Source organism: Bradyrhizobium nanningense, from assembly GCF_004114535.1.
Taxonomy (GTDB): Bacteria; Pseudomonadota; Alphaproteobacteria; order Rhizobiales; family Xanthobacteraceae; genus Bradyrhizobium; species Bradyrhizobium nanningense.
The window spans coordinates 56,948-112,269 of sequence record NZ_LBJC01000078.1 but is presented as its reverse complement, the minus strand read 5'-3'; the positions used below and the strand labels follow the sequence as shown (position 1 = coordinate 112,269).

Annotated in this window: 58 protein-coding genes (1 of these 58 cut by a window edge); 23 read left to right on the top strand and 35 right to left on the bottom strand. The window is 64.9% G+C overall.

The annotated features are described in order from the left end of the window. The 5 genes from XH84_RS35395 to sdhC form a co-directional block, all read right to left on the bottom strand. Positions 1-823: the 5' portion of a hybrid sensor histidine kinase/response regulator gene (locus XH84_RS35395; protein ID WP_128918910.1), read on the bottom strand. The gene continues 1,328 nt to the left of window position 1, outside the view; 823 of the gene's 2,151 nt are visible here — the first part of the coding sequence; the start codon lies at positions 821-823; its stop codon lies beyond the left edge, outside the window. A 189-nt stretch (positions 824-1,012) separates the two neighbouring features. Beyond that, entirely contained in the window at positions 1,013-1,795 is a 783-nt protein-coding gene (locus XH84_RS35390; RefSeq protein ID WP_128918909.1) for a succinate dehydrogenase iron-sulfur subunit, read from the bottom strand. Positions 1,796-1,819: 24 nt separating this feature from the next. Beyond that, positions 1,820-3,655: a succinate dehydrogenase flavoprotein subunit gene (sdhA, locus tag XH84_RS35385; RefSeq protein WP_128918908.1), complete on the bottom strand. Its 1,836-nt coding sequence runs from the start codon at positions 3,653-3,655 to the stop codon at positions 1,820-1,822. 3 nt (positions 3,656-3,658) lie between these two features. After that, positions 3,659-4,063 carry a succinate dehydrogenase, hydrophobic membrane anchor protein gene (gene sdhD, locus XH84_RS35380; protein ID WP_128918907.1) on the bottom strand — a complete coding sequence of 135 codons (405 nt, stop codon included), beginning with the start codon at positions 4,061-4,063 and terminating at the stop codon, positions 3,659-3,661. Further along, positions 4,060-4,458 (bottom strand): succinate dehydrogenase, cytochrome b556 subunit, encoded by a 399-nt coding sequence (sdhC, locus tag XH84_RS35375; RefSeq protein WP_128918906.1) that lies wholly within the window; start codon positions 4,456-4,458, stop codon positions 4,060-4,062. Before sdhC ends, sdhD begins: the two co-directional genes overlap by 4 nt. Positions 4,459-4,957: 499 nt before the next feature. Here sdhC and XH84_RS35370 point away from each other — a divergent pair, with 499 nt between their 5' ends. Beyond that, entirely contained in the window at positions 4,958-5,818 is an 861-nt protein-coding gene (locus tag XH84_RS35370) for a sulfite exporter TauE/SafE family protein (RefSeq protein WP_128918905.1), read from the top strand. Between the two features lie 168 nt (positions 5,819-5,986). Here the strand turns inward: XH84_RS35370 and XH84_RS35365 are convergent, their stop codons facing one another. Further along, entirely contained in the window at positions 5,987-7,516 is a 1,530-nt protein-coding gene (locus XH84_RS35365; RefSeq protein ID WP_128918904.1) for a malonate--CoA ligase, read from the bottom strand. A 115-nt stretch (positions 7,517-7,631) separates the two neighbouring features. Here XH84_RS35365 and XH84_RS35360 point away from each other — a divergent pair, with 115 nt between their 5' ends. The 4 genes from XH84_RS35360 to XH84_RS35345 all read left to right on the top strand — a co-directional run bounded on the left by XH84_RS35360 (position 7,632) and on the right by XH84_RS35345 (position 10,942). Continuing rightward, the gene (locus tag XH84_RS35360) at positions 7,632-8,393 is read left to right on the top strand and encodes an SDR family oxidoreductase (protein WP_128918903.1); all 762 of its coding nucleotides are present in this window, start codon (positions 7,632-7,634) and stop codon (positions 8,391-8,393) included. Between the two features lie 376 nt (positions 8,394-8,769). Beyond that, positions 8,770-9,324, top strand: a complete 555-nt coding sequence (locus XH84_RS35355; RefSeq protein ID WP_128918902.1) for a fasciclin domain-containing protein — start codon at positions 8,770-8,772, stop codon at positions 9,322-9,324. A gap of 195 nt (positions 9,325-9,519) precedes the next feature. Beyond that, positions 9,520-10,149 carry a cytochrome b/b6 domain-containing protein gene (locus XH84_RS35350; RefSeq protein WP_128918901.1) on the top strand — a complete coding sequence of 210 codons (630 nt, stop codon included), beginning with the start codon at positions 9,520-9,522 and terminating at the stop codon, positions 10,147-10,149. A 10-nt stretch (positions 10,150-10,159) separates the two neighbouring features. Next, entirely contained in the window at positions 10,160-10,942 is a 783-nt protein-coding gene (locus tag XH84_RS35345; protein WP_128918900.1) for a molybdopterin-binding protein, read from the top strand. A gap of 160 nt (positions 10,943-11,102) precedes the next feature. Here XH84_RS35345 and XH84_RS35340 read toward each other — a convergent pair whose 3' ends face one another. Then, positions 11,103-12,305: a YbfB/YjiJ family MFS transporter gene (locus XH84_RS35340; protein WP_128918899.1), complete on the bottom strand. Its 1,203-nt coding sequence runs from the start codon at positions 12,303-12,305 to the stop codon at positions 11,103-11,105. A gap of 264 nt (positions 12,306-12,569) precedes the next feature. Between XH84_RS35340 and leuB the strand changes: the two genes are divergently transcribed. Beyond that, the gene (gene leuB / locus XH84_RS35335; RefSeq protein WP_128918898.1) at positions 12,570-13,682 is read left to right on the top strand and encodes a 3-isopropylmalate dehydrogenase; all 1,113 of its coding nucleotides are present in this window, start codon (positions 12,570-12,572) and stop codon (positions 13,680-13,682) included. A 201-nt stretch (positions 13,683-13,883) separates the two neighbouring features. Here leuB and XH84_RS35325 read toward each other — a convergent pair whose 3' ends face one another. Next, positions 13,884-14,273, bottom strand: a complete 390-nt coding sequence (locus tag XH84_RS35325; protein ID WP_128918897.1) for a hypothetical protein — start codon at positions 14,271-14,273, stop codon at positions 13,884-13,886. Between the two features lie 170 nt (positions 14,274-14,443). Further along, complete coding sequence (locus tag XH84_RS35320) at positions 14,444-15,238, bottom strand: hypothetical protein (RefSeq protein WP_128918896.1); 795 nt, start codon at positions 15,236-15,238, stop codon at positions 14,444-14,446. 116 nt (positions 15,239-15,354) lie between these two features. Between XH84_RS35320 and XH84_RS35315 the strand changes: the two genes are divergently transcribed. Beyond that, positions 15,355-16,389: an aspartate-semialdehyde dehydrogenase gene (locus XH84_RS35315; RefSeq protein WP_128918895.1), complete on the top strand. Its 1,035-nt coding sequence runs from the start codon at positions 15,355-15,357 to the stop codon at positions 16,387-16,389. A gap of 153 nt (positions 16,390-16,542) precedes the next feature. Here XH84_RS35315 and XH84_RS35310 read toward each other — a convergent pair whose 3' ends face one another. Beyond that, positions 16,543-17,187, bottom strand: a complete 645-nt coding sequence (locus XH84_RS35310) for a carbonic anhydrase (protein WP_128918894.1) — start codon at positions 17,185-17,187, stop codon at positions 16,543-16,545. 110 nt (positions 17,188-17,297) lie between these two features. On the opposite strand from XH84_RS35310, the gene XH84_RS35305 reads away from it, so the two are divergent. Together XH84_RS35305 and XH84_RS35300 are read left to right on the top strand one after the other, a co-directional pair. Then, a complete protein-coding gene (locus XH84_RS35305) occupies positions 17,298-18,179 on the top strand; it encodes an HpcH/HpaI aldolase/citrate lyase family protein (protein WP_128918893.1) in 882 nt (293 codons plus the stop codon). A gap of 3 nt (positions 18,180-18,182) precedes the next feature. Then, entirely contained in the window at positions 18,183-18,842 is a 660-nt protein-coding gene (locus tag XH84_RS35300) for an HAD hydrolase-like protein (protein ID WP_128918892.1), read from the top strand. 14 nt (positions 18,843-18,856) lie between these two features. On the opposite strand, the gene XH84_RS35295 is transcribed toward XH84_RS35300, so the two are convergent. The 4 genes from XH84_RS35295 to XH84_RS35280 form a co-directional block, all read right to left on the bottom strand. Then, positions 18,857-19,276 (bottom strand): hypothetical protein, encoded by a 420-nt coding sequence (locus XH84_RS35295; RefSeq protein WP_128918891.1) that lies wholly within the window; start codon positions 19,274-19,276, stop codon positions 18,857-18,859. Positions 19,277-19,502: 226 nt separating this feature from the next. Beyond that, entirely contained in the window at positions 19,503-20,288 is a 786-nt protein-coding gene (locus XH84_RS35290; protein WP_128918890.1) for a glycosyltransferase family 32 protein, read from the bottom strand. 79 nt (positions 20,289-20,367) lie between these two features. Further along, positions 20,368-20,973, bottom strand: coding sequence for a 3-isopropylmalate dehydratase small subunit (gene leuD, locus XH84_RS35285; RefSeq protein ID WP_027573022.1), 606 nt, complete (start codon positions 20,971-20,973; stop codon positions 20,368-20,370). 124 nt (positions 20,974-21,097) lie between these two features. Then, positions 21,098-21,496 carry a metallopeptidase family protein gene (locus tag XH84_RS35280; RefSeq protein WP_128918889.1) on the bottom strand — a complete coding sequence of 133 codons (399 nt, stop codon included), beginning with the start codon at positions 21,494-21,496 and terminating at the stop codon, positions 21,098-21,100. Positions 21,497-21,652: 156 nt separating this feature from the next. On the opposite strand from XH84_RS35280, the gene XH84_RS35275 reads away from it, so the two are divergent. Both XH84_RS35275 and XH84_RS35270 read left to right on the top strand, forming a co-directional pair. Further along, positions 21,653-21,934, top strand: coding sequence for a hypothetical protein (locus XH84_RS35275; protein WP_164936187.1), 282 nt, complete (start codon positions 21,653-21,655; stop codon positions 21,932-21,934). Between the two features lie 39 nt (positions 21,935-21,973). After that, a complete protein-coding gene (locus XH84_RS35270; RefSeq protein ID WP_128918887.1) occupies positions 21,974-22,234 on the top strand; it encodes a hypothetical protein in 261 nt (86 codons plus the stop codon). 4 nt (positions 22,235-22,238) lie between these two features. On the opposite strand, the gene XH84_RS35265 is transcribed toward XH84_RS35270, so the two are convergent. Then, the gene (locus XH84_RS35265) at positions 22,239-22,538 is read right to left on the bottom strand and encodes a DUF1330 domain-containing protein (protein WP_128918886.1); all 300 of its coding nucleotides are present in this window, start codon (positions 22,536-22,538) and stop codon (positions 22,239-22,241) included. Between the two features lie 173 nt (positions 22,539-22,711). On the opposite strand from XH84_RS35265, the gene XH84_RS35260 reads away from it, so the two are divergent. Then, the gene (locus XH84_RS35260) at positions 22,712-23,257 is read left to right on the top strand and encodes a hypothetical protein (protein ID WP_128918885.1); all 546 of its coding nucleotides are present in this window, start codon (positions 22,712-22,714) and stop codon (positions 23,255-23,257) included. 96 nt (positions 23,258-23,353) lie between these two features. On the opposite strand, the gene XH84_RS35255 is transcribed toward XH84_RS35260, so the two are convergent. The 7 genes from XH84_RS35255 to ffh all read right to left on the bottom strand — a co-directional run bounded on the left by XH84_RS35255 (position 23,354) and on the right by ffh (position 29,383). Next, a complete protein-coding gene (locus XH84_RS35255; RefSeq protein WP_128918884.1) occupies positions 23,354-23,563 on the bottom strand; it encodes a hypothetical protein in 210 nt (69 codons plus the stop codon). Between the two features lie 92 nt (positions 23,564-23,655). Beyond that, a complete protein-coding gene (leuC, locus tag XH84_RS35250; RefSeq protein ID WP_128918883.1) occupies positions 23,656-25,062 on the bottom strand; it encodes a 3-isopropylmalate dehydratase large subunit in 1,407 nt (468 codons plus the stop codon). Between the two features lie 408 nt (positions 25,063-25,470). Beyond that, on the bottom strand, positions 25,471-25,851 hold the full coding sequence (rplS, locus tag XH84_RS35240; RefSeq protein WP_128918881.1) for a 50S ribosomal protein L19: 381 nt from the start codon (positions 25,849-25,851) through the stop codon (positions 25,471-25,473). 110 nt (positions 25,852-25,961) lie between these two features. Then, positions 25,962-26,717 carry a tRNA (guanosine(37)-N1)-methyltransferase TrmD gene (gene trmD / locus XH84_RS35235; RefSeq protein WP_128918919.1) on the bottom strand — a complete coding sequence of 252 codons (756 nt, stop codon included), beginning with the start codon at positions 26,715-26,717 and terminating at the stop codon, positions 25,962-25,964. Between the two features lie 120 nt (positions 26,718-26,837). Continuing rightward, the gene (rimM, locus tag XH84_RS35230; RefSeq protein WP_128918880.1) at positions 26,838-27,395 is read right to left on the bottom strand and encodes a ribosome maturation factor RimM; all 558 of its coding nucleotides are present in this window, start codon (positions 27,393-27,395) and stop codon (positions 26,838-26,840) included. Positions 27,396-27,404: 9 nt separating this feature from the next. Next, positions 27,405-27,737 carry a 30S ribosomal protein S16 gene (gene rpsP / locus XH84_RS35225; protein ID WP_014438992.1) on the bottom strand — a complete coding sequence of 111 codons (333 nt, stop codon included), beginning with the start codon at positions 27,735-27,737 and terminating at the stop codon, positions 27,405-27,407. Between the two features lie 98 nt (positions 27,738-27,835). After that, the gene (ffh, locus tag XH84_RS35220) at positions 27,836-29,383 is read right to left on the bottom strand and encodes a signal recognition particle protein (RefSeq protein WP_128918879.1); all 1,548 of its coding nucleotides are present in this window, start codon (positions 29,381-29,383) and stop codon (positions 27,836-27,838) included. Positions 29,384-29,921: 538 nt separating this feature from the next. On the opposite strand from ffh, the gene XH84_RS35215 reads away from it, so the two are divergent. After that, positions 29,922-30,902 (top strand): MBL fold metallo-hydrolase, encoded by a 981-nt coding sequence (locus XH84_RS35215; protein WP_164936180.1) that lies wholly within the window; start codon positions 29,922-29,924, stop codon positions 30,900-30,902. A gap of 150 nt (positions 30,903-31,052) precedes the next feature. Here the strand turns inward: XH84_RS35215 and XH84_RS35210 are convergent, their stop codons facing one another. Together XH84_RS35210 and XH84_RS35205 are read right to left on the bottom strand one after the other, a co-directional pair. After that, on the bottom strand, positions 31,053-31,769 hold the full coding sequence (locus tag XH84_RS35210) for an SIMPL domain-containing protein (RefSeq protein WP_164936179.1): 717 nt from the start codon (positions 31,767-31,769) through the stop codon (positions 31,053-31,055). A 5-nt stretch (positions 31,770-31,774) separates the two neighbouring features. After that, positions 31,775-32,554 carry a GyrI-like domain-containing protein gene (locus XH84_RS35205; RefSeq protein ID WP_128918876.1) on the bottom strand — a complete coding sequence of 260 codons (780 nt, stop codon included), beginning with the start codon at positions 32,552-32,554 and terminating at the stop codon, positions 31,775-31,777. 255 nt (positions 32,555-32,809) lie between these two features. On the opposite strand from XH84_RS35205, the gene dapF reads away from it, so the two are divergent. After that, a complete protein-coding gene (dapF, locus tag XH84_RS35200) occupies positions 32,810-33,685 on the top strand; it encodes a diaminopimelate epimerase (RefSeq protein ID WP_128918875.1) in 876 nt (291 codons plus the stop codon). Beyond that, complete coding sequence (gene mtaB, locus XH84_RS35195) at positions 33,685-34,938, top strand: tRNA (N(6)-L-threonylcarbamoyladenosine(37)-C(2))-methylthiotransferase MtaB (protein ID WP_128918874.1); 1,254 nt, start codon at positions 33,685-33,687, stop codon at positions 34,936-34,938. The genes dapF and mtaB overlap by 1 nt, the downstream gene beginning before the upstream one ends. A 133-nt stretch (positions 34,939-35,071) precedes the next feature. On the opposite strand, the gene XH84_RS35190 is transcribed toward mtaB, so the two are convergent. Further along, positions 35,072-36,181 (bottom strand): DUF2336 domain-containing protein, encoded by a 1,110-nt coding sequence (locus tag XH84_RS35190; RefSeq protein ID WP_128918873.1) that lies wholly within the window; start codon positions 36,179-36,181, stop codon positions 35,072-35,074. Positions 36,182-36,459: 278 nt separating this feature from the next. Next, positions 36,460-37,125, bottom strand: a complete 666-nt coding sequence (locus tag XH84_RS35185; protein WP_206734124.1) for an RluA family pseudouridine synthase — start codon at positions 37,123-37,125, stop codon at positions 36,460-36,462. A 98-nt stretch (positions 37,126-37,223) separates the two neighbouring features. Here XH84_RS35185 and ftsY point away from each other — a divergent pair, with 98 nt between their 5' ends. Together ftsY and XH84_RS35175 are read left to right on the top strand one after the other, a co-directional pair. After that, a complete protein-coding gene (ftsY, locus tag XH84_RS35180) occupies positions 37,224-38,168 on the top strand; it encodes a signal recognition particle-docking protein FtsY (protein ID WP_128918872.1) in 945 nt (314 codons plus the stop codon). A 122-nt stretch (positions 38,169-38,290) separates the two neighbouring features. Continuing rightward, positions 38,291-38,893 (top strand): septation protein A, encoded by a 603-nt coding sequence (locus tag XH84_RS35175; protein WP_128918871.1) that lies wholly within the window; start codon positions 38,291-38,293, stop codon positions 38,891-38,893. 148 nt (positions 38,894-39,041) lie between these two features. Here XH84_RS35175 and XH84_RS35170 read toward each other — a convergent pair whose 3' ends face one another. The 5 genes from XH84_RS35170 to ccmA form a co-directional block, all read right to left on the bottom strand. Further along, positions 39,042-39,635, bottom strand: coding sequence for a DsbE family thiol:disulfide interchange protein (locus XH84_RS35170; protein WP_128918870.1), 594 nt, complete (start codon positions 39,633-39,635; stop codon positions 39,042-39,044). Next, on the bottom strand, positions 39,635-39,817 hold the full coding sequence (gene ccmD / locus XH84_RS35165; RefSeq protein ID WP_128918869.1) for a heme exporter protein CcmD: 183 nt from the start codon (positions 39,815-39,817) through the stop codon (positions 39,635-39,637). The genes XH84_RS35170 and ccmD overlap by 1 nt, the downstream gene beginning before the upstream one ends. Continuing rightward, entirely contained in the window at positions 39,814-40,605 is a 792-nt protein-coding gene (locus XH84_RS35160; protein WP_128918868.1) for a heme ABC transporter permease, read from the bottom strand. The genes ccmD and XH84_RS35160 overlap by 4 nt, the downstream gene beginning before the upstream one ends. Positions 40,606-40,696: 91 nt before the next feature. After that, positions 40,697-41,365, bottom strand: a complete 669-nt coding sequence (ccmB, locus tag XH84_RS35155) for a heme exporter protein CcmB (protein ID WP_028150494.1) — start codon at positions 41,363-41,365, stop codon at positions 40,697-40,699. Positions 41,366-41,684: 319 nt separating this feature from the next. After that, complete coding sequence (ccmA, locus tag XH84_RS35150) at positions 41,685-42,287, bottom strand: heme ABC exporter ATP-binding protein CcmA (RefSeq protein WP_128918917.1); 603 nt, start codon at positions 42,285-42,287, stop codon at positions 41,685-41,687. A 241-nt stretch (positions 42,288-42,528) separates the two neighbouring features. Between ccmA and acnA the strand changes: the two genes are divergently transcribed. From acnA to XH84_RS35135, 3 genes are all read left to right on the top strand, one after another. Further along, on the top strand, positions 42,529-45,249 hold the full coding sequence (gene acnA / locus XH84_RS35145; RefSeq protein WP_128918867.1) for an aconitate hydratase AcnA: 2,721 nt from the start codon (positions 42,529-42,531) through the stop codon (positions 45,247-45,249). 233 nt (positions 45,250-45,482) lie between these two features. Continuing rightward, entirely contained in the window at positions 45,483-46,259 is a 777-nt protein-coding gene (locus XH84_RS35140) for a DUF1223 domain-containing protein (protein WP_128918866.1), read from the top strand. Positions 46,260-46,906: 647 nt separating this feature from the next. Next, the gene (locus XH84_RS35135; protein WP_128918865.1) at positions 46,907-47,278 is read left to right on the top strand and encodes a DUF2794 domain-containing protein; all 372 of its coding nucleotides are present in this window, start codon (positions 46,907-46,909) and stop codon (positions 47,276-47,278) included. 108 nt (positions 47,279-47,386) lie between these two features. Here XH84_RS35135 and XH84_RS35130 read toward each other — a convergent pair whose 3' ends face one another. The 4 genes from XH84_RS35130 to XH84_RS35115 form a co-directional block, all read right to left on the bottom strand. Beyond that, on the bottom strand, positions 47,387-47,917 hold the full coding sequence (locus tag XH84_RS35130; RefSeq protein ID WP_128918864.1) for a GNAT family N-acetyltransferase: 531 nt from the start codon (positions 47,915-47,917) through the stop codon (positions 47,387-47,389). 212 nt (positions 47,918-48,129) lie between these two features. Continuing rightward, positions 48,130-48,921, bottom strand: coding sequence for a Bax inhibitor-1/YccA family protein (locus tag XH84_RS35125; protein WP_128918863.1), 792 nt, complete (start codon positions 48,919-48,921; stop codon positions 48,130-48,132). A 281-nt stretch (positions 48,922-49,202) separates the two neighbouring features. Continuing rightward, the gene (locus XH84_RS35120; protein WP_128918862.1) at positions 49,203-51,773 is read right to left on the bottom strand and encodes an ABC transporter permease; all 2,571 of its coding nucleotides are present in this window, start codon (positions 51,771-51,773) and stop codon (positions 49,203-49,205) included. Continuing rightward, positions 51,770-52,492 (bottom strand): ABC transporter ATP-binding protein, encoded by a 723-nt coding sequence (locus tag XH84_RS35115; RefSeq protein ID WP_128918861.1) that lies wholly within the window; start codon positions 52,490-52,492, stop codon positions 51,770-51,772. The genes XH84_RS35120 and XH84_RS35115 overlap by 4 nt, the downstream gene beginning before the upstream one ends. Before the next feature lie 55 nt (positions 52,493-52,547). Here XH84_RS35115 and XH84_RS35110 point away from each other — a divergent pair, with 55 nt between their 5' ends. The 3 genes from XH84_RS35110 (at position 52,548) to zapE (ending at position 55,246) form a co-directional block, all read left to right on the top strand. Further along, positions 52,548-53,183 carry an arylesterase gene (locus XH84_RS35110; protein WP_164936184.1) on the top strand — a complete coding sequence of 212 codons (636 nt, stop codon included), beginning with the start codon at positions 52,548-52,550 and terminating at the stop codon, positions 53,181-53,183. Positions 53,184-53,354: 171 nt separating this feature from the next. Further along, a complete protein-coding gene (gene thpR, locus XH84_RS35105) occupies positions 53,355-53,891 on the top strand; it encodes an RNA 2',3'-cyclic phosphodiesterase (RefSeq protein ID WP_128918860.1) in 537 nt (178 codons plus the stop codon). A gap of 170 nt (positions 53,892-54,061) precedes the next feature. Next, entirely contained in the window at positions 54,062-55,246 is a 1,185-nt protein-coding gene (gene zapE, locus XH84_RS35100; RefSeq protein ID WP_128918859.1) for a cell division protein ZapE, read from the top strand. Positions 55,247-55,322 lie beyond the last annotated feature (76 nt).

Genomic DNA, 55,322 nt, shown 5'->3' with positions numbered 1-55,322 from the left:
GCCCGGCGCTGACATAGATCGGGTATCCGGCGACGCGTCGGTAGCCGATGCGACGCTCGATCCCGTCCGACGGCCAGGCGACGGTGATGAGGCCATGCTCGGGGCGCGCCGCGATTTCCCGACCGACCGGTCCGGTCGGATCGAGCCGGAGGTCGTGGTCGAGCCGCGGGAAATGCGTGAGCATCGCGCCGTCGGTGCGGCCCATCGCGAAGAAGCTGCCCGGATCCGATCCGATTCTGGCGTAGAAGCTCTCGAAATATTCGGGCAGGACCGAGGCCTGGATCACGCCGATGAAACGGCCGTCGTCGGAGTCGCGGCGCCGGCTCACTCCGAAGAAGCGGGCGCCCTGATAGGGCAGACGCGGCGTCAGGGCCGTGCCGATGAAGGTGCCTATGCTCTGGTCGATATGGGCGTAGAAATAGTTGCGGTCGGCAAAGCTCTGCTCAGGCGGCGGCGAGACGAGGCTGTTGACCAGCGCCCGTCCGTCCGCGTCGAAGATCCACGCCGATTTCAGCTGTGGCAGCGAATCGCTCAGCCGCTTCAGGCGGCGGTGCAGCGCCGGCTCGCGCGCGCGGATGGTGTCGTCGGAAAGGGCGCGGACCACCTCGTTGAGCTCGGCAAGGCTGCGATCGATGGTCTCGAACACCTTGAGCGCGTGCTCATGGACGACGTCGAGCGTGCGCTCGATCTCCCGATCGGCGACGTCCCTGGTCGAGGTGTAGGAAATGCTGGCGGCGATCACGAACAGCGCAATCGGCAGCGCCAGGGATGCCGCCATCATCCACTGCAATAACCTCAGCGAGTTGCGTTGCGCCCTCTGCACAGTCGCTCCGTCCCTGACCGGAGCTTAACTGAATCTCGCGTGAGGAAGGAAGCAGCTTGTGCGGGGAACCGCAGGTTGTGATCCGGAAACTTGCGCGCGCGGCGGGTCGGAGAAAATTCTCCTCGAATTGACCGCGATCTCGGAACGTCCCGGCCGGTCCGGCCGGGACTGAAAGCACGAACTTCGTCTTCAGATCTGGCGCTCGACCATCTTGAGCTTGAGCTCGGCGATGGCTTCGGCCGGGTTGAGGCCCTTCGGACAGGCCTTGGCGCAGTTCATGATGGTGTGGCAGCGATAGAGCCGGAACGGATCCTCGAGGTTGTCGAGCCGCTCGCCGGTCGCCTCGTCGCGCGAATCGGACACCCAGCGGTTGGCCTGGAGCAGCGCGGCGGGGCCGAGATAGCGCTCGCTGTTCCACCAATAGCTGGGGCACGAGGTCGAGCAGCAGGCGCAGAGGATGCATTCGTAGAGGCCGTCGAGCTTCTCGCGGTCCTCGTGGGTCTGGCGCCATTCCTTCTGCGGGGTCGGCGAGGTCGTCTTCAGCCACGGCTCGACCGAGGCGTATTGGGCGTAGAAATTGGTGAGGTCGGGCACCAGGTCCTTCACCACCGGCTGGTGCGGCAGCGGATTGACCTTCACCGCGCCGTCCTTCACGTCGTGCATCGAGCGGGTGCAGGCCAGCGTGTTCTGGCCGTCGATGTTCATGGCGCAGGAGCCGCAGACGCCTTCGCGGCAGGAGCGGCGGAAGGTCAGCGACGGGTCGATGTGGTTCTTGATCCAGATCAGGCCGTCCAGCACCATCGGCCCGCAATCATTGGTGTCGACGTAATAGGTGTCGACGCTCGGATTCTTGCCGTCGTCCGGATTCCAGCGATAGACCCGGAACTCGCGAACCTCTGTCGCGCCCGCGGGCTTCGGCCAGGTCTTGCCGCCGGTGATCTTGGAGTTCTTCGGAAGTGCGAATTCAACCATTTCGATAAGGCCTTCGCTGTTCGCTCAGTACACGCGCGCTTTCGGCGGGATGTACTGCACGTCGTTGGTCATGGTGTAGTCGTGAACCGGGCGGTACTCGATCTTGACCTTGCCGGCATCGTCCAGCCAGGCCAGCGTGTGCTTCATCCAGTTCTTGTCGTCGCGCTCGGAGAAGTCCTCGCGGGCATGGGCGCCGCGGCTCTCGGTGCGGTTGGCGGCCGAGTTCATCGTCACCACCGCCTGCCCGATCAGGTTGTCGAACTCGAGCGTCTCGACGAGATCCGAATTCCACACCAGCGAACGATCGGACACGGCGATGTCGGTGATGCCGCTGTGGACCTTCGCGATCAGGTTCTGGCCTTCGCTCAGCACTTCGCCGGTGCGGAACACCGCGCAATTGTTCTGCATCACGTGCTGCATGCCTTCGCGCAGCTTTGCGGTCGGCGTGCCGCCGGAGGCGTAGCGGTAATGGTCGAGTCGGCCGAGCGCCTTTTCAGCCGAGTTCGCCGGCAGCTCCGGCTGCTCGGCGTTGGGCGTCAGCTTCTCGGCGCAGCGCAGCGCCGCGGCGCGGCCGAACACGACAAGGTCGATCAGCGAGTTGGAGCCGAGGCGGTTGGCGCCGTGCACGGAGACACAGGCGGCTTCGCCCAGCGCCATCAGGCCGGGAACCACGGCATTGTCGTCGCCGTCCTTCTTGGTCAGCACTTCGCCGTGATAGTTCGTGGGGATGCCGCCCATGTTGTAGTGCGTGGTCGGCACGATCGGGATCGGCTCGCGCGTCACGTCGACGTTGGCGAAGATCTTTGCCGATTCGGAGATGCCGGGCAGCCGCTCGGCCAGCACGGCCGGATCGAGATGGTCGAGATGCAGGAAGATGTGGTCCTTCTTCTTGCCGACGCCGCGTCCCTCGCGAATCTCGATGGTCATCGCGCGCGAGACGACGTCGCGCGAGGCGAGGTCCTTGGCCGACGGCGCGTAGCGCTCCATGAAGCGCTCGCCCTCGGAATTGACGAGGTAGCCGCCTTCGCCGCGCGCGCCCTCGGTGACGAGGCAGCCCGCGCCGTAGATGCCGGTCGGGTGGAACTGGACGAACTCCATGTCCTGGAGCGGCAGGCCGGCACGCAGCACCATGCCGCCACCGTCGCCGGTGCAGGTATGCGCCGAGGTGCAGGAGGCGTAGGCGCGGCCATAGCCGCCGGTCGCCAGAATAGTGGTCTGGGCGCGGAAGCGATGCAGCGTGCCGTCGTCGAGCTTGAGCGCGATCACGCCGCGGCAGGCGCCCTGGTCGTCCATGATCAGGTCGATGGCGAAGAACTCGATGAAGAACTCGGCCGCGTGGCGCAGCGACTGGCCGTACATCGTGTGCAGCATGGCGTGGCCGGTACGGTCGGCGGCGGCGCAGGTGCGCTGCGCCTGGCCTTTGCCGAAGTCCATGGTCATGCCGCCGAACGGACGCTGGTAGATCTTGCCGTCCTCGGTGCGCGAGAACGGCACGCCCCAATGTTCGAGCTCGTACACCGCCGCGGGCGCGTTGCGCACCATGTACTCGATCGCGTCCTGGTCGCCCAGCCAGTCCGACCCCTTCACGGTGTCGTACATGTGCCAGCGCCAGTCGTCCTTGTGCATGTTGCCGAGCGAAGCGGAGATGCCGCCCTGCGCCGCAACCGTGTGCGAGCGGGTCGGGAACACCTTGGTGATGCAGGCCGTGCGCAGGCCCGCCTCGCTGCAGCCGACGACGGCGCGCAGGCCCGCGCCGCCGGCGCCGACCACGACGACGTCATAGGTGTGGTCTTCGATCGGATAGGCTTTGCCGTTGGTGGCGGGAGCGCCGTTGCCCGAGCCATTCGTTGTGGTGGCCATGGGTTACACTCCGGAGGACAGTTTCAGGATCGCGTAGGTCGAGGCGAGTGCCACGGCGATCGAGAAGAAGTTGTTGAGCATGATCGAGACGAGCTTCAGCTTCTCGTTATGGACGTAGTCCTCGATCACCACCTGCATGCCGATCTTCATGTGCCAGGCGCTGGCGAAGATGAAGAGCAGGAGGATCACAGCGATCGGCAGCGAGCCGAGGATTTGCGCGGCGCCGGCCTGATTGCGGCCGAGCAGCATCATGACGATCACGATCACCGGAATCATCAGCAGCGTCATGGCGACGCCGGTGATGCGCTGGCGCCAGAAATCGGACGTGCCGGAATGCGCCGCGCCGAGATTGCGGACGCGGCCGAGCGGGGTGCGCATGCTGCGCTTGGGCGTATCGGTCGCGCTCATCGTCCGCCTCCGATCGCATAGGCGATGATCCAGACCAGCACGGTCAGCGCGATGCCGCCGATCAGCGCGCCCCAGGTCAGCGCTTCCCGCTCATTGGCCTTGAAGCCGTAGCCGAGGTCCCACACGAAATGCCGGATGCCGCTCAGCATATGGTGCATCAGCGCCCAGGTGTAACCGAACACGATCAGACGGCCGATGATGCTGCCGGTGAAGGCCTGGACATGGGCATAGGCGGCGGGGCCGGAGGCCGCTGCGATCAGCCACCAGGCCAGCAGCAGGGTGCCGACGTAAAGGGCGACGCCGGTGGCGCGATGGACGATGGACAGCGCCATCGTCAGCGTCCAGCGGTAGTTTTGGATGTGTGGCGATAGCGGTCGTTCGATCCGTGCGGTCATGGGCTTTGATGTTGTATTGCGGCCCAACAGGGGGCGCGCGGGGATCGGAAAGGTCGGCTCTATTTACGGAGTCGATTTGGCCCGCGCAATCACCAAATCGCCATAAATCGAACGACCGTTCAGCTCTAGAGCCTTGATGATGCAAGGCCAATCAGGGCCTTGGTATACCAGCGTCCCCGTCCACCAACGAAGTAACGAATATATAATCATTACTTAGAAGAGGAGCAAGGTCCGTTGAAATTACTATTGGAACGCATCTAAACGGACCATGCCGTCCAAAACGGCCGATGGTGCCGAGCCGGGGCGCCAACCCCCACGAGCGCACGCCATTCTGCGTCCTCCCAGCGGTCCGCTCGATCCGGTTTTGGATATGCGCAGCCTGCATTCCACCCCAGCCGGGAAGCCCGGCGAGTCGACCGCGCGAATCAGATCGCCTAATGCTCCGGATGCAGCCCTCTGAAGCGAGCCGCTGCGACCAGGTCGCGGGGGCAGGTCAGGGGTGATTGCGGGTCTTGCTATCAAGGAGATCGTCGAGCTCGCGGTGTTGCTGATTGCAACCGGCGCGCTCTCGGGGTTCCTGGCCGGCGTGTTCGGCATCGGTGGCGGCGCAATTCTCGTACCGGTGTTCTACGAATGTTTCCGCATCGCCGGCGTGCCGCTCGAGGTGCGCATGCCGCTCTGCGTCGGCACCTCGCTCGCGGTGATCATCCCGACCTCGATCCGCTCGTTCCAAGCGCATTACAAGCGCGGCGCGGTCGACATGACCATCCTGCGCGTCTGGTGGCTGCCGATCGTGATCGGCGTCGTCGCCGGCAGCGTGATCGCGCGCTACGCGCCCGAGCGGCTGTTCAAGATCGTGTTCGTCGCCGTCGCCTATTCGGCGGCAGCGCGTCTCATCTTGGCGCGCGAGGGCTGGAGGTTCGGCGAGGATCTCCCGAAGGGCCTCTCGATGCGGGCCTACGGCTTCTGCGTCGGCATTCTCTCGACGCTGATGGGAATCGGCGGCGGCCTGTTCTCGAACCTCTTGATGACCTTCTACGGCCGCCCGATCCATCAGGCGGTCGCGACCTCGTCGGCGCTCGCCGTGCTGATCTCGATCCCCGGCGCGCTCGGCTACATCTATGCAGGCTGGCCGGCGGCGGCGACTTATCCGGCCGTCGCCGCGCTGCAAGTGCCGTTCGCGCTCGGCTACGTCTCGTTGATCGGTGCCGTGCTGGTGATGCCGATGAGCCTCGTCACCGCACCGCTCGGCGTGAGAGCCGCACATGCGATGTCGAAGCGCAGGCTGGAAGTGGCGTTCGGATGCTATCTGTTTATTGTCGGCAGCCGGTTTGGGCTGAGCCTGGCGGGTGGGCAGTAGGGCTCGAGGCAAACTGCACACCACATATTCGGTGTCATTGCCCGCGAAGGCGGGCAATCCAGTATTCCAGAGGCAGCAATGATTGACCGAGAAGCCGCGGCGTACTGGATGCCCCGCCTTCGCGTGGCATGACAGCTACGGTGTGGCGCGGTCTTCGCTAAACCGCCCCTACTTCTTCGCGTAAATATCCTTGTACGTCTCGCGCAAGACGTTCTTCTGCACCTTGCCCATGGTGTTGCGCGGCAGCTCGTCGACGACGAAGACGCGCTTGGGCATCTTGAACTTCGCGAGGCGTCCGTCCAGGCCCTTCAGCACGGCCGCTTCGTCGATGCTCGCGCCGGGCTGGCGCACCAGCACCGCCGTGACGCCCTCGCCGAAATCGGCGTGCGGCACGCCGATCACCGCGGATTCGATCACGCCCGGCATGGCGTCGATCTCGCTCTCGATTTCCTTGGGATAGACGTTGAAACCGCCGGAGATGACGAGATCCTTGCCGCGGCCGAGGATGTGCACATAACCCTTGGCGTCGATCTTGCCGAGGTCACCGGTGATGAAGAAGCCGTCGGGCCGCAATTCGGCCTTGGTCTTCTCCGGCATGCGCCAATAGCCCCTAAAGACGTTCGGGCCCTTCACCTCGATCATGCCGATTTCGTCGCGCGGCAGTTCCTTGCCCGTCTCGGGCTCGGTCACGCGCACGGAGACGCCGGGGAGGGGAAAGCCGACCGCGCCGGGCACCCGTTCGCCGTCATAGGGGTTCGACGTGTTCATGTTGGTCTCGGTCATGCCGTAGCGCTCGAGCACCGCGTGCCCGGTGCGCGCCGACCATTCGCGATGGGTCTCGGCCAGCAACGGCGCCGAGCCCGAGACGAACAGCCGCATGTGCTTGGCCGTCTCGTGCGAGAGTGCGGGATTCTGCAGCAGCCGCGTGTAGAAGGTCGGCACGCCCATCAGCACGGTGGCGCGCGCCATCAGCTTGATGATGAGGTCCGGATCGAGCTTCGGCAGGAAGATCATCGATGCCCGTGCGAACAGCGTCACGTTGGTCGCCACGAACAGGCCGTGCGTATGATAGATCGGCAGCGCGTGGATCAAGACGTCCTTGTCGGTGAAGCGCCAGTAGTCGACGAGCGAGAGCGAGTTCGACGCGAGATTATCGTGGCTGAGCATCGCGCCCTTGGAACGGCCGGTCGTGCCCGAGGTGTAGAGGATCGCGGCGAGATCGTCGTTTGCCCGCGGCACGGTCGTGAACTCGCCGCTCGCCTTGTCGGCCGCGTCGGTCAGCGAGCCCTTGCCGTCAGGCCCGAGCGTTTCGACCTTGGCGCTCACCTTGGCGGCGATCGGGGCGAGGCCTTCGGCCTTGGCGGGATCGCAGACCACCAGCGAAGGCTCGGCGTCGCCGATGAAGTAGTCGAGCTCGTTCAGCGTATAGGCGGTGTTGAGCGGCAGATAGACCGCGCCGGCCCGCACCGAGGCGAGATACAGCACGATGTTGGCCACGGACTTCTCGACTTGCACCGCGACGCGGTCGCCCGGCTTCACGCCGCGCGCGACCAGCACGTTTGCCATCTGCCCGGCCCGCGCGATCAGATCGCCATAGCTGATGTGCCCGCCGTCATGCGTCTCGATCGCGAGACGTTTGGGATCGTCGAGGCCGTCGAACAGGCGGGAAAACAAATTGGCGTTAGCTGCTGGGTTCATGCAAGAATTCCTCGACCGCAGGGGCTTGTACGACAAGGCTTGTTGGACAAGGCCGGTCAAAACCGAGGGCTGGATTAGCAAAAACCGCCCCGATGAAGCAACGGAGACAGTTTGCATGACCAGAGTTGGGAAACGCGTGGCCTGGGTGACGGGCGGTGGCAGCGGGATCGGGGAGGCCGGCGCGGAGGCGCTGGCGGCCGACGGCTGGACTTTGGTGGTGTCGGGGCGGCGCCAGTCAGCCCTGGATACCGTGGTTGCCAAGATCATCAAGGCGGGCGGGGCCGCCGAGGCGCTCGCGCTTGATGTCTCCAATGCCGCCGAGGCCCAGAAGGCCGCCGATCAGATCGTCGCCAGGCACGGCCGCATCGACCTGCTCGTCAACAATGCCGGCATCAATGTTCCCAAGCGCAGCTGGAAGGACATGGATCTGGAAGGCTGGGACCAGCTGGTCCAGGTCAATCTCAACGGCGTGCTCTACTGCATGCGCGCGGTGCTGCCGACGATGCGCAAGCAGCAGGACGGCGCGATCATCAACGTCTCGTCCTGGGCCGGCCGCCACGTCTCGAAGATGCCGGGCCCAGCCTACACCACCACCAAGCATGCGGTGCTGGCGCTGACCCATTCCTTCAACATGGACGAATGCATCAACGGCCTGCGCGCCTGCTGCCTGATGCCGGGCGAGGTGGCGACGCCGATCCTGAAGCTGCGCCCGGTGGTGCCGAGCGAGGAGGAGCAGGCCAAGATGCTGCAACCCGAAGATCTCGGCCGCACCATCGCATTCATCGCCAGCATGCCGGCCAGAGTCTGCATCAACGAAGTGCTGATCAGCCCGACGCATAATCGCGGCTTCATCCAGACGCCGAACAACAGGGATTGAGAGGCGGCGCGCGTACAACACATTCGGTGTCGTCCCCGCGAGCGCGGGGATCCATAACCACAGGGAGAATTTGTCGCACGCGACGGGTCACTCCGAGTCTTCGTCAAACATCTCCCCGTGGTATGGGTCCCGGATCTACGCTGCGCTTGTCCGGGACGACAGCGGAGTGTGTCGCGCGCACCGCGACCCACACGAACATCCCCCCGCATAGTTTCACGCATCACAAAGAATTTTTCTCCGAAACCGCAACCCAAACCCTCCCGTAGTTCGGTCCAACGACGGCGCTGCTGCATCACCCCTTAACTGTCGCAGCTGCCGTTGTTGCCCCAACTCAACGCCGGCCATCGCCGGTACCAATTCAATCGGGAGATTCTCCATGTCGAAGCGCATTGCCTATCTCGCTGCCGCCGCCTTCAGCGCCCTGGCCATCACCGCGACAATCGTCGCGCCTGCGAGCGCCGAGGAAAAGACCGTCATGGTCGGCGGCGCCGCGATGTTCCCCTCGAAGAACATCGTCCAGAACGCGGTCAACTCGAAGGACCACACCACGCTGGTGGCGGCGGTGAAGGCGGCGGGCCTGGTGCCGACGCTGGAAAGCAAGGGCCCGTTCACGGTGTTCGCGCCGACCAACGCCGCCTTCGGCAAGCTGCCGGCCGGCACTGTCGACAATCTGGTCAAGCCCGAGAACAAGGCGACGCTGACCAAGATCCTCACCTACCATGTCGTGCCCGGCAAGCTCGAGGCCTCCGACCTCACCGACGGCAAGAAGCTGAAGACCGCCGAGGGCGAGGAGCTGACGGTCAAGAAGATGGACGGCAAGGTCTGGATCGTCGATGCCAAGGGCGGCAGCTCGATGGTGACGATCTCCAACGTCAATCAGTCGAACGGCGTCATCCATGTGGTCGACACCGTGCTGATGCCGGCGACGTAACACCGCGCGATCCTGTTTCATCCCCGAACAGGATGCTTCGAGACCGCGAGCCGGGGATGCCCGGCTCGCTTTTTTGTGACCACAATAGCCTGACGGCATCGATTCGATGGCTGGCAGGGCGTAACGAAAACCGGCGACCCGGCGTATAATTCCCAACACGCGATCCCAGGACGGACCGATCAGGATGGAACCACCATGGCGAGCCTCACAGTCACCGACGAGCAGGTCAGGGGTAATCCGGCCAAAGTGATCCAGCCCGCCTGGGTGCGGGTCATGCATTGGATCAACGCGCTTGCCATGATCCTGATGATCCTGTCGGGCTGGCAGATCTACAACGCCTCGCCGTTGTTCGCCTTCACCTTCCCGCGCGAATACACGCTCGGCGGCTGGCTCGGCGGCGGCCTGCTCTGGCATTTTGCCGCGATGTGGCTGTTGATGATCAACGGCCTCGCCTATCTCGTCACCGGCTTTGCCACCGGCCGCTTCGCCAAAAAGCTGTTTCCGATCACCCCGTCTGGGGTGCTTCATGACGTCAGGGCCGCCCTGACCTTCAAGCTCGGCCATGACGATCTCACCGTCTACAATTACGTGCAGCGCCTGCTCTATGCCGGCATCATATTGGTCGGCGTGCTGATCGTGCTCACGGGCTTAGGGATGTGGAAGCCGGTGCAGCTCTATTATCTGGTCGCGCTGTTCGGCGACTACCCGACCGCGCGCTACATCCATTTCTTCTGCATGGCCGCGATCTGCGCGTTCCTCGTCGTTCACGTCGTGCTCGCGCTGCTGGTGCCGAAGAGCCTGCGCGCCATGATCATCGGTCGTTGAGGAGGATAACATGGCCAAGCGTTCATTCCTGATCCCCGGCGTCGACAAGCGGCTGTTGATCAAGGATTCCATCAAGACCATGCCCGACGTCACCCGCCGCCGCTTCATCGCGGGCGGCGCCAGCCTCGGCGCGCTGACATTGCTCACCGGCTGCGACGTCGTCGATTCCTCCTCGGCCGAGGAGATGCTGAAGCAGGTCTCGAAGTTCAACGACGCCGTGCAGGCCTTCATCTTCAATCCCGACGCGCTGGCGCCGACCTTCCCTGAGAGCGCGATCACGAAACCGTTTCCGTTCAACGCCTATTACGATCTCGACGACGCGCCGGATGTCTTGGCCGCAGACTGGAAGCTTGAGGTCCGCGGTCTCGTCGACAACAAGAAGTCCTGGACGCTGGACGAGCTCTATAAGCTGCCGCAGGTCACGCAGATCACCCGCCACATTTGCGTCGAGGGCTGGAGCGCGATCGGCAGCTGGACCGGCACGCCCTTGCGTGATTTCCTCAAGCTGATCGGCGCCGACACGCGTGCGAAATACGTCTGGTTCCAGTGCGCCGACAAGGAGGGCTACAATTCGCCCCTGGATATGCGCAGCGCCCTGCATCCGCAGACCCAGATGACGTTCAAATATGCGGGCGAGATCCTGCCGCGCGCCTATGGCTTCCCCATGAAGATCCGCGTGCCCACGAAGCTCGGCTTCAAGAACCCGAAATACGTGGTCTCGATGGAAGTCACCAACGACTACAAGGGCGGCTATTGGGAAGACCAGGGCTATAATTCGTTCAGCGGGAGCTAGCCCCGCTGTCGTCCCGGACAAGCGCGCTTCAAGCGCGCGCAGATCCTGGACCCATAACCCCAGGGAGAGGTTTGGCGAAGATAAGTTGTTCGGTACTTCTAGCTTTCGCCATGGAAAGATGACGCGGTATGGGTCCCCGCGTTCGCGGGGACGACATCGATTACGGCACCGCTTTCTTGGCTGGCCCCACCTTCCGCTGGCACAACGCCGCCGCCGCGCCGAGCGCCAGCAGTGCCGCCGATACATTCAGCGCGTAACTCAAGCTCCCCAGCGCGTCCGTGATCGCGCCGACCACGATCGGCCCGAGCGTCTGGCCGACGCCGAACGAGATCGTCATCGCCGCGATCGCGGTCGGCCATGCCTGCGGCGGATAGTTGAAGCGCACGAAGGCGGTGGTCGAGCCGACCACGGCGAAGAAGGCGACGCCGAACACGACAGCCGAAACCGCAAGCCATGCCGGCGAATGCCCAAGCATGGGCAGTGCTGCGCCTAACGCGTTGGTGCCGAGGATGATGGCGGTGGCCAATCCGCCGCGGTCGAGTGCCAGCACGCCGCGCCAGGCCCAGGGCGTCGCGAAAGCGGATAGGCCGATCAGGCTCCAGAATGCCGCCTGCGCCGCGGCCCCGCCGCCGCCGTCGCGTACATAGGCGATCATGAAGGTCATGTAGGCGATGTAGCCGGCGCCGAACAGGAAGTAGCCGGCGAGATAGATCAGCACGGGCAAAATCGCGAACGAGGCGTGACCGCCCTCCGAGAAGCGGACGCTGCTCTCGATGCGGATCAGGAACAGCGGGATCGTCATCGCGACCGACAATAGCGTCAGCGTCCACCAGACGATCCACCACGAGCCCGGACCGAAATATTGCAGCGTGAACGGGGCGATCAGCCCAGAGGACAGAATGCCGATGCCGGGTCCGGCATAGAACAGGCTGAGCAGGAAATTGGCCCGCTCGGGCCGCGACTGGGCAATGGTGGCGGCCAGCGCGCCGCCGGCGACGAAGCCGGCCGCGGCACCGAGACCCAGCGCGAGGCGCGCCAGGCTCAGCGCGACGAAATTGCCCGTCAGCGCGCAAGTTGCGAGCGCGGCGACGCAGGCGAGGGTTCCGCCGCGGATGGCGGCCGCCCAACCGACGCGCTGGATCAGGCGGGACGCCAATAGCGCGCCGACGAGATAGCCGACGGCGTTGATGGTATTCATGAATCCGGCCGCCGAGTAGGACCAGCCGAGGCTCTCGCGCATATCAGGTAGCACCAGCGCATAGGCAAAGCGGCCGATGCCGAGCCCGACGGTGGCGGCGAGCGACAGGGTCAGGATCAGCCGCGCGGGGTGCGCGTAGGGCGGGGCGCGGTCAGGGGCGTGCAAGGGGATACTCCGGCTTGCCCAGTGTGGCAGGCCCCGTCCGCCTTGCACAGCCGCACCCCGGCAATGGTGTCTTGCCAAGCGCGCAACACCGCTCTAGCACTCCGGCCGAAATTCACGAGATGCCGTCATGCCCGGCCTTGTGCCGGGCATCCACGTTCTTTGCACCGCAAGTCAGGACGTGGATGGCCGGAACATAGACGAGCGGAAGCGACGCCGTCCTTAGGCCGGCTATGCCGGCCATGACGAAACGGAGGAAGAACGACCATGGCGACCCACAAACTGCTGCTGCTTCCCGGCGACGGTATCGGCCCCGAGGTGATGGGCGAGGTGAAGCGGCTGATCGACTGGCTCAATTCGGCAGGGATCGCCAAGTTCGAGACTGATACCGGCCTCGTCGGCGGCTCCGCCTATGACGCGCACAAGGTGTCGATCTCCGAGGGCGACATGGCCAAGGCGCTGGCCGCCGATGCCATCATCTTCGGCGCGGTCGGCGGCCCGAAATGGGATGCCGTTCCTTACGAGGTGCGCCCCGAAGCCGGTCTCTTGCGCCTGCGCAAGGACCTCGCGCTGTTCGCGAACCTGCGCCCCGCCGTGTGCTATCCGGCGCTGGCCGATGCTTCGAGCCTGAAGCGCGAGGCGGTCGAGGGCCTCGACATCATGATCGTGCGCGAGCTCACCGGCGGCGTCTATTTCGGCGAGCCCAAGACCATCACCGATCTCGGCAACGGCCAGAAGCGCGCCGTCGATACCCAGGTCTACGACACCTATGAGATCGAGCGCATCGGCCGCGTCGCCTTCGAGCTTGCCAGGAAGCGCAAGAACAAGGTGACGTCGATGGAGAAGCGCAACGTCATGAAGTCGGGCGTGCTCTGGAACGAGGTCATGACCCAGGTCCACAAGCGCGAATACCCTGATGTCACGCTCGAGCATCAGCTCGCCGATTCCGGCGGCATGATGCTGGTGAAATGGCCGAAGCAGTTCGACGTCATCGTCACCGACAATCTGTTCGGCGACATGCTGTCCGACATCGCGGCGATGCTCACCGGCTCGCTCGGCATGCTGCCCTCGGCTTCGCTCGGCGAGGTCGACGTCAAGACCAAGAAGCGCAAGGCGTTGTACGAGCCCGTGCACGGCTCGGCGCCTGACATCGCCGGCAAGGGCCTCGCCAATCCGATCGCGATGATCTCGTCGTTCGGCATGGCGCTGCGCTATTCCTTCGACCTGGGCGCGCTCGCCGACAAGATCGACGCCGCGATCGCCGCGGTGCTGGCCAGCGGCCTGCGCACCGCCGACATCAAGTCGGAGGGCACCACGGCTGCTTCCACCACGCAGATGGGCGAAGCGATCTTGAAGGAATTGCAGAAGCTGCACGCATAGGCGCTGCTGTCGTAGGGTGGGTTAGCCATGCGGACTGCGCGAAGCGCAGACCGCTTGGCGTAACCCACCTCTACTGTCTTCGCGGAGACAAACAGTGGTGGGTTACGCCTTCGGCCAACCCACCCTACGGCACCACACGACTTTCAAAACAAAAATGGCCGGGCTTTCGCCCGGCCATTTTGATTCGGAAAGATCCGCCGCTCAGTACAGCGGGAAATTCTGCGGATAGCCGCCGACGTCCTGCGGCGGCGAGAGCGGCTGGCGATCGATCGGGCGGTTGCGGTTTTCGCGGGCGAAGGACGGATAGCCCACGGCCGGCGGGAAGGCGTAGTCGCTGAATTTGCGGTCGCCCGGATTGACCTCGGTGCCGCCGTCGAGCCAGGAGCGCTTGCTGACATAGATGCGAGTGCGGCCCTGCTGGTAGACGGCGTTGGGGCCCGTTGGGCCGTAATAATGCCGGCCGCGCTCGTCATAACGCTTGGTCTTGTTGTCGGCCGAGGCCGGCGTCGCCAAGAACATGGCAGAGGACATGGCAATCACGGCGCCCGCAGCAAACAAGGTCGCCAATTTGGCAGAGAATTTCGAGCTCATCACGTCCCCTTCAGGCGGCGCGCCGCCAGTCGATTTCACCCCATACTAGCCCGGCTGGGGTAAGCGCAACTAGGTCTATTGGGTCACACCAGCTCGAAAATAATCGGGCGCGCCGGCAAAAGTTGCATCAATACCAGCCACTTGCTCAGCTGACCTGGACTTGATGCCGGTCAAAGCGCCCCGCGCAATTGCGCGTTCGCGGCGCCCAGCAGCCAGTCCGGTGAACCCGCAAGGTCGCAAGCGCGGCGCTTCAGCTCGGCACGGGCGAACAGGTCCGCCAGCTTCGGTTCGTTGCCGGAGGTCAAGAGCGTGAGCCGGTTCAGCGTGCAGGCGATGGCCGCGCGCTGAGCGGGCAGGGTGTCGCCCTGGCAGGAGAAGCCGGAGATCTGCAAGGCGGGCTCCTCGTTGCGTTTGAGGTAGCCGAGGCAGGCTCGCTCGCCCGCCGCGGCGGCGACCGGCCGGAACAGCGCCACGGGGCCGAATTTCGTCTCGATCAGGCCGGCCTGCTCGAGCGGCGTCGCCGCGTTCAGGCCCATCTGGACGGCGAGGTCCATGGTTGCCGGACGGGTCAGGTCGAATTCGCCGCCCTCCCGGTAAATCTCGAGCTGGGCCAGCACCTTGTCAGCATCGCCGGTCCAGCGCATGACGTCGCGGCGGCCCCCTTCAGGATGCCGAAGGATGGTGTAAGAGGCTGTTTTCTCTGATGAATCAAGCCGGCTGAGGGCGAAACCCGGCTGCGAGCGGTCGGCCACGGTCCAGCCTGGTTGCGGCGCCAGCTCATCGTCGCGTAAATCGGGCAGCTGGCCGAGCGCCGCAAGGCCCAGGATGGCAAACAGCGCGAGCGTCCCCACATAGGCGAACAGCCGCGCCAGCGTGCCGACGACCTCGTCGGCGAAGGCTGCCAATGCCAGATGGAGACTGGTCCGGGTCGAGATTGCGGCCGTGCTGGCCTCGGGCGACTGCATCCACGTCCCTAAGGCATGGTCCCACGTTGTCTTGGGGCCGGTTCTCGCATAGAAGCGCTGCTCTTCCTGTTTAAGCGTCAGCTTCAGGAACGGGCTTTTTCACCGGAGAGTGAACGATGGGTTACAAAGTCGCAGTCGTCGGCGCGACCGGCAATGTCGGACGGGAAATGCTCAACATCCTGGATGAGCGCAAATTCCCCGCGGACGAGGTCGTGGCGCTGGCGTCACGCCGCAGCGTCGGCGTCGAGGTCTCCTACGGCGACCGCACCCTGAAGGTCAAAGCGCTCGAGCATTACGATTTCTCCGACGTCGACATCTGCCTGATGTCGGCGGGCGGTTCGGTGTCGAAGGAATGGTCGCCGAAGATCGGCGCCGCCGGCGCGGTGGTGATCGACAATTCCTCGGCCTGGCGCATGGATCCGGACGTGCCGCTGATCGTGCCGGAAGTGAATGCGGCTGCGACCGAAGGCTTCAAGAAGAAGAATATCATCGCCAACCCGAACTGCTCGACCGCGCAGCTCGTGGTCGCGCTCAAGCCGCTGCACGACAAGGCGACCATCAAGCGCGTCGTGGTCTCGACCTATCAGTCGGTGTCGGGCGCGGGCAAGGACGCGATGGACGAATTGTTCTCGCAGACCAAGGCCGTCTACACCAATGACGAGCTGGTCGCGAAGAAATTCCCCAAGCGCATCGCCTTCAACGTCATCCCCCACATCGACGTCTTCATGGAGGACGGCTTCACCAAGGAAGAGTGGAAGATGATGGCGGAGACCAAGAAGATTCTTGATCCCAAGATCAAGCTGACCGCGACCTGTGTGCGCGTGCCGGTGTTCGTCGGCCATTCCGAGGCCGTCAACATCGAGTTCGAGAATCCGATCAGCGCGGACGAAGCCCGCGAGATCCTGCGCAAGGCGCCCGGCTGCCTCGTCATCGACAAGCAGGAGCCCGGGGGCTACGCCACGCCCTATGAAGCGGCCGGCGAGGACGCCACCTATATCAGCCGTATCCGCGAGGACGCGACGGTCGAGAACGGTCTCGTGCTCTGGTGCGTGTCCGACAATTTGCGCAAGGGCGCAGCCCTCAACGCGATCCAGATCGCGGAAGTCCTGATCAACCGCAAGCTGATCACCGCGAAGAAGAAAGCGGCCTAAAGAAGAATGTAGGGTGGGTTAGCCCTGCGGCTGCGCGAAGCGCAGTCCGCACGGCGTAACCCACCTCTTTGGTATCCGCGGTGACAGAAGTGGTGGGTTACGCCGTGCGAACTCCGCTTCGCGGAGTCGCTGGGCGTAACCCACCCTACGAATTCAAGCCACAGCCCGCGCGTTCTTGAATTCCTTCGCGACCTTGTCCAGCACGAACAGCGATCCCTCTGCGACGCCGAAATAGGCGCCGTGAGTCTGCATTTGGCCGCTCTCCACCGCCTTGCGTACGAACGGGAACGTCATCAGGTTTTCCAGGCTGCGGAACACCGCTGCCTTCTCGATGCGCTCGACGAATTGCGCCATGGTTTCGTGGGCGCGCTGCTCCACCACCTCACCCGGCTTGATGAACATCTGCATCCATTTGCCGATGAAATCGCCGGGCGTGAGCGGCTCGATCTTGTCGACGAAGGCGCGGATGCCGCCGCATTGCGCGTGGCCGAGCACCACGATGTGCTTCACCTTCAGCACCGTCACCGCAAACTCCAGCGCCGCCGAGACGCCGTGTGCGTTTTCGTCAGGCTGATAGGTCGGCACCAGGTTGGCGATGTTGCGGACGACGAAGAGTTCGCCCGGCCCCGCGTCGAAGATCACCTCGGGGGAGACCCGCGAGTCGCAGCAGCCGATCACCATCGTCTCGGGCGACTGCCCTTTGACCGAGAGCTCGCGGTAGCGGTTCTGCTCGGCCGGCAGCCGCTGGGTGGCGAAGGCCCTGTAGCCTTCCAGCAAATGCTTCGGGAATGTCGTCATGGCTATGCCTAACCATATACCGCAGGGACGAACAAGCCTTTCGAATGAGCAGGCCAAGTGCTATCGGCTTCGGCCAGAATAAGACCGAGGAAACCGGAAGGAACGCCTGCATGACCCGCCCGCGCCGCAGCCATCTGTTCATGCCCGGCTCCAACCCCCGCGCGCTGGAGAAAGCGCGCAATCTCGCCGCCGACGGCCTGATCCTGGATCTGGAAGATTCGGTTGCCCCTGACGCCAAGGCGGCGGCGCGTGACGGCATCGCCGCCGCGATCGCAGCCAAGGGCTTTGGCAGGCGCGAGATCCTGATCCGGACCAACGGTCTCGACACGCCCTGGTGGGCCGACGACGCCGCGATGGCCGCCAAGGCCTCGCCTGACGGCATCCTGGTTCCAAAAGTTTCAAGCATCGAAGATCTCGATACGATCGGTCTGCGTCTCACCGAGCTCGGCGCCGCGCCGACGGTGAAGGTCTGGGCCATGATCGAGACCGCGCGCGCCGTGCTGCATGCTGAGGAGCTGGCCGAGGCCGGGCGCGATCCATCGCGGCGCCTCTCCGGTTTCGTGTTCGGTCCCAACGACATCTCGCGCGAGACGCGCATCAGGATGCTGCCCGGCCGCGCCGCGATGATCCCGATGATCACCCATTGCATCCTGGCGACGCGCGCCCACGGCCTCGAAATCCTCGACGGGCCCTACAGCGACATCGCCAACTCCGATGGCTTCGCCACCGAATGCGCGCAAGGCCGCGATCTCGGTTTCGACGGCAAGACGCTGATTCATCCCTCGCAGATCGACGCCTGCAACGCGATCTTCACGCCGCCCGAGGAGGAGGTCGCGCGCGCGCGAAAGATCATCGCGGCGTTCGAACTGCCGGAGAACGCCTCGCGCGGCGCGATCCGCCTCGATGGCGCCATGGTGGAGCGCCTGCACGCCGACATGGCGCGGCGCACGATCGCGATCGCGGACGCGATTGCGGCGATGGGGAAGGGCTGAGGGGTGCGCTCTGCCCGTTCCGTCCTGCTTGATCTCGACGGAACGTTGGTTGATTCCCGGCCGGGCATCGTCGCGAGCTGCTCAGCCGCATTGCGTGCGCTCGGACACGACCCCGGCAATGCACCCGACATAACCATCGGGCCACCGCTCGAAGACATCCTGCGGACTCTGCTTGCCGCGTACGGCGACGACCGGATCGATGAAGCCGCCGTCGCCTATCGCGAGCACTATGGCGAAACCGGTCTGCTCGGAAGCGAGCCCTATCCCGGAATCGGCTTCGCGATCGAGGATATGCGACGCGGCGGATTGCGGATCTATCTCGCCACATCGAAGCGCGAGGTTTTCGCGCGACGAATCCTGGAAAACCTGAATCTGGCGGTGCTTTTCGACGGCATCTACGGTTCGGTGCCGGGCGGCGGGCTGGATCACAAGCCGGAACTGCTCGCCCATATCCTGGCCGAACAGGATATCGCCGCCTCGCGCAGCCTCATGGTCGGCGATCGCCGCCACGACATCATTGGCGCTCACGCAGTCAAGATGCGCGGCCTCGGCGTGCTCTGGGGATATGGCAGCCGGGACGAGATCGAGACGGCGGGCGCGGACCAATTGGTGCGGCGGCCTGCTGATCTTGCGCGCATCGTTCTATCGATGTTGAACGAATAGCCGCCGCAGCAGATTCAGCGCGGCGCGACGTCGGCGTGGTCGAGCGACTCCAGGGTTGCGGCATTGGCGCAATAGCCGTGATAATTCTCCGCGGCAGTGCGATCGGCGAGATCGCGGTCGCATTGTGCCTTGTGATTGCACAGCGAGCAGACCCGCTCCAAATCGCGCAGCAGCAGCGGCTGCGCGCGGCCGAGGCCTTCGGCGCTGATGCCGAGCTGTTCGAGCATTTTGGGCAGCTCGTCGGCAGAGTGCTTGCCGTGACGGACCAGCTCTTCCAGATCGTCAGGCGCGATCCTCAGGTCGTTCGCGATCCGGTCGAAATCGGCGCGATCGAGCTGCCGCATCTCGTTGATCTCGCGGCGGTGCTTCAGCCAGCCCGCAAAGGATTCGATGAGGTCCTGGACGATGGGATAAGGCCTGCTTGCGGTGCTCATGGAAAGCTCCCTTCGGACGGCGGAATTGGAGCGAATTAAGCACGATGTTGCAGGGGCGCGTTGCGCTGGATCAAACTCGGAAGGGCCAAACCCGGTGGCGTGTCCCGGACGCGCTGCAGCGTGCAACGCTGCTGCGCAGAGCCGGGACCCATTCCTCCGCTGTGCTGGGCCCCGGCTCTGCAGCGCACCGCTGGAGTAGCGCTGCGCTGCGTCCGGGGCACGAGACTTAGCCGAACCGCTCCGCCGCCCAGGCATACAGGCTGCCCGGAATCGGCTTTTCGCCGCCACGTCCCTTGGGCGAGATATGCAGGCCGATGATCTCGGGGTTGGTGACGAGCCCGAGATAGCTCGAGGGATCGAAGAACAGTTTCGGTTCGGCATGCACGGCGTAGAACGACTGCTTCGGCAGCGCGCATCCGAGCTCGCCGGTGCGTCGCGCGAGCGCGGTCAGTGCTGCGGGCCCAAAGATCGCAACGCGAATGTCCGCAAGGCGATTCGAGCCGCCGCGCAGGCGGCGCATCATGAAGGTGACGCGGTGGCGCACCGACAGCCAGTTCGGCGTCAGCTCCTCCTGCTCCATCAGCTCCTCGAAGGCGGCGACGATGCCGTGCTTGGCCGGCAGATAGATCACGGAATTGCCGAGTTGGCGCGGCCGCTCCCAGGCGAAGTAGGGCTTTGCCGGATCGATCTCGACGGGCTTCAAGAGCAGCACGTCCGCATCGAGCCAGAGACCGAGGCCCTTCGCCATCAGCTTCATGCGAAAGAAGTCGCTGAACTGCAGAATGGTCCAGTCGCGCCAGCTGCCGTCCGGCTGCGGCGGCCGCAGCCGTTCGGAGAACGCATGCGGCAGGATCGCTTCTGCCTCCGCATTCTCGACGCCGGCAGGCAGGCCGGGAATGGTGTCGAAGCTGTAGACGGTGACCTTGTGGCCGGCAGCTAACTGCGAGCGCAGACAGGTCTGGCGCAGTGCGTCCATCGGGCCATGCCAGAAGGTGACGATCTCGGGGAGCATAGGGCGAGCTATAGGGATAAGCAGGGCAAAGAAAAAGCCCCGGCGCTGACGGCACCGGGGCTCGAAGCAGAGAGCGATCTCAGGCCCAGGCGCGTTCGCGCTTGAGCTTGTCCTCGTAGCTGTCGATCGAGGCCTTCTTCTCCATGGTGAGACCGATGTCGTCGAGGCCGTTGATCAGGCAGTGCTTGCGGAACGGGTCGATCTCGAACTTGACCTTGCCGCCGTCGGGGCCGCGGATTTCCTGGTTCGGCAGGTCGATCGTCAGCGTCGCGTTGGCGCCGCGCTCGGCGTCGTCGAACAGCTTGTCGAGGTCCTCCTGCGAGACGCGGATCGGCAGAATGCCGTTCTTGAAGCAGTTGTTGTAGAAGATGTCGCCGAACGAGGTCGAGATCACGCAGCGGATGCCGAAGTCGAGCAGCGCCCAGGGCGCGTGCTCGCGGCTCGAGCCGCAGCCGAAATTGTCGCCGGCCACCAGCACTTTCGCGTTGCGATAGGCGGGCTGGTTGAGCACGAAATCAGGATTCTCGCTGCCGTCGTCCTTGTAGCGCTGCTCGGAGAAGAGCCCCTTGCCAAGGCCGGTACGCTTGATGGTCTTGAGGTACTGCTTCGGAATGATCATGTCGGTGTCGACATTGATGATCTTCAGCGGCGCCGCGACGCCTTCCAGCGTGGTGAACTTGTCCATGGTTGCGCTTTCCCGGGGGTGGTTCAAGGAAGGCGTATTTATCGCGATTGGAGCGGAAATCCTAGGCCGAATTCGGCAGGTCTCGTCTGCTTGGCTGGATCAAGCCTCGGGGGAGGCGCGCTCCCTACTCCGCCCGCGCCTCAATCGCCGCCATATCGTCGTCCGACAGGCCGAAATGGTGACCGATTTCGTGGATCAGGACGTGGCGGACGATATGGCCGAGGTTCTCATCGTGCTCGGCCCAGTAATCCAGGATCGGCCGGCGGTAGAGCCAGACCATGTTGGGCAGCCGCGCCACGTCGCCAAGGCTCTGTTGCGGCAGGCCGACACCTTGGAACAGGCCGAGCAGGTCGAACTCGCTCTCGCATTCCATCTCGTCCAGGACCTCCTCGGTGGGGAAGTCGTCGACGCGGATGATCACGCCCTCGCACAGGGTGCGAAATTCCGCCGGCAGGCCTTCGAAGATTTCGTGCGCCGTCGCTTCCATCTCGGCCAGCGAGGGTGCTTTCGATTCCGTCCACATGGGCATCTCTTAGCGCGGGTTCCTTGGCGATGCATCCCGCTTTATAAGCGCGGGCTAGGTTGACGGGCGGCGCCAAAACGGGGAGCGTGGGCCTCGGTTGGGACGTTTCAGGTGGGCAAAAAAATGCGAGCAAAAACAGCGCTGACGCTACTGTGCATGGGGTTGTTTTCGCAGTTTTGCGTTGGCGCGGAGGCGCAGACGGCGGCCCCCGGGGTGAGGCTGGCGCAGGCGGCGGCACCGGACGACATCCCGCCGCCGCGCAAGCGGCATCCGGCGCGCCTGCGCGTCACACCCTATTACACGCCTGATGGCGTCTACCCGCGCTACAATCCGGGTCCCAATGCGGTCCGCGTGTGCAACGCGACCTATGTGCAGGAATTCCGGCCGAGCGGCACCGTGATCGTGCCGCGTGTGAGCTGCTACTGGCGTCCGGGCTGAGGCAGGCGGCGCTCGGCGTTGGAGCCCGGTGGGGTGATCATGGCGAGATGGGTTGCATGGGCCGTTGCCGTCGCGCTTGCCGCCGGTCTGCCTCGCGCGTCCGCGGCGCCAAGGGTGACGGTGCCGGAGGCCTCGGCAGGGACTGCGATCTTCGATGGGCGGCGGCCCGCGCGAACCCAATACATTGTGCCGCCCCTCGTGCGCCGTGATCCCCGCTATTACGCGCGGCCCGTGCACTACCGTCCCTATCCCTACGGCGTGCCCGCACCCTTCGTATTCGGCTACGGCCCGTTCAGGTGACGCGCTAGCCGGCGGGCGCGAATCCCTTGACCAAGAGCACGGTCGCCTTCGCGCCGGCTTTGCGATCACGCGAGATTTCATCGTAGTCGGGTGAGTTCGAGAAGGCGAGGAAGGCGGCCTCGTCGGGAAACGACATCATGACGAGCTTGTCGTGCGGCCACGTCCCTTCGAGCACGCGCGGGCGTTCATCGGCGGCGAGCAGCCGGCCATTGAACTTCCTGAACACATCGAAGAACCGCGCCTGGTAACGGTCATAGGCGGCGCGGTCCGTCATCGTCAGCTGCGCGATCGCATAGACGGTCATTTCCGAAACTCCTCTCGTCGCGGCACCGCATCGCAGTCACCGGCTTCGTTCATTCATGGCGCGTTCACGTCGCTGTCCGCAATTTAATCCCGGGAGCGACTGCAATTGAACAGGGATGACGCGGGCCGGAAACGAGCATCGCAACTCCGCTGTCCGGATTCAGGGAGGATTCCATGCTGAGAATAAGAGGTCTCAGGGCAAGCCCGATGCGCCTGCTCGGGATTGCGGCCGCCGCGACACTGATGCTGTCGGCGGGGACCGCGCGTCGCGCTGAAGCACTCGCCTTGATCAATCCGGCGACGTCCCCCGCGGCCAAGGCCGCGAGCGACGACCTCGTCACGCAGGTTCGTCACGGCGGCGGCGGACATGGCGGGGGCGGACATTTTCACGGTGGCGGAGGCTTCCGCGGTGGCGGCGGACATGTCGGCGGTTTCCGCAGCGGTGGATTCCATGGCGCTCATATCGGCGGCATCCGCGCCGCGCCGGCCTTCCACGGCGGTGGCTATCGCTATGGCGGCGTTCACCGCTATGGCGGATTTCAGCGCTACGGGATCTATCGGCCGCACTACGGCCATCGCCACTTCCACCGGCGCTATTATGTCGGCGGCTATTATCCCTACTACCACCATCCGCGCCGCTGCCGGATCATCTGGACCTATTATGGCCCGCGCCGCGTCTGCCGCTGGCACCGCTGGCACTATCCGTACCGGTATTGGTAACGGAAACTATTCGAACAGCGTCATGGCCGGGACATAGGCGAGCGGAAGCGACGCCGTCCTACGGACGGCTATGCCCGGGCATGACGGAGCGCGTAGCTACAGCCAATCCTTCAGCTTCCACGACGAAGCCTTCCACCGCATCAGATTGTCCAGCTTCCACTGCTTGAACATCGCGGGCGGCCAGCGGCTGAGCTTCGAGGTCTCCTCGACCTCCGGCTTGGCGACGATGGACAGCGGCGTCGCGCGCCGGCGGTGCTGGCGCGTGGCTTCGCTGATCAGGTCGACATATTCAGGCTTGTTGGCCATGGCGCGTCCTCGCGAAAACCTCGCGAGGACGAGAGTGTCAGGCGATCGATTAACAGCGGTTTGCCGCGATCGCTACAATTGCGGGAGTTCGCTTAGCGCCAGTCCCTGACGTCGACGAAGTGCCCGGCGATCGCCGCCGCCGCCGCCATCGCCGGCGAGACGAGATGCGTGCGGCCTTTAAAGCCCTGGCGGCCCTCGAAATTGCGGTTCGAGGTGGAGGCGCAGCGCTCTTCCGGCTTCAGCTTGTCCGGGTTCATGGCAAGGCACATCGAGCAGCCCGGCTCGCGCCATTCGAAGCCGGCCTTGATGAAGATCTTGTCGAGACCCTCGGCCTCGGCCTGCTCCTTGACGATGCCGGAGCCGGGGACGACCATGGCGTTGACGTTCGCTGAAACCGTCTTGCCCTCGGCGATCTTCGCTGCCGCGCGCAAATCTTCGATGCGGCCGTTGGTGCAGGAGCCGATGAAGACGCGGTCGAGCTTGATGTCGATGATCTTCGTGCCCGCCGTCAGGCCCATATACTTCAGCGCGCGATGTTTGGAGATGCGCTTGGCCTCGTCCGCGATCTTGTCGGGATCGGGCACGATGCCGGTCACCGAGATGACGTCCTCAGGCGAAGTGCCCCAGGTCACGATCGGCGGCAGTTTTGCAGCATCGAGGCGCAGCTCATGGTCGAAATGCGCGCCCTCGTCGGAGCGCAATTTCTCCCAATAGCGCATCGCCGCATCCCAGGCCGCGCCCTTCGGTGCCTTCGGACGGTCGCGCAGGAAGTCGTAGGCCTTCTGGTCGGGCGCGACGAGGCCGGCGCGGGCGCCGCCTTCGATCGACATGTTGCAGACCGTCATGCGGCCTTCCATCGAGAGCGCACGAATTGCTTCGCCGGCATATTCCAGCACGTAGCCGGTGCCGCCCGCAGTGCCGATCTCGCCGATGATGGCGAGGATGATGTCCTTGCCGGTCACGCCGTCAGGCAATTTGCCGTCGACGGTGACGCGCATGTTCTTCGCCTTCTTCTGGATCAGCGTCTGCGTCGCCAGCACGTGCTCGACTTCGGAGGTGCCGATACCGTGCGCGAGCGCGCCGAACGCGCCGTGCGTCGAGGTGTGGCTGTCACCGCAGACGATGGTGGTGCCGGGCAGCGTAAAGCCCTGCTCGGGACCGATGACGTGGACGATGCCCTGGCGCTTGTCGAACTCGTTGTAATATTCGATGCCGAATTCCTTGGCGTTGTCGGCCAGCGCCTTGATCTGCTCGATGCTCTCCGGATCGGGATTGGGCTTGGTGCGGTCGGTGGTCGGCACGTTGTGGTCGACGACGGCGAGCGTCTTCTCCGGCGCGTGAACCTTGCGACCCGTCGCGCGCAGGCCTTCGAACGCCTGCGGTGAGGTCACCTCATGCACCAGATGGCGGTCGATATAGAGCAGGCAGGTGCCGTCCTCGGCTTCGTGCACCAGATGGTCGTTCCAGATCTTGTCGTACAATGTGGTCGGCTTGGACATGAGCTTAAGCTCCGAAAGAATGTGTGAAGCGGATAAGCGCGCATCGCGCGCAGGCAACAAATCGTCAGCGCAGCCTCTCAGGCTGCGCGAATAAGCTCTGACGTTGCCGAGGTCGCGAAGCGTCCGAAGAACCGGCCAGGCAGCCGCGAGCGATCGTCGATGACGATGCGCTGGACGGGGGCGAGGCTGGTCGGATCTGGAAACATTCTAGAAGCTATATAGCATGCAGCGGTAAAAGCGCGAGAGTTTCGGCTCGTCATTGCGAGCGCAGCGAAGCAATCCAGAAATGCATCCGCGGAGACAGCCTGGATTGCTTCGTCGCAAGGCCCCTCGCAATGACGGCGGGACAAACAAAAAAGCGCGGAGCCGAGCCCCGCGCTTTCGAAAACTTGCCTGATGAGGCGGAGCCTACTCGCCGACCGCGGTCTGGCGGTCCTGCTTCTCGACGATGCGGGCCGACTTGCCGCGAAGGTTGCGGAGGTAATAGAGCTTGGCGCGACGCACCTTGCCGCGACGCACCACCTTGATCGAGTCGATCATCGGCGACATCACCGGGAACACGCGCTCCACGCCCTCGCCGTACGAGATCTTGCGCACGGTGAAGCTCTCATTGAGGCCACCGCCGGAGCGGCCGATGCAGACGCCCTCATAGGCCTGCACGCGGGTGCGCTCGCCTTCGACGACCTTCACGTTGACGATCACGGTGTCGCCGGGACCGAATTCCGGAATGTCCTTGCCGGCGGACAGCTTGTCGAATTGCTCTTGCTCGAGCTGCTTGATCAGGTTCATGGGTAAATCTCCATCGGCGCGCCCAGCCCTGGAAACGGGGGGCTGCGCAAAATTCGTCTATCCAGCCATTGCGGATTTGGCCGCTCCTATAAGGCAAGCCGGAGCGTTTGTCACCCGTCTGTCTTGTTTTTTGGCGTTTTTTGGCGACCGGCTCGATTCGGGGGCTTGGGCGGGATCTGGGCCCACAAATCCGGCCGCCGGGCCGCCGTCAGGGCCTCGGATTGCGCCCGCCGCCAGGCCGCGACCTTGGCGTGGTCGCCGGAGGTCAGGATATCAGGGATCGGAACCCCCTCGAACAGCTGCGGGCGGGTGTATTGGGGGTATTCCAAAAGGCCCCCGGAGAAGCTCTCCTCGGTTCCCGAGGCCTCCTTGCCCATCACCCCCGGCAGCAGCCGCACGCAGGCATCGATCAGGGCTAACGCTGCGATTTCGCCGCCGGACAGCACGTAATCGCCGATCGAGACCTCCTCCAGGCCCCGCTTGTCGATCACCCGCTGGTCCACCCCCTCGAACCGCCCGCAGACGATCAGGGGGCCGGGGCCCCGGACGAATTCTGTGACCCGGGCCTGGGTCAATGGCCGACCGCGCGGGCTCATCAGCAGCTTCGGTCGGTCAGGGCCGATCTCCGCCGCGTCGATGGCCGCCGCCAGAACATCGGCCCGCAGCACCATGCCCGGCCCGCCACCGGCGGGGGTGTCGTCGACGCTGCGGTGACGGTCGGTGGCCGAGGCGCGGATGTCCCGCGCCTCGATGTCCCAGAGTCCCGCGGCCAGCGCCCGCCCGGCGAGGCTCACACCGAGCGGTCCCGGAAACATCTCCGGAAACAGCGTCAGCACCGTCGCGCGCCAGGGTGAGGGGTGGGTCATCGGATCCAAATGCCTCGTCGTCCCGGGGCGCGCGAAGCGCGAGCCCGGGACCCATAACCACCGCACTTCATTTTGCGATGATCGGAGCTATCAGCTTAGCCAAAAAACCATGGCCTGTGGCTATGGGTCCCCGCGTTCGCGGGGACGACTCGGGGAGAGAGTTTCGCCACGATCCTCGCCCTCGATCTCCTGCGGCAGCGCGATCACCACGCGGCCGCCTTTGAGATCGACCTCCGGCACCACCGCGTTCGAGAACGGCAGCAGCATCGTTGCGCCCTTGGGCGGAGCGATCTCGATGATGTCGCCGGCGCCGAAATTGTGGATCGCGAGCACGCGGCCGAGCGCGTCGCCGTCCGTGGTGACAGCGGCGAGCCCGATCAGATCGGTGTGGTAATATTCGTCCTCGTCGGTCACGGGCAGCTTGTCGCGCGCGACGTAGAGTTCGATGCCGTTGAGGCGCTCGGCCTCATCGCGGGTCGTGACGCCCTTGAACGTCGCGACCAGATGGTCTTTCGCCTCGCGCGCCGTCGCCAGCTCGAACTGGCGCTTGCCGTCCTTGGCGAGAAGCGGACCGTAGCGGCGGACGGCAAAGGGATCTTCCGTAAAAGTCCACAGCTTGACCGCACCGCGCACCCCATGCGCGGCGCCGATCCGCGCGACGCAGACCAGCGCCGACATGATTGAACCTTAGCCCTTCGCGGCGGCTTCGGCCTGCGCCTTGCGCTCCTTGCGCGGCACGGCCTTTTCCGGGTTGTTGCGCGCTTCACGCTTCTTGACGCCGGCGGCATCGAGGAAACGCGACACGCGGTCGGACGGCTGCGCGCCCTTGGCGAGCCAGGCCTTCACCTTGTCCATGTCGAGCTTCAGGCGGGTCTCGTTGTCCTTCGGCAGCAGTGGGTTGAAATAGCCGAGACGCTCGATGAAGCGGCCATCGCGCGGAAAGCGGGAGTCGGCGACGACGACGTGATAGACGGGACGCTTCTTGGTGCCTGCGCGGGCGAGGCGGATCACGACGGACATTCAGTTCTCCTTGAAAGTGTGGTTTGCAAAGTACGTTTTGTTCGGTTGATTGGTATTCCGCGCCGCGTGAGACCGTGCGGTTCCTCGCGACGAATTCCTCATTTCTTCTTGCCCGGGAAACCGCCGAGGCCCGGCAGCGTCGGCTTGCCGCTCAGCCCCGTCAGTCCAGGAAGGTTTGGCAGGCCGGTGCGAAGCCCGGGCGGCAGATCCTTCGGCAGGCTGGGCAGACCTTGTCCGCCGCCGGCCTGCATCTTCTCCTGCATCGCCTTCATCTCTTCGGGAGACGGCATCTTCATGCCGCCGCCAAAGCCCATCGCCTGCGCGATGCCGGCGAGCGGGCCGCGCTTGCCCGAGCCCATGGCCTTCATCACGTCGGCCATGTTCCGGTGCATCTTGAGTAGCTTATTGACGTGCTCGACGCTCTGGCCGGAGCCTGCGGCGATGCGCTTCTTGCGGCTTGCTTTCAGCAGATCCGGATGGCGGCGCTCGTCGCGCGTCATGGAATCGATGATGGCGACCTGGCGCTTCAAAATCCTGTCGTCGATGCCGGCGGCCGCGATCTGGTTCTTCATCTTGGAGATGCCGGGCATCATGCCCATCAGGCCGCTGATGCCGCCCATGTTGGCCATCTGCAGCAGCTGCTCGCGCATGTCGTTGAGGTCGAACTGACCCTTGCGCATGCGCTCGGCGGTGCGCGCGGCCTTCTCGGCGTCGATATTGGCCGCGGCGCGCTCGACTAGCGACACGACGTCGCCCATGCCGAGGATACGGCCGGCGATACGATCGGGATGGAAATCTTCCAGCGCATCGGTCTTTTCACCGGTGCCGAGCAGCTTGATCGGCTTGCCGGTGACCGCGCGCATCGACAGCGCGGCGCCGCCGCGGCCATCGCCGTCCACGCGTGTCAGCACGATGCCGGTGAGGCCGACGCGCTGGTCGAACGCGCGCGCCAGGTTCACGGCGTCCTGGCCGGTGAGGCTGTCGGCGACCAGCAGCACTTCGTGCGGATTGGCCGCGGCTTTGATCGCCGCTGCTTCCGACATCATCTCTTCGTCGAGCGTGGTGCGGCCGGCGGTGTCGAGCAGCACGACGTCGTAGCCGCCGAGCTTGCCGGCCTCCAGCGCGCGCTTGGCGATCTGCGGCGGCTGTTGCCCCGCCACGATCGGCAGGGTCGGAATGTCGAGATCGCGGCCGAGCACGGCCAGCTGCTCCATCGCCGCCGGGCGATAGACGTCGAGCGATGCCATCAGCACCTTGCGCTTGTCGCGCTGGACCAGGCGGCGGGCGAGCTTTGCGGTGGTCGTGGTCTTACCGGAGCCTTGCAGGCCGACCATCATGATCGGTACCGGCGGCACGGAATTGACGTCGATGGTCTGGCCTTCGCTGCCCAGCGTGTTGACCAGCTCGTCATGGACGATCTTGACCACCATCTGGCCGGGGGTCACCGACTTGACGACGGTGGCGCCGATCGCCTGCTCGCGGACGCGCTCGGTGAAGCTGCGGACCACCTCGAGCGCGACGTCGGCCTCCAGCAGCGCGCGGCGCACCTCGCGCATCGCGGCATCGACGTCCTTTTCGGTCAGCGCACCGCGCCCCGTCAGACGATCGAGAATTCCGCCAAGCCGTTCCGACAGATTGTCGAACAATGCCGTTGTCCTGTTGCTGTCCCCGGATGAGGGCGCGCCGCTACTCTCCGCTGTCATGCCCCGGCTTGACCGGGGCATCCAGTACGCCGCGGCACCTCGGTTCCAGCCGAGCCGCCTCTGGAATACTGGATCGCCCGATCAAGTCGGGCGATGACCGCTTCCTTGGCCAAACGATCTTCCAAACACCTTTGCGCCCGAGGGCGCACAGCGCTGTCGGGCGTTGACCTCCGGCCCCAAGGGCCGGTCGGCGGGTCGAAAAGAAAGCCTTTCCGAGAAAGTGGCGGGGTTAAACGCCGCTCACGCCGAAAAGTCAAGGAAAGTTAGGGTGCCAGAGTGGCTTTGCCAAGGTAAGCTCCTGAAAACAAGACGCTTTTGGTGGTCAGTTCCTTTTCCTTTGGCCTCGCCCATATAGAAGGTGATGATTTACCTCCGCCGCCGTCCCTGAAAGCCAGCCTGTGTCGATCGCCCGTCGCCGCGTTTATGGTTGCTTGCCGGGGCCGGGGCGCTGGTCGGCGTCCCCTCCCTTTGGATGTCCCGCATGAAAGCCTATGACGATCCCACCTCAGATCATTTCGACGGCCTCACGTTTTTCGATCCGGATGGGGCGCCGCCGAAATCGCTGCGCGAGGTGCTGCGCTGGCAGTTCGGCGGCAAGCGGCAGCGTGCGAAATGGCCGGATTGGGCCCCCAGCCCTCATGCCGACACCCCGCCGGAGCGGGTCGACGGCGGCAAAGTGCGGCTGGCCTTTGTCGGCCATGCCAGCTGGCTGATCCAGGCCGGCGGCCTCAACATCCTGGTCGATCCGGTCTGGTCGACCCGGGTCTCGCCGGTCTCCTGGGCCGGGCCGAAGCGGCATAACGATCCCGGCATCGCCTTCGAGAAGCTGCCGAAGATCGACGTCGTGCTGGTCTCGCATGGCCATTACGATCATCTCGACATCGCGACGCTGTCGCGGCTCGCCAAGAATTTTGCCCCGCGCGTGGTCACCCCGCTCGGCAACGACGTCACGATGCGCAGTGCCGATCCCACCATCAAGGTCGAAGCCTTCGACTGGCACGACCGCGTCGAGCTCGGCGGCGGCGTCGCCGCGCATCTGGTGCCGACCCGGCACTGGACCGCGCGCGGCATGTTCGATCGCAACAAGGCGCTGTGGGCGAGTTTTGTCTTGGAGACGCCGGCCGGGAAAATCTACGTGGTCTGCGATTCCGGTTACGGCGATGGCCGGCATTTCCGTCGCGTCGCCGAGAAGCACGGCAAGCTGCGCCTCGCCATCCTCCCGATCGGCGCCTACGAGCCGCGCTGGTTCATGCGCGACCAGCACATGAATCCGGAAGACGCCGTGAAGGCGCTGGCCGATTGCGGCGCCGAGGCCGCGCTCGGGCATCACCACGGCACGTTCCAGCTGACGGACGAAGCGATCGACGCGCCGGCCAAGGCGCTGGTGGAAGCGCTGGATGCAGCACAGATTCCGCAGCAGCGGTTCGTGGCGATGAAGCCGGGGCAGGTGGTGGAGATTTAGGTCTCTCCACGCATACCGCTCGTGCCCCGGACGCAGCGCAGCGTCTCTTCGACGGTGCGCTGCAGAGCCGGGGCCCACGCTTTTGGATGCAACTGGGTCCCGGCTCTGCGCCGCGTCACTACGTGCCGCAGCGCGTCCGGGACACGAGAATTATTGTTCCTTCGGCTTGATCGCCCAGCTCACATTCACCGTCACCGACAGCGTCTCCTCGCCCGGTGCGACCGCGGCAGGTGCAGCCATCGGCGCTGTCGCCATCCGCGCCTTGAACAGCGGCACCGGGGCGCCGCCTTCGGAGACGCTGAGCGGTGCGCCCAACGTGACGCCGGTAGCCTTGGCGTAGATCTCGGCCTTGCGGCGGGCGTCCGCGACCGCCTGCTCGCGCGCGTCGTCGAGCAGTTTCGAGGCCTGCGTCACCTCGAAGGAAATGTTGCCGATGTCGTTGGCGCCGGCGGCAACCAGCGTATCGATGATGCTAGCGACCTTGGTGACGTCGCGAATTTTTACGGTGACGCGGTTCGAGGCGCGGAAGCCGACCACCGGGGATGCGCCGGTGGATTTGTTCTGGCCATATTGCGGCTGCAGCGACAGGCGCGAGGTCCGGTAATCCTTCTCGGCGATGCCGGCGCCCTTCAGCGCCAGCAGCACCTTGCCCATCGCGGCGTTGTTGGCGTCGGAGGCTTCCTTCGCCGACTTGGCGTCGTTGGCGACGCCGGCGTCGATCTGCGCAAGATCCGGCGCCACGGAGACATTGGCTTCGCCGCTCACCGAAATGGCGGATACGACATCGTCGGCAAGCGCGGACGTTGCCGGCAGCGTGGCGGCAAGAACGGCGGCGAGGGAGACAACAAGTACGGCAGGCTTCTTCATAAGTCTCACTTCAGCGGCACGAAGACGTTGATCACGAGCTTGTCCTCGGCGGTCTTCAGGGGATCGGTGAGGTATTCCTCGATGAAGGTGTCCTTGGCTTCCAGCCTCTTGTCGTCGAGGTGATTGGTGATCGCCTCGTAGGTGTTGTCCATGTTGTCGTAGGAGCCGCGATGGACGAACTTCAGCACCTTGCCCTCCGGCGATTTGCCGACGCTCATGTCCTTGGGCAAGTTCTTGGGATCCTGCTCGACCGGGATCTCGGCAAGGAAGGTGAAGCCGGTATCGTCCGTCGAGGTGTAGACGATCATCGCATTGCCGGCGTGCTTGATGCCCTGCTTGTCCAGCAGGGCGTTCAGCGCCTTGAAGGCGTCGATCAACGTGTCGAAGGCCGAGTCCCAATTCGCGGTGCCCTTGACCATCACGACCTTCTTGGCCTCGAGCGTGGTCTCGAGGCCGAACGGATCGGCGGTCTGCACCGGGGCGGGGGTTACGGCGGCCGCCGGTGGCGGGGCCGTTGGGCTCGGTGAGGCACTGGCTGCGGGCGAGGGCGATGTTGTCGGGGTCGGCGAAGCGCTGGCCGCAGGTGATGGTGCGGGTAAGGTCGTCGCCGCTGGTGCGGGCGACGCGCTCGCGGCCGGCGAGGGGGTGGCCGATGGGGCCGGTGAGGGACTTGCCGAGGCGGCCGGTGCCGGGCTCGGGGTTTGCGCCAAAACCTCAGGCAGGCCAAGCGACAAGGCCGCTGCCGGGATCAGCGCGGCTAGAGCGAGACGACGAAACCTGATCATTTTATTCTCCCCACGGCCTTCGTCACCAAGGCCTGATCACCAAGACCTTGCCCACCAAGGCCTTATCCGGCTGAAGCCCGGCCGCGCATCCCGGTTCGCGGCGAGCCGCGCCGTTCTAACACGCGGGCGCGGAATTCGTCTCATGACAGATGCGTCATGGCAGACCTCCTGGCAGACCTCTTGGCCTCCGACCGCAAATCACTGGCCAAGCCTGCAAGGATCGCCATATAAGACAGGCGAAATTCGGGAATTTTCATGAGCGCGCTGGCCAACCACGCATTTGCCAAGATGAACGGCATCGGCAACGAGATCGTCGTTGTCGACATGCGGGATTCTACGGCAAAGGTGACGCCGGACGACGCCCGTGCGGTGGCGTCCGCGAACGGTGGCGTGGCTTACGACCAGCTCATGGTGCTGCAGAAGCCGCGGCTCGACGGCACCGAAGCCTTCATCCGGATCTACAACAATGACGGCTCGGAAGCCGGCGCCTGCGGCAACGGCATGCGCTGCGTGGTGCGGCGCATCTTCGAGAAGAACGGGCAGACGACGGCGACGTTCGAGACGGCGGCCGGGCTGCTCAATGCCTGGCAGGGTCCGGCACCTGATCTCTACACCGTCGACATGGGGATGCCGAAGTTCGGCTGGCAGGACATCCCGCTGGCGGAAGAGTTCCGCGACACCCGCTACATCGAATTGCAGATCGGGCCGATCGACAATCCGATCCTGCATTCGCCCTCCGTGGTGAGCATGGGCAACCCGCATGCGATCTTCTGGGTCGACGATGTCAACGCCTATGATCTCGAGCGTTTCGGTCCATTGCTGGAAAACCACCCGATCTTCCCGGAGCGCGCCAACATCACGCTCGCCCATATCGCCGATCCCCAGCACATCACGATCCGCACCTGGGAGCGCGGTGCCGGCCTGACCAAGGCCTGCGGCTCGGCGGCCTGCGCCACGGCGGTCGCCGCGGCCCGCCTGAAGCGGGCCGAGCGCAATGTCGAGATTACGCTGCCTGGCGGCAAGCTCGGCATCGAATGGCGCGAGCGCGACGACCACGTGCTGATGACGGGCACGGCGACCTTCGAATATGAGGGCAGATTCGATCCGGCGCTGTTTGCGCCGGTGGCCTGATGGCCGTCGACGTCGTCACCTTCGGCTGCCGCCTCAACGCCTTCGAGGCCGAGGTGATGCGCCGCGAAGCCGAAGCTGCAGGGCTCGAAGATACCATCGTCATCAACAGTTGCGCGGTCACCAACGAGGCGGTGGCACAGGCCCGGCAGTCGATCCGCAAATTGAAGCGCGAACGGCCCGGTGCGCGCATCGTCGTGACCGGTTGCGCGGCGCAGACGCAATCTGCGATGTTCGCCGACATGGCCGAGGTCGATCGGATCGTCGGCAATGACGACAAGATGCGCGCTTCTGCGTGGCAGGAGACGCGTAGCGCTTTCGACCTTGGCGCCAGCGAGAAGATCGCCGTCAGCGACATCATGGCCGTGAAGGAGATGGCGCCGCATCTCATCGACGGCTATGCGAGCGGCCTGCCGCGCGTGTTCGTGCAGGTGCAGAACGGCTGCGACCATCGCTGCACCTTCTGCATCATCCCCTATGGCCGCGGCAATTCGCGCTCGGTGCCGATGGGCGCGGTGGTCGAGCAGGTGCGCAACCTGGCCATGCGCGGCCATGCCGAGATCGTGCTGACCGGCGTCGATCTCACCAGCTACGGCGCCGACCTTCCGGGCACGCCGAAGCTCGGCCTGCTGACCAAGCAGATCTTGCGGCACGTGCCGGAGCTGAAGCGCCTGCGCATCTCCTCGATCGATTCGATCGAGGCGGATGGCGATCTGCTCGATGCCATCGCCGATGATGCGCGGCTGATGCCGCATCTGCATCTGTCGCTGCAGTCCGGCGACGACATGATCCTGAAGCGCATGAAGCGGCGGCATTCGCGGCAAGACGCGATCGCGTTCTGCGAGCAGGTCCGCCGCCTGCGCCCCGATGTCGTCTTCGGTGCCGACATCATCGCGGGCTTCCCGACCGAGACGGACGAGATGTTCTCGCGTTCGCTCGATCTTATCGAAGAATGCGGCCTGACATTCCTGCACGTCTTCCCCTATTCGCCGCGCCCCGGCACGCCGGCTGCAAAGATGCCCCAGGTTGCAGGCGGCGCGATCAAGGAGCGTGCGCGACGGCTACGGGCGGCAGGCGAAGCGGCGCTGCGCGAACGGCTGCAAGCGGAGGTGGGTCAGACGCGCGAGGTGCTGATCGAGAGCGCGAGCCTGGGCCGCACCGAGCACTATCTGCCGGTAGCGATTGCAGGCGAGCGTATCGGGAGCGTCGTGCCGCTCGTGATTGGCGGCAGCGATGGCGAGCGGCTGACCACATAGACAGTGTCGTCGCCCTGCTTGACAGGGCGCCCCAGTACGCCGCGGCTTTTCCGCATCTCACTGACGTCTCTGGAATACTGGATCCCCCGCTTTCGCGGAGGATGACACCGGTAGTTTGGCGAATAGCGCGCCCCTACGACGCCCTGACCTGCCAGAACCGCAGCGTCCGCCGCGCATTCTCCGGCGTCATGCGCGCATAGTGATCCTGTGCTCGCGCGAGGTCCGCCGGCTTCATCGCGCCGGTGGCAAACCGACTTTCGAGCACGGCTATGGTGGTCTCCCAGCCGAGTTGCGCGGCCTTGCACGGCACCAAGAGGCCGTCGTCGCGCAGGCTCTGCATCAGCGGACGGATCACCTCGATTGTCGATCCGGACAGGGCTGCCAGGGCGGCGGCGGTCTCCTCGTAACGCCGCTGCCTGGCGAATCCGAGCAACGTCGCCTCATCGAGCTGGCCGGTTGCCTTGAGCATCGCAATCGCGCGTTTGGCGCCCTCGAAATCGCGGACACCGGACATCTCGCGCTCGACGCCGACGGCGATGGCCGTGATCGCGCTCTGGATCTCCTCGAATAGATGCGGCGGCGCGCGCGACAACAGGCGGGCGCGCACGGCATCGGTCGCCGAGCGCAGCAATCGGCGGCGCAGCTCCGACGGCAGGTCGACGCGGACGCCGATGCTGACGGCAAGCTCGGGATCCGCCTCGGCCTGCCCAACCATGAGCGCGAATCCATGTCCGGAGACGCGCGCGCCGGGATTGGCGGCGAGCCTGCGGCTGACGCTGGGATAGCGGCGCGCCAGCAGGGCGTCGGTGACGATCTCCTTCAGCCACCAGCGGCCGGCGATCGCAAGCAGATGCGGCTCGCCCTTGGCTGAAGCGATCTTCACCAGCTCGCCGTCGTCGAGGCGCGCAGATTCCTGCAGCACGGGACCCGCGATGCGGATCTCGTCGTTGCTGGCGAGGCGGCGGATCACGGAGGGCGGTGCCTGCGCGACCGGCGCCAGCTGCACGCTGATCTCGGCGAGCGCGATGCGTGCGCCCATGTCCGCAAGCGCGCGCAGCTCGATGGTACCGATCAGGCGATCGAGCACCTCGTCGAACAGCGCGATCTGTTCGTCGTCGAAACTGCCGGCGGAGGAGAGGAACAGGTCGGTGACGCGCCGGGCTGTTGCCAGACCCTTTTCCGGCGAGCCGGTGCGAATCGCGGATTCGACCTCGTCGATGATCGATAGCCCGGCCGTAGACATGACGCGTTGCTCGTCCTGAGCGAATTGATGGAAGCTTGTTCTAAGCAACCGGCATCATGGGGACGAGGACTGAAGGTTTGGTAAACCATGGGCCTGGAGCGGCTGGCTTGCGCAAGATGCACCCGCGGCGTCGGTGCGCTCCCTCCCCCGCTTGCGGGGGAGGGTCGGGGAGAGGGTGTTTCCGCAACGGGACAGTCCCCACGAGGAGAGAACCCTCACCCGGCGCTGCGCGTCGGCCTCTCCCACAAGCAAGCGGGAGAGGTGAACACCAGCGGCACCTATTCCCCATTCCATCCGCAAGCCCTGAGCTTCTCGTGCATATGCGGCGGGGCCGGTGCCACGACGCGGACCGGCTCCTTGTTCCGGGAGATCGGCACCACGATCTCGCGGGAGTGCAGGTGCAGCTTCGGCTCGCCGAAGCGCGGCCCGTTGCCGTAAATATTATCGCCGAAGATCGGCCAGCCGGTGGCTGACGAATGCACCCGCAATTGATGGGTCCGTCCCGTCACCGGTTCCATGGCGAGCCAGGTGAAGCCGTCGCCGCGGCCCATGACCTTCCAGTTGGTGATCGCCTTCTGGCCCTCGGGATCGGGCTTCTGCCACCAGCCGCGTTCGGCATTGAGCCGCCCAAGCGGCATGTCGATGGTGCCTTCGTCCTCGGTGGGGCCGCCCTCAACCACGGTCCAGTAGGTCTTGCCGATCTTGCCGTGCTTGAACAAAAGGCCGAGCGAGGCGGTCGCCTTGCGATGGCGGCCGAGCACGAGGCAACCGGAGGTGTCCTTGTCCAGCCGGTGGGCCAGCACCGGAGGGCGCGGCAGGCCGAAACGCAGCGCGTCGAAGGAATCCTCCAGATTGGCGCCACCCTTGGGGCCGCGATGCACCGGAAGGCCGGCCGGCTTGTCGATGATCAGCATCAGGCCGTCGCGATGGAGCACGCGGGCCATGATCTCGTCGGCCGTCAATTGGGGAACATCGAGCAATTGCAGGACTTTCCGGGTCAAGTCTTTCGTTTAGAGGCGGGAACGGCTAACACACCCCCGCCATGAACGATACCACGTCAGATCCCCCCAAGCTGAGCTGGTGGCGCCGCCTGTCCAACGGGTTGAAGCGCACCTCGTCTTCGCTCGGGACCGCGGTCGCCGACCTCGTCACCAAGCGCAAGCTCGATCGCGCCATGCTCGACGACATCGAGGACGTGCTGCTGCGCGCCGACCTCGGCACCTCCGTCGCGGTCCGAATCGCGGACGCGGTCGGCACCGGCCGCTACGACAAGGCGATCTCGGCGGACGAGGTCAAGGACGTCGTCGCGACCGAGGTCGAGAAGGTGCTGGCGCCGGTGGCAAAGCCGCTCGAGATCGATACGGCCAGGAAGCCGTTCGTCATCCTTGTGGTCGGCGTCAATGGTTCCGGCAAGACCACCACGATCGGAAAACTCTCGCAGAAATTCGCGTCCGAAGGCCGCAAGGTGATGCTGGCCGCCGGCGACACGTTTCGCGCGGCAGCGATCGAGCAGCTCAAGGTGTGGGGCGAGCGCACTAAGACGCCCGTCATATCAGGGGCGCAAGGCTCGGACTCCGCGAGCCTCGCCTTCAACGCGCTCAATGCGGCCAAGGAGCAGAATGTCGATGTGCTGCTGATCGACACCGCCGGACGTCTGCAGAACAAGGCCGAGCTGATGAACGAGCTCGAAAAGGTCGTGCGCGTGATCCGCAAGGTGGATGCGACGGCGCCTCATGCGGTGCTGCTGGTGCTGGACGCCACCGTCGGCCAGAACGCGTTGTCGCAGGTCGAGGCCTTCCATCGCACCGCCGGGGTCACCGGCCTCGTGATGACGAAACTCGACGGCACCGCGCGCGGCGGCATTCTGGTGGCGCTGGCCGAGAAGTTCAAACTGCCGGTGCATTTCATCGGCGTCGGCGAAGGCGTCGACGATCTCGCGCCGTTCACCGCGCGCGACTTCGCCCGCGCCATCGCTGGAATCGAATAGCGTCATCCTTCGAGACGCCGCTTGCGCGGCTCCTCAGGATGAGGTCGTGCCACATAAGAGGTCCTCATCCTGAGGAGACCGCGAAGCGGTCGTCTCGAAGGATGGGAGAGACGGAAGAGAGAATGGACAAGACCCAGCCGCATCCGCTGTTCAAGCTGGCGACCGAACTCGGTCCGCTGCTCGTGTTCTTCTTCGTCAATGCGAAGTTCAATCTGTTCGCCGCAACCGGCGCCTTCATGGTGGCGATCGTGGCGGCAATGATCGCGTCCTACGTCGTGACGCGTCACATTCCGATCATGGCGATCGTGACGGGCGTGATCGTGCTGGTGTTCGGCACGCTGACCCTGGTGCTGCACGACGAGACCTTCATCAAGATCAAGCCGACCATCATTTACGGCCTGTTCGCCGCGATCCTCGGCGGCGGCCTGTTGTTCGGCCGCTCCTTCATCGCCGTCATGTTCGACCAGATGTTCAACTTGACGCCGCAGGGCTGGCGCATCCTCACGCTGCGCTGGGCGCTGTTCTTCGCCGGCCTGGCGGTGCTGAACGAGATCATCTGGCGCACGCAAAGCACCGACTTCTGGGTGAACTTCAAGGTATTCGGCGTCACCCCGCTGACCATGATCTTCGCCGTCGCGCAGTTGCCGCTGACAAAGCGCTACCACCTCGAGCCGGTGTCGCTGGAGGCCAGCGAGGCCGAGGCGGGGGATGTGAGCAAGGGTTGACGGTCTCGTGTCCCGGACGCGCGAAGCGCGAGCCGGGATCCAGTCCCTCTCCAGAAGTGACGTCGTGGTGACATCGTGGTGACATGGGCCCCGGCTCTGCAGCGCATCGATGAAGGATCGCTGCGCTGCGTCCGGGGCACGCGATGCCCTAAGACCCAGCCTTCAGCGCCTTCTCCATCTGCGGCAACAGCACCTTCTGCAGATTGTCCGGCGTGATCGGGCCGACCAGCTTGTAGACGATGGTGCCCTCGCGGCCGACGACGAAGGTTTCCGGCACGCCGTAGACGCCCCATTCGATCGAGGCGCGGCCGTTGGCGTCCACGCCGACGCGGCCGAACGGGTTGCCGTAGCGGCCGAGGAAGCGGCGCGCATTGTCGGATGCGTCCTTGTAATTGATGCCGACCAGCTGGAAGCGCCTGTCTTTGGCCAGTTCGGTCAGGAGCGGTGCTTCGTCATGACAAGGCACGCACCAGGACGCCCAGACGTTGACCAGGCTGACCTTGCCCTTGAACGCGGCGGGGTCGAGGCCGGGCACTTGCGCATTGTCAGCCTGCAATCCCTCGAGCGGCGGCAGCGCGGTCTGCGGCGCGGGCCGGCCGATCAGCGCGGAGGGAATCCGCGAGGGATCGCCGCTGCCGAGCCGGAACCAGAACAGCAGTGCAAGGCCGATGAAGGCGATCAGCGGCAGCACCATCAGGAAGGTGCGGCGCTGCGGCGCTGCGGAGGCAGGTTGATCGCTCATCACAGGTCCGTCGCGCTGCGACCGGACCGGCGCGTGATACCGCGCTCCTCCAGCTCGCGCAGGCGCTGGGTCTGATTGCGATAGTCGAGCGCGATCCAGCCGATCAGGAGCGCGACCACGAGGGCCGCTGCGGCATAGGACGTCACGATGAAGGATGCGTAGGGACCAAGCGACATGATCATGCGGCCCCAGCTTCTTTCGACGCACCTTGTCCGCGCGAGGCGGCGCCCATCTCGCTCGAGAACGCGACACGGCTCGCCTGCATCATTTGCAGGGAGCGGACTCGGCGGCGCAGGATTTCGTTGCGCATCGCAGCCAGATGCAGCGTGACGAAAAGCAGCGTGAAGGCGACCGCCATCACCAGGAGCGGAATCAGGAACGATTTGTCGAGGGCCGATCCGCCCATGCGCATCACTGAGGCCGGCTGGTGCAGCGTGTTCCACCAGTCGACCGAGAACTTGATGATCGGCAGGTTGAGCGCACCGACCAGGGTCAGCACGGCGGCGGCCCGTGCGGCGCGCGAGGGATCGTCGACCGCGCGCCACAGCGCCATCAGGCCTAGATACATCAGGAAGAGGATCAGCACCGAGGTCAGCCGCGCATCCCATTCCCAATAGGTGCCCCACATCGGCCGGCCCCACAGCGAGCCGGTGAGCAGCGCGAGAAAGGTGAAGGCGGCGCCGATCGGCGCGGCCGCCTTGGCCGCGACGTCGGCGAGCGGATGACGCCACACCAGCGTGCCCAGCGAGGCGATGCTCATCACGCCCCAGACGAACATCGACAGCCAGGCATTGGGCACATGGATGAACATGATCTTCACCGTGGCGCCCTGCTGGTAGTCGTCGGGCGCCAGCGCGGTTTGATAGAGACCGATCGCGAGCAGCAGGACGGTCGCGGCCGCAAGCCACGGCAGGACCCGCGCTGTCAGCGCGAGGAACCGCGTGGGGTTGGCGAGGTCGATCAGTGTCATGGCACCCTGATAATCATCGATGGCCGCTCAGGCAATCAGCACGAAAGCGAGGGACGAAAGTTGATCGGGGTCAAGGTCAATCGGGCGCATCTCAATCGAGCCCGTGCCGCAGGCTCGCTGCGGCCGCGAAGGGGCCGATCACAAGGCTGACCAGGGACAGCGCGCACAGGATCGAGAACGGCGCGCCGAACGTCATCGGCCCGACGATCACCGCCTGCGAGGCCGCAACCCCGAAAATCAGGACCGGAATCGACAGCGGCAGCACCAGCACAGCCATCAGCAGCCCGCCGCGGTGCAGCGTCACCGCCAGCGCCGCGCCGATCATGCCGGTAAACGTCAGCGCCGGGGTGCCCGCCAGCAGCGTCAGCGCCACCGCGCCGGTCGCGACCATGTCGAGGTTGAGCAGGAGGCCCAGCACGGGGGTTGCGACAATCAGCGGCAGGCCAGCGGCCAGCCAATGCGCCAGCGCCTTGGCGGCGCAGGCGAGTTCCAGCGGCGTCCGGCTCATCGTGATCAGGTCGAGCGAGCCGTCCTCGTGGTCGGCCATGAACAGCCGGTCCAGGGTGAGCAGGCTCGCCAAGAGCGCGCCGAGCCAGAGAATGGCCGGCCCCAGCCGCGACAGCAGCGCCAGATCCGGCCCCACCGCGAACGGCATCAGCACCACCACGGTCAGAAAGAACAGCACCCCGATCAGTGCCCCGCCGCCGACGCGGAGCGCGATCCGGATGTCCCGGCGAATGAGGGCGGACAGGGCGGTCATGGGGTGGCTCCAACGCGCCCCGAGGGCGGTGCGCTCCCTTCCCGGCTTGCGGGGGAGGGCTGGGGAGAGGGTGTCTCGACAACGAAGATTCCCCCAGAGGAGAGAACCCTCACCCGGCGCCATAGCCGATGCAAAGCATCGGCGTTTTTAAGGGACGGCCGCCAAGGGCCGCCTATGCCGGCCTCTCCCGCAGGCGGGAGAGGCGTGGGAGCCCGCGGCAACGCCGCCTTCCCAAATGACAGATGGATTGCTGGACCACGGGCAGAAGGAACGGCGAGAGCAGGGCAAAGCCGCTTGGAAAGCTGAGGGTCGGTCGGAATCACACCTCACCCCCGATCCGCAGCTCCCGCGATTCGATCCCGAGTGGCGCGTGGGTCGCCGCGACAATCATGCCGCCGCGCGAAAGGTGCTCGCGCATCAGGCCGCCGAACATGTCCTGTCCCGCCACATCCAGCGCATTGGTCGGCTCGTCCAGCAGCCAGACCGGGCGGCGGACGGTCAGCAGGCGGGCCAGCGAGAGGCGGCGGCGCTGGCCGGCCGACAGGAAGCCCGCGGGCAGGTGGGTGGCGTGCGCGAGGCCCACAATGGCGAGGCTCTCGGCGAAGTCAAAACGCTCGCCGCCGAGAAATTCGGCCCAAAAAGTCAGATTCTCCGCCACGCTGAGCGCCGGCTTCAGGGCATCGCGATGGCCGAGATAGTGGCACTGCTCGGGCAGCGTCAGCTCGGTATCGCCGCCCGAGAGCGCGATCTTGCCGCCCGCCGGCACCAGCAGGCCCGCGATCAGCCGCAGCAGCGAGGTCTTGCCCGATCCGTTGCGGCCGACGACCGCCACGGCCTCGCCTGAGACCGCCGCGAAATCGAGCCCGGCAAACACCTGGCGGCCGCCGCGCACGCAGGCGACGGCGTGTCCGGAGAGCTGCATCTTGCCGTGTTTCAACTCACTCAAAGCCGGGCCTCAGGAAAACTTGGGGTAGCGCATGGGAATTTTTGGCTCGCGATTGCTGCGGCACGATTGTGGCTGTGGCGGCGCGGTTAGAAAGCTTCTATAAGCCCGGAACTACTTGATGCAGCAACTCAACCTGCCCCCGCAAGCGGCCCAGCCTAGATGTGCTGACGGTGTTAAGATACCCTGCCGGGTATAACTAACGATTGGGATTTCCTACATGACCTCGCTCGACAGCTTCAAATGCAAAAAGACCCTCAAGGTCGGCGCCAAGACCTATGTCTATTACAGCCTGCCCACGGCCGAGAAGAATGGTCTGAAGGGAATTTCCAAACTTCCCTATTCGATGAAGGTCCTGCTCGAGAACCTGCTGCGCAACGAGGACGGCCGTTCGGTCAAGAAAGAGGACATCGTCGCCGTCTCCAAATGGCTGCGCAAGAAGTCGCTGGAGCATGAGATCGCGTTCCGCCCTGCGCGCGTGCTGATGCAGGACTTCACCGGCGTGCCGGCGGTGGTCGATCTCGCCGCGATGCGCAACGCGATGCAGAAGCTCGGCGGCGACGCCGAGAAGATCAATCCGCTGGTGCCTGTCGACCTCGTCATCGACCATTCCGTGATCGTGAACTTCTTCGGCGACAACAAGGCTTTCGGCAAGAACGTCACCGAGGAATACAAGCAGAACCAGGAGCGCTACGAGTTCCTGAAGTGGGGCCAAAAGGCGTTCTCGAACTTCTCCGTCGTGCCGCCCGGCACCGGCATCTGCCACCAGGTCAATCTCGAATATCTCTCCCAGACGGTGTGGACCAAGAAGGAGAAGATGACGGTCGGCAAGAAGACCGGCACTTTCGAGGTCGCCTATCCCGATTCGCTCGTCGGCACCGATTCCCACACCACCATGGTCAACGGGCTCGCTGTGCTCGGCTGGGGCGTCGGCGGCATCGAGGCGGAAGCCTGCATGCTCGGCCAGCCGCTGTCGATGTTGCTGCCCAACGTCGTCGGCTTCAAGCTGAAGGGCGCGATGAAGGAGGGCGTCACCGCGACCGACCTCGTGCTGACGGTCACGCAGATGCTGCGCAAGCTCGGCGTGGTCGGCAAGTTCGTCGAGTTCTTCGGCCCCGGTCTCGACAATCTCTCGGTCGCCGACAAGGCGACGATCGCCAACATGGCGCCCGAATATGGCGCGACCTGCGGCTTCTTCCCGGTCGATGCCGCCGCGATCGACTATCTCAAGACCTCCGGCCGCGCGGCGCCGCGCGTCGCGCTGGTGCAGGCCTATGCCAAGGCTCAAGGGCTGTTCCGCACGGCCAAGTCGCCCGATCCGGTGTTCACTGAAACGCTGACGCTCGATCTTGCCGACGTCGTGCCGTCGATGGCCGGTCCGAAGCGCCCCGAAGGCCGCATCGCGCTGCCGTCGGTCGCCGAAGGTTTTTCGCTCGCGCTCGGCACTGAATACAAGAAGGCCGAGGAGCCCACGAAGCGCTTCGCCGTCGAGGGCAAGGACTTCGAGATTGGCCACGGCGACGTCGTAATCGCCGCCATCACCTCCTGCACCAACACCTCGAATCCGAGCGTGCTGATCGGCGCGGGCCTCTTGGCGCGCAACGCCGCGGCGAAGGGCCTCAAGGCCAAGCCGTGGGTGAAGACCTCGCTCGCCCCGGGCAGCCAGGTCGTCGCAGGCTATCTCGCCGATTCCGGCCTGCAGAAGGATCTCGACAAGGTCGGCTTCAACCTGGTCGGCTTCGGCTGCACCACTTGCATCGGCAATTCCGGTCCGCTGCCCGAGGAGATCTCGAAGTCGATCAACGACAACGGCATCGTCGCGGCGGCCGTGCTATCCGGCAACCGCAACTTCGAAGGCCGGGTCTCGCCTGACGTGCAGGCGAACTATCTGGCCTCGCCGCCGCTGGTCGTCGCCCACGCGCTCGCGGGCAGCGTCACCAAGAACCTTGCCGTCGAGCCGCTCGGCGAGGGCAAGGACGGCAAGCCGGTGTACCTGAAGGACATCTGGCCGACGACGAAGGAGATCAACGCTTTCATGAAGAAGTTCGTGACCGCGTCGATCTTCAAGAAGAAGTATGCCGACGTGTTCAAGGGCGACACCAACTGGCGCAAGATCAAGACGGTCGAGAGCGAGACCTATCGCTGGAACATGTCTTCGACCTACGTGCAGAACCCGCCCTATTTCGACGGCATGAAGAAGGAGCCGGAGCCTGTCACCGACATCGTCGAGGCGCGCATCCTCGCCATGTTCGGCGACAAGATCACCACCGACCACATCTCGCCGGCCGGTTCGATCAAGCTCACCTCGCCCGCGGGCAAGTATCTCAGCGAGCATCAGGTACGTCCCGCCGACTTCAACCAGTACGGCACGCGTCGCGGCAACCACGAAGTGATGATGCGCGGCACCTTCGCCAACATTCGCATCAAGAACTTCATGCTGAAGGGTGCCGACGGCAACATTCCGGAAGGCGGCCTCACCAAGCACTGGCCCGACGGCGAGCAGATGTCGATCTACGACGCCGCGATGAAGTACCAGGAAGAGAAGGTGCCGCTGGTGGTGTTCGCCGGTGCCGAATACGGCAACGGCTCCTCGCGCGACTGGGCTGCCAAGGGCACCCGTCTGCTCGGCGTGCGCGCGGTGATCTGCCAGAGCTTCGAGCGCATCCATCGCTCCAACCTGGTCGGTATGGGCGTGCTGCCGCTGACCTTCGAGGAAGGTACCTCCTGGTCGTCGCTCGGCCTGAAGGGCGACGAGAAGGTCACGCTGCGCGGCCTCGTCGGCGACCTCAAGCCGCGCCAGAAGCTGACCGCGGAGATCGTCTCGGGCGACGGTTCGCTGCAGCGCGTTTCGCTGCTCTGCCGCATCGATACGCTGGACGAGCTCGACTACTACCGCAACGGCGGTATCCTGCACTATGTGCTGCGCAAGCTCGCGGCCTAAGCGCGGATTTGTGAACGGTGGCTCACTGCGAAGTGAGTAGAAGGTTAGATGAAGGCGGCCTATCACAAGGCCGCCTTCATGCGTTTGCGGCATGCTCTAGATGGGCCCGCCCGGCGGAAAACCTCCCTTTGGACGGTTCGCCCGGACGGTCGGTGTGCTGCGCCCGTAAGACTACGGTGACCATCCGGCGATAAGATCTTCCTTCCCACGAGCAATGGTGTGCGGCGTTCGACATGACAACAATGACGGCTTCTCATCTGGTTTCGCGTTGGTCCAGCGCCTTTTGGTCGGGCGCTCTCGGCATCTGTGCGATCGTCGCCGTCATCCGCCCTGCCGAAGCCGATCCCCGCGCCGTTGTCGAATTGTTTACCTCGCAAGGCTGCTCCTCCTGTCCGCCCGCCGACCAGATCATCGGCGATCTCTCCAAAGATCCGTCGATCATCGCGCTCAGCATGCCGATCGATTATTGGGACTATCTCGGCTGGAAGGACACGCTGGCGGATTCACGCTTCTCTGCACGGCAGCGCGCCTATTCGCGCGTGCGCGGCGACCGCGAGGTTTACACCCCGCAGGTCGTGGTCAACGGCTCCGCCCATGTCATCGGCAGCGACCGTGCCGGCATCGAGAATGCGATCGGCAAGACCGACAAGGGTGCGGGCGTGATGAGCGTGCCGGTGACGATGTCGCTCGCGGGCAAGCAGATCAACGTCTCGGTTGCCGCGAGCAACGAGCCGGCGGTCTCGCATGGCGAGGTCTGGATCTGCTCGATCGCCAGGTCGGTCCCGATCGCAATCACCCGCGGCGAGAATCGCGGGCAGCAGATCACCTATCACAACGTGGTGCGCAATCTGCTCAAGGTCGGTGACTGGACCGGGCGTCCGGAAAGCTGGACGGTGCCGATCGAGAACCTGACGCGCGACGGCGTCGACGGCGCGGTGGTCTATGTCCAGGACGGCAGCCGCGAAAAGCCCGGCCCGATGCTCGGCGCGGCGTACACGTCGCTGCACTGATTCGAATTTTTCGCTAGCATCGCGCGCCGTATTCACTCCTCATGGTGAGGAGCGCGCCCTTGCGCGCGCGGCGGACGATGCTGCGCATCGCCGCGAGAACCATGAAAGGCCCCCGCTGATGCAGCTCAGCCTTGCATCCTTCGAGACGCCGCGCGAAGCGCGCGGCCCTCAGGATGAAGGGAGAGAGTCTTTCCTCGGATGTTTGGAGAGACGGTCGCACGTCGGCAGAAACATCTCGATACCAACAAAAAAGGACCAACTTGCGTTGGCCCTCCTTGTCGCGCGTACAGACCCGATCCTGTTCGACCCCGGGGGGCTGGGGGCTGAGGAATCCGGAACCGAAAGGACCGGGTCAACGCACGTCCATCTTTTCGCAGTGCAGGGCGGCAGTCGCTAGGCGGAAAAGCGGCGAGACTATGATTCCTGCTAACGATCCCGTGACGGTTTGCCGCGACAGAGTTCCACCTTTGCGTGTGCGTGGAGTCGCGTCTGATTCGATCGGTTGAAAGCAGGCGGCCGAGTTCCATCGAGTTCCATCAAGAACCTTGCGGCGAGGAGCGGTTGGCGCGATCATGCCGTTGTCATGATCCGGTTCCGGGGACGGTTCGCGGACCGGGGTTTAAAGTCGTGCGATGAGGAGGCTCTCCATGAGTCTGATGTCGGAGGATGCCGATCCGAGCGAGCAGCGCGCGGCGGCGCGCCCCGCCGCCGCGAATGCGCAACAGAGCAGAGTGACGTTCAACCGGCTCGAGCTGCACCGTATTCTCAATCTCTACGGCCGCATGGTCGCCGATGGCGAGTGGCGCGACTACGCCATCGACTTCCTGAAGGACCGCGCTGTTTTCTCGGTCTATCGCCGCGCCTCGGAAGTGCCGATCTACCGCATCGAGAAGGACCCGCGCCTGGCGCGCAAGCAGGGCATGTACAGCGTGATTTCGGCGACGGGCCTGATCCTGCGCCGCGGCCACGAGCTGGAGCGCGTGCTGCTGGTGATTGATCGCAAACTGGCGGTGGTGTGACGGCAGCGGTGATGTAGCGAGACTTCCTAGCCCGGATGAGCGAAGCGACATCCGGGGCTTTGCTTGCGACGTTCCGGGGTATCGCTTCGCTCACCCGAGCTACAAAACCTACTTCCCCGGCACCGTGGTCGCGCCTTCGCCGAGGTCGCGCTGCATCATCACGGTGTCCAGCCAGCGGCCGAATTTCAGCCCGACATTGGGATGCGTGCCGATCATCTTGAAGCCACCCCTGGTGTGCACGCCGATCGAGCCGGCGTTGGCGGAATCGCCGATCACCGCGATCATCTGGCGGAAGCCGCGCGCCTCGCATTCAACGACCAGCCGCTCCAGCAGCAATGAGCCGACGCCGCGGCGGTGGAAGGAGGGATCGAGGTAGATCGAGTTCTCGACCGTGAAGCGGTAGGCCGGGCGCGGGCGGTAGGCGCCGGCATAGGCGTAGCCGGCGACGCGTCCCTCGAGGATGGCGACGAAATAGGGATAGCCGCCGTCGATGAGCGCGCGATAGCGCCGCGTCATCTCCGCGAGATCGGGCGGCTCCAGCTCGAACGTCGCCGTGCCCTCGCGGACAGCCTGCTGATAGATGGCGGTGATGGCGGGAAGGTCGGCCTCGGTCGTGGGCCTGATTTCAGGTGCGGACATGGGGGAAGATTAGAGCCTTCGCGCGGGCGCTGGAAGGGGCCCGGCAGCCTCCGCCCCCGTCATTGCGAGCGCAGCGAAGCAATCCAGAAATGCATCCGTGGAAGGACTCTGGATTGCTTCGTCGCAAGGGCTCCTCGCAATGACGAGGCCGCAGGCAAACAAAAACCCCGGCCTTTCGGCCGGGGTTCGTGTCGTTCGCTCTGGTCCGTCGCTTAGTCGCGCTGGCCGAGCAGCTGCAGCAGCAGCGTGAACAGGTTGATGAAGTTCAGGTACAGCGACAGCGCGCCGGTGATGGCCGCACGCTCTGCGATGTCACCGCCGGCCGAGGCGTAGCCGTAGATGTAGTCGTTCTTGAGCCGCTGGGTGTCCCAGGCGGTGAGGCCCGCGAACACCAGCACGCCGACCACCGACACGATGAACTGCAGCATCGAGCTCGCCAGGAACAGGTTCACCAGGCTCGCAATAATGATGCCGATCAGGCCCATGAACAGGAACGAGCCCATTCCGCTCATATCACGCTTGGTGGTGTAGCCGTAGAGGCTCAGCGCACCGAACGTGGCCGCGGTGATGAAGAACACTCGCACGATCGAGGTGTGCGTGAACACCAGGAAGATCGAGGACAGCGAGATGCCCATCAGCGCCGAGAACACCCAGAACAGGATCTGAGCGGTCGAGGGGGCGAGACGGTTGATGCCTGCCGAAATCACGAACACCATGGCGAGCGGCGCGAGCATGAACAGCCATTTCAGAGGGCTGACGAACATCGCGTAGCCGAACGGGGTCAGGAACAGCTTGCCGACGCGGACGGCTTCCGGGGTCGGAACGTCGGTCACGGCGGCCATGTAGACGCCGAGCGCGGCAAGGCCGGTGATGGCGAGGCCGATACTCATGTAATTGTAGATGCGCAGCATATACGCGCGCAGGCCGGCATCGACCGTCGCGGCGTCAACACGCCCGGCGGCCCTGCCGAAAGGAGAAGCGTAGTTACGGTCTAGGTCCGACATGGTCGAATTCCCGTTGGTTGGTCCGGTCCGGCATGAGGGTCGCCATGCCGCCGGTTCGTCAAACTCTATCTCGGATACCGACACCAGCCGACTAAATTTTGGCTAACAATCGGGGCTCCGAACCCATCCGATATGTGGGAAACTAACACATTCGCTGCAACCTTCCACGCGCGGCTGAATGTCGCCCTCGGCTGCAATTCTGACGTGAACCTGACGGGCAGTCGTGGTTAATCGCAGGAATCGTGCGATTCCGCATCGGTGCGGCCATCCGCTACATTTTGTCACAAATTCCGCAACACCGTGGCGGGCTTTTTGTTCAACGCCAGCAGCGTGCCCGCGAGCCCCAGCCCGACGGTGACGACGAGCGCGGCGGCGACAACCCCGGCCGCGCTGCCGGCCTGCCAGACGAAGCTGAGCGTCATCAGCCGCGTCACGATCATCCAGGCCGCGATGCTGCCGGCGATCACGCCGAACAATGCGGTGGCGAGCCCGATCAGGAGGTATTCGAGCGCATAGGCGCCCAACAGCCGCAGCCGCGTCGCGCCCAGCGTCTTCAGGATCACGGCATCGTAGACCCGGTGGCGATGACCGGCGGCAAGCGCCCCGCCCAGCACCAGGATCGCCGAGATCAGCGTCACGGCGCTGGCGCCGCGAATCGCCAGCGCCAGATTGGTCACCACCGAGCCGACCGTCTCCATCACCTCGCGCACGCGCACGCTCGTCACCATCGGATAGGCGTCGGCGACCTGCTTGATGATCTTGCCGTCGCCGGCCGCAGTTCCGCCCGTTTCCGTCAGCGTCGCGATATGGGTGTGCGGCGCGCCCTTGAAGGCGTTCGGCGAGAACACGAGAACGAAGTTGATGCCGAGGCCCTGCCAGTCGATGGTGCGCAGATTGCCGATTTTGGCCGGAATGTCGCGGCCGAGCACGTTGACCACGATCTCGTCGCCGAGCTTGAGGCCTAGTCCGTCGGCGATCTTCTTTTCCATCGACACCAGCGTCGGGCCGGAATAATCGGCGCTCCACCACTCGCCCTCGACCACCTTGGATCCTTTCGGCAGCTCGCCGGTATAGGTCAGGCCGCGGTCGCTCTGCAGCACCCATTCGGAATCGGTGGTGGGCTTGAGCTCTTCGGCACGCAGCCCGCGCGCGGCGACGATGCGTCCGCGCAGCATCGGCACGTCCTCGACCTTCGCGCCGGGCGCGATCTGGCGCAGATAGAGGTCGAACTGCGCGGCCTGCGCGCTCGGAATGTCGATGAAGAAGAACGACGGCGCCTGATCGGGGAGGGCCGCGAGGAACTGCCGCCGCAGATTGCCGTCGATCTGGGTGATGGTGACGAGCACGGCGAGCCCGAGCCCCAGCGACAGTACGACCGAGGGCGTCAGTGCGCCCGGCCGGTGGATGTTGGCGATCGCAAGCCGCAGCATCGGCAGCCGCGTCCGCGGCAGCCGCCGCGCGATTCCCATCAGCAGGGCGGCGATGCCGCGCAGCAGGGCGAACACGACGAGCGAGGACGCGACGAACACCGCGGCGATGCGCTTGTCGAAGGAGAGCCCGATCACCACGCTGATCAGCAGCGCAATCACCACGCCCATGAACACGAGATAGCCCGCGCGTGGCCGGTGCCATTCCGGGCTGATGGTGTCGCGGAACAGCGCGGCCACCGGCACGTCGTGGACGCGTCCGAGCGGCCACAGGCCGAAGGCCAGCGCGGTCAAGAGGCCGTAGACGAAGGACAGCGCGAGCTCGTCGGCGTGCACGGCCGGCACCACCGGCAGCGGCAGCAGCTTGCCGAACAGGCCGACGATGGCGAAGGGCATGGCTGCGCCGAGCGCAAGGCCGATCACCGAGCCGACGCCCGCGAGCACCAGAACCTGCGCCAGATAGATGCCGAACACGTCGCGACCGGTGGCGCCGACGGCCTTGAGGGCCGCGATCACCTCGAGGCGGCGGTCGATATGGCTCTTCACGGCATTGGCGACGCCGACACCGCCGACCAGCAATGCGGCGAGACCGACCAGCGTCAGGAACTGGGTGAAGCGGTTGATGTTGCGTTCCAGCTGCGGCGAAGCGTTGGAACGGCTGCGGATCTCCCAGCCGGCCTGCGGCGCCGCGCTCCGCGCATCCGCGATGAAGGCTTCGGTGGCGCGCTCGTTGTTGGCGAGATCGGGCAGCTTCACCCGGTACACCCAGCGCACCAGGCTGCCGGGCTGGATCAGGCCGGTGGCACGCAGGCCCGCTTCGCTGATCAGGAAGCGCGGGCCGAAGCCGATGCCGCCGGCGAGCTTGTCGGGCTCGGCTTCGACGGTGCTGCGGATCTGAAAGGTCGCGGAGCCGATGGTGACACGGTCGCCGGTCTTCAGCGACAGCCGCGCCAGCAGCGTCGGATCGGCGGCGGCGCCGAACGCGCCGTCGCGCTCCGCGAGGATCTCGGACATCGGCAGTGGCGGTGCGAGCGTCAGCTGGCCCAGCATCGGATAGGTGCTATCGACCGCTTTCATCTCGACCAGCGCAAGCTGGCCATCGGCCGCGCGCGCCATGCCGCGCAGGGTGGCGGCGGTCGACACCGAGCCGCGCGAGCGCAGGAAGGCGAGCTCTTCAGGTTTTGCCTCGCGCTGGAACAGCACGAAGGAGACGTCGCCGCCGAGCAGTGTGCGGCCTTCGCGGGCTAGGCCGTCGGAGAGGCTCGCCGACACCGAGCCGACGCCGGCGATCGCCATCACGCCGAGCGCGATGCAGGCGATGAAGACGTAGAAGCCGCGCAGGCCGCCGCGCAATTCGCGCAGCGCATAACGCAGCGACAGCGCGACGCCGCCCGGTTTGGCGAAGGGTTCTGCCGCCGTGCTCATGCCGGCGCAGACTGCGTGTCGATGCGGCCCGAGCGCAGACGGATCACGCGATCGCAGCGATGCGCGAGCGAGGAATCGTGCGTCACCAGCACCAATGTCATGCCGCGCTCGGCGTGCTTGCTGAACAGGAGATCGACGATCTGTTGTCCGGTGGCTTCATCGAGATTGCCGGTCGGCTCGTCGGCAACGAGGATCGCGGGATCGGGCGCCAGCGCGCGGGCCAGCGCAACGCGCTGCTGCTCGCCGCCGGAGAGCTGCGTCGGATAATGATGCAGGCGGTCGCCGAGCCCGACCGATTGCAGCTCCTCTGCCGCGCGCTTTGCTGCGTCGGGATTGCCGGCAAGCTCGAGCGGCACCGCGACGTTCTCGAGCGCGGTCATGGTCGGGATCAAATGAAAGGACTGGAAGACGATGCCGACCTGGCGGCCGCGAAAGCGCGCCAGCGCGTCCTCGTCGAGGGCATTGAAAGGCGTGCCATTCACCACCACCTCTCCGCTATCAGGACGCTCCAGCCCCGCCATCACCATCAGCAGCGTGGATTTGCCCGAGCCTGACGGGCCGATCAGGCCGATCGTCTCGCTACGGCCGACTCGCAAGCTGATATCCTTGAGAATATGAACGCGTGCCGCGCCCGTACCCAATGAGAGATTGACGTTGGAGATGGCGATGGTGTCCGCCGAATTGACGGCGAGCGAAGAGGGATCGATGCGAGTGTCCATGGTCCGGTCATATGGCAACTCCGATAGCGCGGTCGAGAGGCGTTACGGATTGTTCATGCACATAGCCGTGTTGATGCTCGCCTTCATGACAATAGCGAACCCGGCTTGGGCGGACGCGTCAAAATCGATCAAGCTTGTCGTCCTCGGCGATTCCTTGAGCGCCGGTCTTGGCCTGCCGGCTCAGGATGCGTTTCCGGCCAAGCTGAAAAAATCCTTGCAAGACAAAGGCATAGATGTCGATATCACCAACGCCGGCGTATCCGGCGACACCACCTCGGGGGGCCGCGACCGGCTCGACTGGTCGGTCCCCGACGGAACCGACGGCGTCATCGTCGAGCTCGGCGCCAACGACGCCTTGCGCGGCATCGATCCCGATCTGGCGCGCGCCGCGCTCACCGACATCGTCCAGCGGCTCAAGGCGCGCAGGATCGCGGTGATGCTGTGCGGCATGCTGGCGCCGCCGAATTACGGCGCCGAATATGCCACGCGCTTCAATTCGATTTATCCGGATCTGGCGAAAAAATTCGACGTGCCCCTCTACCCTTTCTTTCTTGAAGGAGTGGCGGCCGACGCCAAGCTCAACCAGGCCGACGGCATTCATCCGACCGCGGCCGGCGTCGACATCATCGTCGGCAACCTCATGCCCGCCGTGGAGGCATTCCTTGGCACGATCGCTGAGCAACGGCGTTGAAAGCAGGCAGCGCTCACCGTAATTCCCAGGGTTTTACCGGGGTGAGGCTGCCTACGCTTCGCAGAGTCACACAACTGCGATAGGAATCAGGGTACCGGTGATTCGTCGCCGGCTCTAATTTGGATATGATCCTGCTCAGGGATCGTACCCAAGCATCGGGAGTGCGAAACGATGCCGCGTTTGTTCACGGGGCTGGAAATTCCGGCCGAGATCGGCCAGGCGCTTTCCAACTTGAGGGGTGGCCTTCCCGGCGCCCGCTGGATCGATCCCGAAAATTATCACGTCACCTTGCGCTTCATCGGCGATATCGACGGCGTCTCGGCCAACGAGATCGCCTCGATGCTGTTTCGCGTCGACCGCAAACCCTTCGAGGTGAAGGTGCAGGGCCTCACCAGTTTCGGCGGCCGCAAGCCGCGCGCAGTCGTTGCGACGATCGCGCCGAGCAAGCCGCTGATGGAATTGCAGGCCGAGCTCGAACGGATGATGCAGCGGATCGGCCTCAATCCGGAGGGGCGCAAATACATCCCGCATGTGACGCTGGCCCGGCTGCACGACGCCTCCGACCGCGACGTCGCCGACTATCTCTCGCTACGCGGCTATTTCCCGAGCAAGGCGTTCATGGCGGAGCGCTTTGTTCTGTTCTCGTCCCGCGCCTCCACCGGCGGCGGCCCGTATGTGGTCGAGGACGCCTACGAGCTGTGTGCGTAGCGAAGCTCTCGTGCCCCGGCCGTAGAGCCGGGGCCCAGCGCTCCGCGATGAACGAAATTTGGCGATGAACGAAACAGCGGGTCCCGGCTCTGCGGCCGGGGCACCAGCGCATAGCGCCCCGCACCAATTCACGGCTTGCAATTTGCCGCGGTCTCTGGCGGTAAAGGGCCATGCTCACCACCCCCAGTTCCCCCTTCAGTGACGCATATCAGGCCCAGATCGCCTCCGGCGCGATCGAGCCCGATGCCGCGCAGGCCGAGGTCGCCGAGGCCTATGCCGCACTGGATCTACGGCTCGCGACCTACAAGCCCACGCGCAAGCAGGGCCTGCTCAGCCGCCTGTTCAGCAGCGACAAGGACGAGGCGCCACGCGGGCTCTACATCCATGGCGAAGTCGGCCGCGGCAAGACCATGCTGATGGATCTGTTCTTCCAGCACTCATCCGTCGAGCACAAGCGACGCGCGCATTTCCACGAATTCATGGCCGACGTGCATGAGCGCATCTACGACTATCGCCAGAGCATCGCGCGCGGCGAGATCGCCGACGGCGACGTCATCGCGCTGACCGCGAATGCGATCTTCGAGGAGAGCTGGCTGCTCTGCTTCGACGAATTCCACGTCACCGACATCGCGGACGCGATGATCCTGGGGCGCCTGTTCGCCAAATTGTTCGAGCTCGGCACCGTCGTGGTCGCGACCTCCAACGTCGCCCCCGACGATCTCTACAAGGGCGGCCTGAACCGTTCTCTGTTCCTGCCCTTCATCAAACAGATCACCGACCATATGGACGTCGCGCGGCTCGATGCGCGCACCGATTTCCGGCTGGAGAAATTGCAGGGCGTGCCGATGTGGCTGACGCCGGCGGACGCCGATGCGAACGCAGCCCTCGACCGCGCCTGGTCGCGGATGTCGGGCAGCGCCAAACGCCGCTCGCGCGACATTTTGATCAAGGGCCGCATCCTGCACGTGCCGTGCTCGGCCCACGGCGTGGCGCGGTTTTCGTTCGCCGACCTCTGCGAGAAGCCGCTCGGCGCATCGGATTACCTCAGGCTGGCGCACGACTATCACACCATCCTGGTCGACCATATTCCAGTGATGGATTTCTCCCAGCGCAACGCCGCCAAACGCTTCATCACGCTGATCGATACGCTCTACGACAATGCGGTGAAGCTGATGGCCTCGGCCGACGCCAATCCGATTTCGCTCTACCTTGCCGACGAGGGCGTTGAGGCCATGGAGTTCAAGCGGACGGCCTCGCGCCTGATCGAAATGAGCTCGGAATCGTATCTGGCGCTGGCTCACGGCCGCAAGGATTCCACCGCCAGCGGCTCCACCAAGGGTCTGGTGGAGACTTAAGTCCTATTTGCCAGCGCTGTCATTCGGGGCGCGGGCCAGCGCGAGCCCGAAATCCCGAGATTGTCATGCGAGATTC

Coding starts and splice junctions, on each gene's coding strand:
- XH84_RS35390 (WP_128918909.1), bottom strand. CDS start 1,795: ATGGTTGAATTCGCACTTCCGAAGAACTCCAAGATCACCGGCGGCAAG.
- sdhA (WP_128918908.1), bottom strand. CDS start 3,655: ATGGCCACCACAACGAATGGCTCGGGCAACGGCGCTCCCGCCACCAAC.
- sdhD (WP_128918907.1), bottom strand. CDS start 4,063: ATGAGCGCGACCGATACGCCCAAGCGCAGCATGCGCACCCCGCTCGGC.
- sdhC (WP_128918906.1), bottom strand. CDS start 4,458: ATGACCGCACGGATCGAACGACCGCTATCGCCACACATCCAAAACTAC.
- XH84_RS35365 (WP_128918904.1), bottom strand. CDS start 7,516: ATGAACCCAGCAGCTAACGCCAATTTGTTTTCCCGCCTGTTCGACGGC.
- XH84_RS35360 (WP_128918903.1), top strand. CDS start 7,632: ATGACCAGAGTTGGGAAACGCGTGGCCTGGGTGACGGGCGGTGGCAGC.
- XH84_RS35355 (WP_128918902.1), top strand. CDS start 8,770: ATGTCGAAGCGCATTGCCTATCTCGCTGCCGCCGCCTTCAGCGCCCTG.
- XH84_RS35350 (WP_128918901.1), top strand. CDS start 9,520: ATGGCGAGCCTCACAGTCACCGACGAGCAGGTCAGGGGTAATCCGGCC.
- XH84_RS35345 (WP_128918900.1), top strand. CDS start 10,160: ATGGCCAAGCGTTCATTCCTGATCCCCGGCGTCGACAAGCGGCTGTTG.
- leuB (WP_128918898.1), top strand. CDS start 12,570: ATGGCGACCCACAAACTGCTGCTGCTTCCCGGCGACGGTATCGGCCCC.
- XH84_RS35325 (WP_128918897.1), bottom strand. CDS start 14,273: ATGAGCTCGAAATTCTCTGCCAAATTGGCGACCTTGTTTGCTGCGGGC.
- XH84_RS35320 (WP_128918896.1), bottom strand. CDS start 15,238: ATGCAGTCGCCCGAGGCCAGCACGGCCGCAATCTCGACCCGGACCAGT.
- XH84_RS35315 (WP_128918895.1), top strand. CDS start 15,355: ATGGGTTACAAAGTCGCAGTCGTCGGCGCGACCGGCAATGTCGGACGG.
- XH84_RS35310 (WP_128918894.1), bottom strand. CDS start 17,187: ATGACGACATTCCCGAAGCATTTGCTGGAAGGCTACAGGGCCTTCGCC.
- XH84_RS35305 (WP_128918893.1), top strand. CDS start 17,298: ATGACCCGCCCGCGCCGCAGCCATCTGTTCATGCCCGGCTCCAACCCC.
- XH84_RS35295 (WP_128918891.1), bottom strand. CDS start 19,276: ATGAGCACCGCAAGCAGGCCTTATCCCATCGTCCAGGACCTCATCGAA.
- XH84_RS35290 (WP_128918890.1), bottom strand. CDS start 20,288: ATGCTCCCCGAGATCGTCACCTTCTGGCATGGCCCGATGGACGCACTG.
- leuD (WP_027573022.1), bottom strand. CDS start 20,973: ATGGACAAGTTCACCACGCTGGAAGGCGTCGCGGCGCCGCTGAAGATC.
- XH84_RS35280 (WP_128918889.1), bottom strand. CDS start 21,496: ATGTGGACGGAATCGAAAGCACCCTCGCTGGCCGAGATGGAAGCGACG.
- XH84_RS35275 (WP_164936187.1), top strand. CDS start 21,653: ATGGGGTTGTTTTCGCAGTTTTGCGTTGGCGCGGAGGCGCAGACGGCG.
- XH84_RS35270 (WP_128918887.1), top strand. CDS start 21,974: ATGGCGAGATGGGTTGCATGGGCCGTTGCCGTCGCGCTTGCCGCCGGT.
- XH84_RS35265 (WP_128918886.1), bottom strand. CDS start 22,538: ATGACCGTCTATGCGATCGCGCAGCTGACGATGACGGACCGCGCCGCC.
- XH84_RS35260 (WP_128918885.1), top strand. CDS start 22,712: ATGCTGAGAATAAGAGGTCTCAGGGCAAGCCCGATGCGCCTGCTCGGG.
- XH84_RS35255 (WP_128918884.1), bottom strand. CDS start 23,563: ATGGCCAACAAGCCTGAATATGTCGACCTGATCAGCGAAGCCACGCGC.
- leuC (WP_128918883.1), bottom strand. CDS start 25,062: ATGTCCAAGCCGACCACATTGTACGACAAGATCTGGAACGACCATCTG.
- rplS (WP_128918881.1), bottom strand. CDS start 25,851: ATGAACCTGATCAAGCAGCTCGAGCAAGAGCAATTCGACAAGCTGTCC.
- trmD (WP_128918919.1), bottom strand. CDS start 26,717: ATGACCCACCCCTCACCCTGGCGCGCGACGGTGCTGACGCTGTTTCCG.
- rimM (WP_128918880.1), bottom strand. CDS start 27,395: ATGTCGGCGCTGGTCTGCGTCGCGCGGATCGGCGCCGCGCATGGGGTG.
- rpsP (WP_014438992.1), bottom strand. CDS start 27,737: ATGTCCGTCGTGATCCGCCTCGCCCGCGCAGGCACCAAGAAGCGTCCC.
- XH84_RS35215 (WP_164936180.1), top strand. CDS start 29,922: ATGAAAGCCTATGACGATCCCACCTCAGATCATTTCGACGGCCTCACG.
- XH84_RS35210 (WP_164936179.1), bottom strand. CDS start 31,769: ATGAAGAAGCCTGCCGTACTTGTTGTCTCCCTCGCCGCCGTTCTTGCC.
- XH84_RS35205 (WP_128918876.1), bottom strand. CDS start 32,554: ATGATCAGGTTTCGTCGTCTCGCTCTAGCCGCGCTGATCCCGGCAGCG.
- dapF (WP_128918875.1), top strand. CDS start 32,810: ATGAGCGCGCTGGCCAACCACGCATTTGCCAAGATGAACGGCATCGGC.
- mtaB (WP_128918874.1), top strand. CDS start 33,685: ATGGCCGTCGACGTCGTCACCTTCGGCTGCCGCCTCAACGCCTTCGAG.
- XH84_RS35190 (WP_128918873.1), bottom strand. CDS start 36,181: ATGTCTACGGCCGGGCTATCGATCATCGACGAGGTCGAATCCGCGATT.
- XH84_RS35185 (WP_206734124.1), bottom strand. CDS start 37,125: ATGGCCCGCGTGCTCCATCGCGACGGCCTGATGCTGATCATCGACAAG.
- ftsY (WP_128918872.1), top strand. CDS start 37,224: ATGAACGATACCACGTCAGATCCCCCCAAGCTGAGCTGGTGGCGCCGC.
- XH84_RS35175 (WP_128918871.1), top strand. CDS start 38,291: ATGGACAAGACCCAGCCGCATCCGCTGTTCAAGCTGGCGACCGAACTC.
- XH84_RS35170 (WP_128918870.1), bottom strand. CDS start 39,635: ATGAGCGATCAACCTGCCTCCGCAGCGCCGCAGCGCCGCACCTTCCTG.
- ccmD (WP_128918869.1), bottom strand. CDS start 39,817: ATGATCATGTCGCTTGGTCCCTACGCATCCTTCATCGTGACGTCCTAT.
- XH84_RS35160 (WP_128918868.1), bottom strand. CDS start 40,605: ATGACACTGATCGACCTCGCCAACCCCACGCGGTTCCTCGCGCTGACA.
- ccmB (WP_028150494.1), bottom strand. CDS start 41,365: ATGACCGCCCTGTCCGCCCTCATTCGCCGGGACATCCGGATCGCGCTC.
- ccmA (WP_128918917.1), bottom strand. CDS start 42,287: ATGCAGCTCTCCGGACACGCCGTCGCCTGCGTGCGCGGCGGCCGCCAG.
- acnA (WP_128918867.1), top strand. CDS start 42,529: ATGACCTCGCTCGACAGCTTCAAATGCAAAAAGACCCTCAAGGTCGGC.
- XH84_RS35140 (WP_128918866.1), top strand. CDS start 45,483: ATGACAACAATGACGGCTTCTCATCTGGTTTCGCGTTGGTCCAGCGCC.
- XH84_RS35135 (WP_128918865.1), top strand. CDS start 46,907: ATGAGTCTGATGTCGGAGGATGCCGATCCGAGCGAGCAGCGCGCGGCG.
- XH84_RS35130 (WP_128918864.1), bottom strand. CDS start 47,917: ATGTCCGCACCTGAAATCAGGCCCACGACCGAGGCCGACCTTCCCGCC.
- XH84_RS35125 (WP_128918863.1), bottom strand. CDS start 48,921: ATGTCGGACCTAGACCGTAACTACGCTTCTCCTTTCGGCAGGGCCGCC.
- XH84_RS35120 (WP_128918862.1), bottom strand. CDS start 51,773: ATGAGCACGGCGGCAGAACCCTTCGCCAAACCGGGCGGCGTCGCGCTG.
- XH84_RS35115 (WP_128918861.1), bottom strand. CDS start 52,492: ATGGACACTCGCATCGATCCCTCTTCGCTCGCCGTCAATTCGGCGGAC.
- XH84_RS35110 (WP_164936184.1), top strand. CDS start 52,548: ATGCACATAGCCGTGTTGATGCTCGCCTTCATGACAATAGCGAACCCG.
- thpR (WP_128918860.1), top strand. CDS start 53,355: ATGCCGCGTTTGTTCACGGGGCTGGAAATTCCGGCCGAGATCGGCCAG.
- zapE (WP_128918859.1), top strand. CDS start 54,062: ATGCTCACCACCCCCAGTTCCCCCTTCAGTGACGCATATCAGGCCCAG.